Source organism: Streptomyces sp. NBC_00461, assembly GCF_036013935.1.
Taxonomy (GTDB): domain Bacteria; phylum Actinomycetota; class Actinomycetes; order Streptomycetales; family Streptomycetaceae; genus Streptomyces.
In genome coordinates, this window is the sequence record NZ_CP107902.1 from 5239465 (window position 1) to 5296164 (window position 56700).

Below are 56700 nucleotides of genomic sequence, written 5' to 3' on the forward strand. Positions count from 1 at the left end.
CCACGCATGCCGCTTTCACTTTTCTGCGCAAAGTTCCCCCAGGGCTGGAATGCCGGGTGGCAATGATCGGGGCCACCGTAGGAATCCGGGCGCACGGCTGTTCGTCGGCTGTGCGGCGACGACGTATCGATGTCGATGACGGACCGCCGGGCGGTTGTTACATGCGCAGGTCAAGGCCGAGACCGACCGGCCGTAGCATGGCTTGCGGCTCTTGCGGGAGCGATCTCCACATGACCCGGCGGCCCAGCGGAAGGAGCAGGGGATGCGGCTTCGCCGAGGCCTGCCGTGCGCCGTGCTGGCCGCCTGTCTGACCGGGTGCGGCGGCGTGGACGGCGGCGTCCGCGTCGAGGGCCCGGCGGCGACGAAGATCCCCTGGACGGGGCCGGTGTACATGACGGACTCCTACGGCCGGGCCTGGCAGCGCCCCGACGAGATCGACGCGACCCGGATCGTGACCCTGGACAAGCTGACGTGGCGGGTCTGGGGCCCGTCCCGGGCGCTCGGCACCGGGGTCGCGACGGACTTCACCTGCGTGTCCGGCTGCCCCGACGGCGACGACAACCCGCCGAGCTACCGCGTCGAGGTCGTCCTGAGCAACCCGGTCAGGCGCGGGGACGTGGCGTTCTACAGCCACATGGCCCTCACCCCCGCACACCCCCCGGCGCCGTTCTGGGCGAAAGGCAGCGACGACACGGACCTGGACGTACCGGATGCCTGAGAACGGCACGGGAGAGGACCGTCGGAGAGGGAACGCGATGCACGCTGGTCAGGATGTGCTGCTGGTCGAGGACGACGAGCTGATCCGGGAGGCCACGCGGCTCACCCTTGAGGAGCGCGGCTACCGCGTCCGTACCGCGGCCGACGGCCTGACCGGGCTTGAGCTCTTCCGGGAACGCCATCCGGACGTGGCCGTCCTCGACATCATGCTGCCGGGCCTCAACGGGGTCAGCCTGGCCGGCCGTATCCGCGAGGAGTCGGGCGTGCCGGTGCTGCTGATCTCGGCGCGCAACGACCCGGTGGACGTGGTGATGGGCCTGGAGGCGGGTGCCGACGACTACGTCACCAAGCCTTTCGACGGCCCGGTCCTCGTGGCCCGCATCCGCTCCCTGCTGCGTCGGGCGGCCCCCGCCGAGCAGCCGGACCACAGCCCGCGCCTGCGCTTCGGGGACCTGGAGTTCTGCCCGGGGTCCCTGACCGCGAGCCGGGACGGAAAGCCGCTCGCCCTGACCACGACCGAGCTGAAGCTGCTGAGTGAGTTCGCCGCCGCGCCGGGGACCGTGCTCTCCCGGGACCTGCTCCTGGAGCGGGTCTGGGACTACGCCTGGTCCGGTGACACCCGGGTGGTGGACGTCCATGTGCAGCGGCTGCGCGCCAAGATCGGCCGGGAGCGGATCGAGACGGTACGCGGCTTCGGCTACAAGCTGCGCACATGAGACGGCCCGCTGTGAAGAACGTGAGGCCGCCCGCCTTGAACGTGGGGGCGAAGGTCGCCCTGGCCGTCGCCGCCGCGGCCATGTGCGTGGCGGGGGCGATCGGGGTGCTGGTGCACCGGACCACCGCTGCCGACCAGCTGGCCACCGCCCGCTCCGGCCTGGACCAGGAGTTGCTGAGCGCCGCCGGTGACCACGCCGACGGACGCAGGTCGGACGCCCGGCTCGACCCGTCCGACCTGCCCGGACCGGTGGCACGGGCGGTGCGCGACGACGTCCGGGTGACCTACCTGCAGGAGGGCGGTGAGGGTCCGGTGCTGTGGGCGGCGACCCGGGTCTCGGACCGCAAGGTGCTCGCGATCCGCCGTTCGTACGCCCCCGAGGAGCGGTCCCTGGCCGCACTCGACCGGACGCTGCTCGCCACGGGCGCGGCCGTCACCGTCCTGGTGTCCCTGGCCGGACTGCTGCTCGGGGTGCGGATGGGACGGCGGGCCACGGCCGCCGCACGGACGGCGGAACGCATCGCCGACGGCGACCTCGACGCCCGGGTCCGCCCCCACGGCCATGACGAGATCGCCCGGCTCGCCGCCTCCGTCGACACCATGGCGGACGCGCTCGGCGCCCGTCTGGAGGCCGAGCGCCGCGTGACCGCCGACATCGCGCACGAACTGCGCACACCGGTCGCGGGCATGTCGACAGCGGTCGGCCTGCTGCCGCCAGGCCGGGCGTCCGACCTGGTGGCGGGCAGCGTGCAGAAGCTGCGCGGGCTGGTGGAGGACGTGCTGGAAGTGGCCCGGCTGGATTCCCAGGTGGCGGCGGTGGAGACCGAGGAACGTGAGGTGAGCGCGATGACCCGGCGCGCGGTCGCGGGGCTCGACAACGTGTCCGTGACGGTCCTGGCGGACGCGGTCGTGGCCACCGACCCGCGCCGAGTCGAGAGGATCCTCGCCAACCTGGCCGCCAACGCCCTGCGGCACGGCGCCCCGCCCGTGGAGATCGAGGTCGACGGCCCCGTGGTCCGGGTCCGCGACCACGGCCCCGGTTTCCCGTCCGACCTGCTCGCGGTGCTGCACACCTCCGGCCCCCAGCGCTTCCGCACCGGCTCCCGGACCGGCGGCACCGGCCTCGGCCTGACCATCGCCACCGGCCAGGCCCGCCTCCTGGGCGCCCGCCTGACCTTCCGCAACCGCCCGGAGGGGGGCGCGGAGACGGAGCTGTGGCTGCCGGCGGACTGATCCGACGGGCGCGGGCGGGGCTTCTCCTGAAGGGCCGGGTGTCGTCAGGAGAGCTTGATCAGGGTGTAGCCGTCATCAGTGGCTTCTTGCGTCAGTTCACGGGGACGCTGTCGTAGATGCCGTGCGCGACGGTCGTCCTGGCCGTCCGGGCCAGCCTGTTTGTCATCGCCTGGTAGCGGTCGTGGACGTATGCCTGTCGGACCTGTGCGGCCACTTCGCCGAACGGCGGCGTGGTGATGTTCCCGCTCTTGTTTTCCTGCCGGCGGAAGGTGTCGGGGTGGTCGCGGTAGTAGGCGCGCAGTGCGCTCTCGGGGGTGGGGATGGTGCCGGCCTTGACGAGGACCTGTTCGAGGCGTGCGTCGAGGTCGTGCAGGACGTACGTGAAGTAGTTGGCCTCGGTGTACTGCACGGGGCCGTAGATGACCTGGTGGGCGGCGACGGCCTGGCGGCGACGGGCGTTCTCGGCCGTCCAGGCGGCGAGGAAGGCGTCGTATCCGGGGTCGGCGATCAGGTGGTGCTGGTGCGCCAGTGCGAGGACGACCGTGCTCTGGGCGGCGTCGGCGAGGGCGTGCTGCTTCAGATAGGCGGCAGGGGTGGTGCCGGCGTGCGGGGTGGTCCAGAAGCCGGGGCCGTCGCCGACGCCGTAGGCCTTGTCGAAGTAGGCGAAGGTGGCAGCCCGCTCCTGTGTCAGGTAGAGGGCGAACTGGCGTACGGGGATTTTCTGGCCGTTGATCTCGGCGACCACGGCGGTGGGCGGGGGCGGGAGAGCGGTCGGTGTCGTGTCGGTTCGCTGTTGTCCGCCTGTGAGCAGGGCGGTGGCCGTGATCACCAGCGTGGCGAGGAGGCCCACGACGGCGATGGCCCATCCGGGGACCGCCCGGCGGGGGGCCGTGCGGCGCTGTGGAACTGCTGCGGGGCGGCGTGCCTGGCGCACCGACGTGGTCATCGTTGACTCCTTCGCGCGGTGGAGGTGGAGAGGGGTGCCCGGCCCGGGCCGAGTTGCGCGCTCCGGACCGGGCACCCGCTGACTCGTCGTCGGCTCAGCCGGCGGCGAGGGTCTGGATCTCGGAGGTGCTGAGCACCCGGTTGTAGAAGTGGACGTTGTCGATCTGGCCGTTGGTGAAGTCGACGGGTCCCTGGTTGTAGGTGCCGGCCCCGATCACGGTGGCGCCCCGGGCAGTCCAGGGGCTGCTGAAGGAGGCGCTGCCCTGGAGGGTGCCGTTGACGTACAGCGAGATCGTCTGGGCGCCGCTGTCATAGACGCCGAGCACGTGGTACCAGGTGCCGGTGGACGCCGACGAGGTCGCCGTGACGATGGTGGCCGTCGAGTTGTTGGTGTCCGCGGCACGAGTGACGAAGGTGAACTTGCCGCCCGACAGCTGAAGGTAGAACGGGCTGACCTTGAAGCCCACGAGGCCGGCGAAGGTCTGGTTGCCGCCGCTGACGGAGTTCAGCTTCACCCAGGCACCCGCCGAGTAGCTCTGGCCCGTGTCGATCACGGAGGCCGGGATCACGCCCAGCGTGCCCGCGGAACCGTCGAAGGCGAGCGAGTCGCCGCCGACCTTGCCGCTACCCGCCCAGGTGGTGTTGCCCTCCCGGTAGCCGTCGACGGTGTTGCCGAGGAGGTTGGAGAAGGTCTGGCCGCTGCCTTCGTCGAGTTGGTAGTAGCCGGCCGCGCCGGTGCCGAGGGCGTACGCCTCCCGCGCGTTGAGCGCTCGGGGGGTCATACGGACGTCGTCGATCGCCGCGGAGGCGAAGTCGGTGTTGCTGCCGTTCCACTTGGCGCGGCCGATCGTGGTGTGGCCGGTCGCCTTCCAGGGTGAGGAGAAGGCGGTGGTGCCCTGGAGTGTGCCGTTGACGTACAGGGCGATGGTGTGGGCGCTGTTGTCGTACACACCGGTCAGGTGGTACCAGGTGCCGGTGGCCGGTGTGCCGCCGGTGACCTGCTTCCAGGTCGCGCTGGTCGAGTCGGAGCTACGTACGGTGAACGCGAAGGTGCCGCTCGTCAGTTGCAGGTAGAAGGGGCTGATGGCGTTGCCGTCGATGGAGGCGTAGGTCTGGTTGCCGGTGAGGCTGCTCGGCTTTACCCACGCCGAGACCGAGTAGCTGCCGCTGGTGTCGACGGCCGTGGTGGGGACGTCGACCCAGGAGTTGCTCGCGCCGCTCAGACTGATGGCGCCGGCGCCCGTCTTGCCGGTGGTCCAGGAGGCCCCGGCCTGCAGCGTGCCGTTGTTGGAGCCGCCGCTGATGTCGGCGGTCGCGGTGCCGCTGCCTTCGTCGAGCGGCCAGTAGCCGCCGGGGGTCGCGGTGGGCCCGGACACGGCGGCCCCGTTGTAGGCGCCGATGTTGGGAGCTGTGCTGGAGGAGACGGTGTTGCCGAAGTAGTCCTGGCTGCCGTTGTTCGCGATGACGGCGCCCGCGCCGAACGCCGGGGAGCCGCTTCGCAGTTTGTAGGCGGCTGCGCTGGCGCGCCCGGCACTGCCGCCGCCGGGCTTGACGAACAGCGGGTCGGAGGTGATCTTGGCGGAGTCGGACGGCTCGGTGGACGGGTGGTCGCCGTAGAAGAGGTTGTGGGTCCAGGTGGTTCTCGTGTTGGAGTAGCCGCCCGTTCCGAGCTTGTAGATGATGTTGTTGGAGAAGGTGACGGTGCTGTTGGGTGTGCCGTCGGTGATCTTCCCGTTATTGCCCCGGGGCATGTAGATCGTGTTGTTGTACACCTGGGCGGTGGTGCCGCTGTCGACGCCGGACATCGTCGGGAAGATCGCGTTGGACGCCCCGTCGTTCTGGCTGATGTTGTAGCGGATCACAGAGGTCTTGGCCGCGAAGCCGCTGCTGCAGCACCATTCGGTGAAACCGAACGGGTTGTCGTGGCTCCAGTTGTACTGGATGACCGTTCCGCTGGTGTTGTTGTCGATGTCGAAGGCCTGACCGTCCACGAAGCTGCGGTACTGGCGGGCGACCTCGTTGTTCTGGAACACGGCGTTGGTCGTCCAGCCGCTCCACATGCCGGCCCCGGAGTAGCGGTAGCCGTTGTCGGTGGCGACGTTGTTCTGGATGACCGGTGAGGCGCAGAACACACAGACGATGTCGTTGCCGCCCGCGTCGGTGATGGTGTTGCCGTCGATCACCACGTTGTTGGTGTTGATGTTGTGGTTCAGGCCCTGGAGCGAGCCGATGTAGATGCCGCCGGCGTCAGTGCGCGTCAGCGTGTTGCCCTGGAGCAGGACGTCGTTCCAGGCGCTGGTGGTGTTGCTGTCGGTGACGTCGAAGGCGATGCCCGAGGACCGGCTGGGCTGGACTCCGGCGCTGTTGGTCCACAGGCCTTTCACGTCGTGGATGTTGTTGTTGACGATGTGGATGCCGTTGAAGGTGCCGCTGGTGTCGTTCTCCAGCTGGATGCCGCTGCGCACCGCGGCGCTGGAGGCCGGGTTGGTGATCTCCAGGTTCTGGATGGTCCAGTACTGCTGGTCGGTCAGGAGGATGGTGGCCGCCGCGCCGCCGCCGTTGAGGATCGGGGCCGCTCCGCTGCCGTAGCTGGAGATGACGATCGGGCTGCCGCTGGAGCCGGAGCCGTGCGGCTGGAGTTCGCCGGTCCAGGAGCCGCCGGCCTGGAACTGGATCTGGTTGCCGGCGGTGAACGTGGTGGAGTTGACGTTGGTGAGCGTCCTCCAGGGGGTGCTGGAAGTGCATCCGTCGTTGCTGTCGCTGCCTGACGACGACGAGACGAAGTACGTGGTGCACGTCGTCGCGTGCGCCTCCGTAGCGGGAAGCATGACGAGTCCCAGCGCGGCCGCCGCGCTTCCTGTGGCCGCTATGAGGCGGCGTTGCCATCTTCGCATTGCGTTCCTCTTCGAACGGGAGCGGATAGGTGAGGTGGGGCAGACCGGTGCGTGCGGCGCGCAAACGAGGGGAGGAGGGGGCGTGCGGCACGTACCGGTCGTCTAGGGGGCCTCAGGCGAGGCGGATCATGTTCCAGGAGAGAGCGGGGAGGGTGGCGCGCAGCACGGCATCGTCGAGGACGGTGCCCGCGGCGGTGGGTGTGACGCGTTCCGGCCGGTCGAGGGGGTTGCGGGCGTCCGGGTCGGGGTCGGTGAGCACGAAGTGCTCGACGAACGAGCCGAACAGCCGGGGGTCGACGTCTCCGACCACAAATGCGCCGGATCAAGAACAAACCGGTCGGCAGGAGACATGGCGGGATCCCTTCGTGGCGGGGCCGGGAAGTGGCGGCACGGGTGCTGGCTGTCGGTGCGGTGAGGGAGGCACGGTGTGGACGGCGTGCGGCAGCCGTCAGGATTCGGGTGCCAGGCCGAGTTCGACGGGCTCGTCCCGGTCGCAGGTCAGCCGGCCGGCGGTCACCCGCAGGGCGGCCACCTGGAGCGAGGACCGGCGGTACGCGTAGTCCGCTTCGTCGCTCTCCGGCGTCCGGTCGGGGTGCGTGAAGTAGAAGACGTACGCCGTCTCCCCCTGGACGACCACGTCGGCGTGGTAACCGAATCCGCCGTCGTCGGGGCGGCTGCCGGGAGCGTCGAGGATCAGCCCCTGGTACTCCCAGCGCCCCAGGTCGTCGGAGCGCAGGACGCCCTGCCCGCGCCATTCGTCGACGATCATCCAGTGGGTGCCGCCGAGTTCGAAGACGTTGGGGCCCTCGTGCGGCCGGTGGGTGACGGCCGGGCCGGTCGGCCGCCACTGGTAGAGGTCGGGGCTGTCGGCCGCGTAGGTGACCGAGCCGTGCGTCTCGTCCTTGAACCACATCCGGAAGCCGCCGCCGGGCAGTGGGAGGACACAGGCGTCGATCGCGCGGTCGGAGTCGAGGTCCAGGGGGCCGTGGTACGTCCAGTCGAGCAGGTCGGAGCTGGTGTAGTGGCGGATCTCGGCGCGTCCCGTCCAGGCGTCGGGCACGCCGCGGATCCAGCTGACGTACATGTGGTGGAGCCCGTCGTGCCAGATGATCTCCGGCGCCCAGAAGGTGTTGCGCCCCCATTCCGGGTCGGGGAGGTCCAGGGTGCCGCGGTAGGTCCAGGTGCGGCCGCCGTCGGCGGACGACGCGACTCCCAGGTCGGTGCCGTGCACCCAGGCGACACCGGGGCCGGGGGCGGTGACCCGGCGGCTTGTGTAGACGAGCCACCATTCGCGTGCCTGACGGTTCCAGACGGCCACCGGGTCGGCGGCACCGTCGTGGACCGGGTCACGGAACAGCGGTCCGCTCGCTGCACCTGTCACGTGAACATCTCCCTTACTTGAGGCCGGAGTTGACGAAGCCGCGGACGTAGGAGCGCTGGGCGGCGAGGAAGAGCAGGATGACGGGGACGAGATACAGCACCGCACCGCCGGCGAGGCGGTTGGGCAACGGGAAGCCCCTGTCGTTGACGTAGCCCTGCCCGACGCCGACCGCGAGGGTGGTGTTCGACTGGTCGAGCAGGAGGTTCGGGGCGATGAAGTCGCCCCACACCGCGTTGAACGCCAGGACGAAGGCCGTGACCATCAGCGGGCGGGACAGGGGCAGGAAGATCTGGAAGAAGACGCGGATGCGGCCGGCGCCGTCGATGACCGCGGCCTCCTCCAGCTCCTTGGGGAAACTGGAGAAGAACTGCCGGTACAGGAAGATGGCGTACGGCGCTCCGGCGGAGCCCCACAGGACCCACGGCCAGTACGTGCCGACCATGCCGACCTGGGCGAACATCAGGTAGGTGGGGATGAGCGTGACGATCTGCGGCACCATCATGGTCGAGATGAGCAGGCCGAACAGCAGGCCCTTGCCCGGGGCGCGCAGCCGGGCGAAGCCGTAGCCGACGAGCGCCGAGCTGATGGTGGTCAGGAAGGCGTTGACGACGGCCAGGATCAGGGAGTTGCGGCCGAACCGCCAGAACGGGATGGTCTTCACCGCGTCGGCGTAGTTGTGCCAGTCGAGCACCGACGGGAGCCAGGTGTCGGAGGACATCTCGTTGGCCGGCCGTAGCGAGCTGATCATCAGCTCGACGAAGGGCAGGGAGATCAGCACCGAGACGACGAGCAGGACCGTGAACACCAGCGTCTGCTTGCGGTTGCGGGGGCGCCGGGCCGGTGCCGTGGGGGCGGGCTCCGGGGCGGCCGGGTTGGCCGGGGTGGCGGGCACGGTCGCGGTCATGGAGCTTTCCTTGAGCGGCATGGCGGATCAGCCCTCCTTCGCGGCGGCGTTCGGGTCGACGGCGTAGAACACGCTCCGTCCGGCCACCTTGAAGATCAGGACGGTCAGCGCGACGATGACCAGGAAGAAGATCGTGAGCATCGCCGAGCCGTAGCCGTACCGGGAGTAGGAGAAGAACTGCGAGTAGACGTCGACCATGTAGACCCGGTTGGCGTTGGGGATGTTGGTGTAGACGTTGGCGACGCCGTCGCTGATCGGCGAGAGCAGCAGGACCGGGACGAACGTCTGCAGCGTGGTGATGGTGACCAGGACCGTCTGGAAGAGCAGGACCGGCGAGATCACCGGGAGGGTCACGTGCCGGAAGGCGGTGAAGGCGCCTCCGCCGTCCAGCCTGACGGCCTCCAGTTGTTCGGCCGGCACCGTCTGCAGGGCGGCGAGGTTGATGATGAGGCCCGCGCCGATGCCCCACAGCAGCACGATGACCAGGACGATGAAGGCCCGGTTGCCGGTCAGCCACATCAGCGCGTTGACGCCGAAGATGTGCAGGAACCGGTTGACGCCCCCGGAGTTCTGGTCGAACGCCACTTTCCAGATGAGGGACGCAGCGACCGGCGGCACGATCGCCGGGATGTAGATGAGGGTCCGGAAGACAGTGCGTCCGCGGACGCGCTCGTTGAGCAGCAGGGCCAGCAGCAGGCTGCCGGCGATCGTCGTGGGGACGATGATGGCCACCAGCGTCAGCGTCCTGGCCAGCGACGACAGGGTGTCCGCCGATGTGAGGACCTCACGGTAGTTGTCCAGGCCGACCCATGGCTTGAACGGCGCGATGCCGTCCCAGGCGGTGAAGCTCAGGTAGAAGGCGTAACCCACCGGGAAGACGGTCAGCACCGCGGTGCCGATCAGCCAGGGCGAGACGAAGCCGTAGAAGGCCAGCGCCTCGCCCCGCCGCCCGCTGCGCCGACGCCGTCGGGCCGGCCCAGTGGGCCGGGCACTTTTCAGTCGCATGAACACGGCCTACTTTCCGGCGAGCTTCTTGCCGCTGGCCAGCACCGCGTTGACGTCCTTGGTGAGCTGGTCGGCCAGCTTGGCCACCGAGGCGCCCGAGCCCACCGTGGCGGTGAACGCCTTGGCGAGGGTGGTGTCCAGCGCGGTGGTCTGCGCGTAGGGCGTGGCGTTGTGCAGGACGTCCACGTAGTGGAGTTCGTCGGACTGCACCTTGAACGAGGCCTTCTCGAACGCGGTGGACTGCGGCACGAGGGACAGCATCGACTTCAGCGAGGGCAGGCCGTTGCCGGCCGCGATGCGCTTCTGGGCTCCCGCGCCGCCGCAGTACCACTCGAGGAACTGGAAGGCGGCGCCGGCGTTCTTGGACTTGGCCGGTATCCAGTAGCCGACGGCGCCGAAGGACGGACTGACCCGCTTCTTGCCCAGCGTCGGGGCGGCGGCGAACACGCTCTTGGACTGGTACTCCTTGGCGGTGCTGCCGAGGAAGCCGCCGAACCAGAAGCCCTGCCCGGACGTGGCCTGCTTGCCCGCGACGTACTCGGGGCCGTCCCAGTCGGGGCTGGGGTTGATCAGGGAGTAGCCGATCTTGGACTTCGCCACGTCGACCAGCCAGGTCAGCGCGGCGATCGCCTCCGGTGAGGTGAAGTCGGCGCTGCCCAGGTCCGCGGAGAGGATCCGGCCGCCGGCGGACGCCACCATGGACCCGATGCGGTTCATGCTCGCGGTGGTCGTGAAGAGCCCGTGGACGCTGGTCTTGCCGCCCTGGGTCCTGGTGAGCTTCTTGGCGGCGTCGGCCAGCTCGTCGTAGCTGATGGGCTTGGACGGGTCCGGGGCCTTCAGGCCGGCGGCGGACCACATGTCCGCGTTGTACCACCACATGGCGTCCTGCGACCAGTCCTTGGCGATGCCGTACCGGGAGCCCTTGCCCTGGGTGGTGCCGTCCCACTTCCAGACGTCGTTGATGGGCAGGATGTCGGCTTCCTTGAGCACGGTGCTCTGGGCGAAGTACTCGTCCAGGTTCAGGGCCACGCCCCGGCTCGCGATGTAGGGGGTGACGTCGGTACCGGCGTCACGGACCACGTCCGGCGGGTTGCCGGCGGCCAGCATGGCGTTGAGCCGGGTCACGTCGGTGTTGATCTGCTTGATCTTGACGCCCGGGTGGGCCTTCTCGAACGCGGCGACCTCGGCGTCGGTGATCTCACCCTGGACGCTCATGATGGTCAGCGTCCCGCCCTTGGCCTTGACGGGGGTCTTGGACGCCGTCGTGGCGCTGTTCCCGCATGCGCTGAGGGCGGCGGCGCCGGCCAGGAACCCGGCGCTCGCGAGGACGGAGCGTCTGCTGATAGCCGATGAGGACATGGGGCCAACTCCTATGGCAGATGGGTGACGACGCCGACCGGGCGATGCGAAGTGAGGGGCGATCTGGCAGCGGGAAGTCGGACGCGGCGGCGGCCTTCTTCCCTCCCCCGACCTGGGCGGCTACATCGGGCGATGGGGGCCGGAGCCGGTTAAACCGGAAGTCACGGCTGGAAGCGGCATCAGAATGTAGCGCCAGTTCATCGTAGTCAACCCTTTACGGCGACGTTTCTGTTTGATGTCAGTCGACGCACGGACGGAATCTCGCGCCTCTCGCTCGCATTTGTGCAGCTGAGCAGCCACTTCACGTGGATGCCCCCTCGGGTGAATCTCGGCCATGGATGATCTCCAGCCATGGCAGCGGCAGTCCGATCCGTTGACATCGATGAACTAGAAGTGCGACGCTCACGCCACTCCAGGGCACAGCCACCATGAGGAGACCCCCTTGCCTCCACCCACTCTGAACGGCGCTCAGGCTGCGGCCGCCTCGCCCACTTCCGCAGACGCCCGGCCGGGGCAGCCCGCCGGCTACCTGTTCGCCCACTTCACCGGTGAACATCTGGCCGACGGCGAATGCGTCCGCTTCGCGCTCTGCGATGGTCCTCGCATGGACCGCTGGAAGCAGCTCGACGGCATCGCGCCGCTCGCGCCCGCCGACGGCGGTGCCAGGGACCCGTTCCTGATCCGCGCCGCGGACGGCAGCGGCTTCCACCTGATCGCCACCGACCTGCGCATCCACGGTGACGGCAGCTGGGAGCGGGCCATCGCGCACGGCAGCCGCGACCTGCTGGTGTGGCACTCCACCGACCTGAGCCACTGGGACGGCCCCCACCGGGTGGAGGTCATGCCGGAGCAGGCGGGCTGCGTCTGGGCACCCGAGGCCGTCTGGGATCCCGGCCGTGCCGAGTACCTGGTGTTCTGGGCCTCGACCGTCTACCCGGAGGACGACCCGGAGCGCGCCGACCCCTCGTACCACCGCATGTTCCGCGCCACCACCAAGGACTTCCGCACCTTCTCCGCCCCCCAGGTGTGGCTGGACACGGGCTACCCCGTGATCGACTCCACCGTCGTCGAGCACGAGGGCTGGTTCTACCGCTTCACCAAGGACGAGCGGATGCCCGGCACCCCAGGCGCCCCGGACGCCAAGTTCGTCTTCGTGGAGCGCTCGCGGACTCTGGACTCCCCGCACTACGAACCCGTCACTCAGGGCGTGGGACGCGGCGTCGACGGGCGGCCCGGCCTGGCGCACGCCGAAGGCCCCATCGTGCTGCCCGCCCCTGAAGGGGACGGCTGGCTGCTGCTCCTGGACGAGTTCGAGGGCCGCGGATACGTGCCCTTCCACGCCGACCGCCTGGACAGCCCGGTATGGCTGCCCGCCGCCGGCCCGGCGGGCTGCGCGGTGCCCAAGGGGCTGCGCCACGGGTCGGTGCTCGCGCTGACAGCGGCCGAGTGCGCCGGGCTTCGCGACCTCGCCCCGGCCGAAGTCTAAGGTTCTGCCATGTCCACGATGCATGACGTAGCCCAGCGGGCCGGGGTGTCACCCAAGACGGTCTCCCGGGTGGTCAACGGTGAATCCGGCGTCAGCGAGCGGACCCGGCACAAGGTCGACGCCGCCATAGCGGAACTGGGCTTCCGCCCCAACCCGATCGCCCGCAACCTGCGCACCGGCCGGACCGGACTCGTCGGCCTGGCCCTGCCCCACCTGTCGCAGCCCTTCTACGCGGAACTCGCCGAAGCGGTCATGCGCGAGGCCGAACGCCACGATCTGACCGTGCTCACCGAACTCACCGGCGGCGTGGCGGAAGCGGAACTCGCCCTGGTGAGCGAGCACGGCCCGTACCTGGCAGGATTGTTGATGTACCCGGTCGGCCTGTCGGACGAGCAGGCGCGCTCCGTCGCCCGGACCGTGCCGACCGTGTTCATGTCGGAACGGGCCTACGAGGCACCCGTCGACCGCGTCGCCATGGCCAACCGGGACGGCGTAAGGGCCATGGTCAGCCACATGGCCTCGCTCGGCTACACCCGGATCGCCGCCCTCGGCGCCGACCACACCGGACGGCCCGAGCGGGCAGCGGCCCACCTGCGCCTGGACGGCTACCGGGACGGGCTGCGCGACGCCGGCCTGCCCTACCTGCCCGAACTCGTCTGCGAGGTGGGCACCCCCGACTGGGACCGGCAGCACGGAGCGGAGGCGACACGCGGACTGATCGAGCGCGGTGTCCCCTTCGACGCCCTGGTGGCCTTCGCCGACGCCTTGGCACTGGGCGCCCTGCACGCGGTCCAGGAGGCAGACCTCACCATCCCGGACCAGGTGGCCGTCGCAGGATTCGACGACCTCGACGACGCACGCTACGCCTGTCCGTCGCTCACCTCCATCGCCCCCGGCACGGCGCAGATCGCCCGCGAGGCACTGTCCCTGCTGAACGACCGTATGGCCCTTACGGCCCCCCAGGACACAGGCCGGCTGGTCGTCGCCGACTTCGACCTGATGGCTCGTGAATCGACTTTGGGAGGGGTGGCCGCATGGCGCACAGCGTGACGATGCGCACGGTGGCCGAACGCGCCGGGGTGTCCACGAAGACCGTCTCCAACGTCATCAACGGCACCGGCTCGTACAGCCCCGAGACCGAACAGCGCGTGCGCGAGGCCGTCGAGGAACTCGGCTACCGCATGAACCCCTTCGCCCGCGGTCTGCGCTCGCGCCGCACCGACACCATCGCACTGGTCCTGCCCAACCTCGGCCAGCCCTTCTACGCGGAACTCGCCGAGCAGATCATGAGGGCACCCCAGACGCAGGGACTGAAGGTGGTGCTCCAATCGACCCACGGGGACGCCCGGCGGGAGCGGGCCGTCCTGTCCGCGCACCAGGAACTGGTGGACGGCGTCATCTACGTACCCCACGCCCTCGGCCCGGAGGACTACCTGCACCTGCCGGTCACCCGGCCCACGGTCGTACTCGGCGAACGCCCCGCCGACGCCACCACGCTGAGCCTGGACTACGTCGAGACCGCCGACGAACAGGGCGCCCGCGCAGTGGTGAGCCATCTCCTCTCCCAAGGCCGGCACCGCATCGCCGTCATCGGCGAACGAACCGGCCCCATGGCCGGAGCCCGCCGACTGCGCGGCTATCGAGCAGCTCTCGCCGAAGCCGGCGTGGACTACGACGACTCCCTGGTCATCGGCGTGGACGACGCGGACCTGTGGTCGTCCGGCGTCGGGGCGGCCACCCGGCTGCTGCGCACCCGGGTCCGGTTCGACGCCCTCTTCTGCTTCAACGACGTCGTGGCCGTCGCCGCGCTGTCCGTCCTGACCCGCAGCGGCATCAAGGTGCCCAACGACGTGGCCCTGGCCGGCTTCGACGACATCGAGGCGGCCCGCTTCGCCTCGCCGCCCCTGACCACCGTCGACCTACGACGCGAGTCGATCGCCCGCACCGCCATGACGCTGCTGCGCTCACGCCTGAACCTGGAGGACTTCCGGAACCTGCCCGGCCGCAGCGAAAGCATCGGGTACGACCTTCGCGTACGGGCATCGTCGGGAGTGCCTTCGTCCCGCTGAGCCCGATCACCTGCACGTTTACGCCGTGTCGGCGGTGCCTGTGCACCACCCGCGACGAAGCACGTCGCAGAACCCGGCAACGGCTCCCGGTGAAACAAGCCCCAGGCCGATGACCTGGGGCTTGAGGAGGAGCGGGCGGCGGGGGGCGAACTCGCACGCTCAGCCGTCGAGCCATGCGTGCGCTTGTGCTGTGCCGATGGCGCGTCAGGGTGCCGGTGGCTTGTCGGTCGGGGTGCATTCCTGGTCGTGCTGGCTGGGGATTCTGCCGCAGATGGTGATGGTGGAGGCGGGGGCGGAGGCCGTGGAGAGCATGCGGGTGTAGGTGTCGGTGCCGACGCGGATGGTGGCGTCCTCGGTGCGGCCCCAACGGTCGGTGATGGAGACGGAGTCGCCGATGGTGCCGTTCTCTATGCGGCCCCACGCGGCCTTGCAGCTGGGGCTGTAGCGGAGCTGGATCTGAAGGCCTCTCAGCCAGGTCTCGTGGGCGGTGCGCGCGTCCCACTGGCAGTTCTTGGCCTGAGGTTCCGCTTCGAGACAGCTGTCGCCCTGGCAGCCGGGCCTGGAGGCGGTGGCCGCGACGGGGGCGGCGAGTTCGCGGGTCGGGCTGGTCCGGGGCGCGGCAGCGGCCGGGTGCCCGTCGTCCGTGAACAGGGCGGTGCCGAGGGCGCCGAGGAGGGCGCCGGAAGCGACGTAGCACAGGGGCAGGGCCCGGCGCAGCCAGCGGTTGCCGCCGCCCCGGCTCCCGGCGGGGGCGACCGGCGCCCAGGTGTCGTCCTTGGGCGGGAGCGCGTCCTGCCGTGTCTCGCCGAGTTCGCGGGACGTCGTGTCGAGGGTGTCCCAGAGGGCGAGGAGGGCGGTGGACTCCTCGCCCACGGCGGCCGCCAGTTGCTCCATCGCGACACGGGTGGGCAGTTGCTCGCCGTTCAGAAACCGTTCCCAGGACGAGCGGCTGTAGTGCGTGCGACTGGCGAGGCGCCCGAAGCTGAGTCCGGACGCGTCCTTCATCCGGCGCATCTCCGCGAGCAGCAACTGTCTTGCATCGGTGGGCGTACCGCTCTCGCCCCTGACCACTTCGGTCACAGAATCCCCCTGGTTTTCACTGGTCATGAGCATTTTGCGGTCGTCTCCCGCCACACCAACGGCGCGTTGGCGGTGATGTGTGTCACGGGATGTCCCAGACGTCTCTGGGATCCCGTGAGCCCTGGTGGGACGCCGCCCCGCGGACCACGCTGATGGAGGTTTCCCACCTCTCGTTCAGGAGCGTCACGTGACCTATTCCTCCCTCGACCGCCGCGGCTTCTTCCGCCTAGGCGCCGGCGCCGTGGCCACCGCGGCCGGCCTCGCCGTCGTCGCGGACCTCGGCCTGGCCGGCCCGGCCGCCGCCTACGGCTGGGGCCGCAACCTCTCGCAGGGTTCCTCCGGCAACGACGTCGCCGAACTCCAGATCCGCGTCGCGGGCTGGGCCGCGGACTCCGCGTCGCAGACGTACGTCGCCGTCGACGGTTCGTTCGGGGCGGGCACGGCTGCGGCGCTGCGGCGCTTCCAGTCGGCGTACGGCCTGTCGGCGGACGGCGTCGCCGGGCCCCAGACCTTCTCCGTCCTCAACAGCCTTGAGAAGTCCGACGGTTCGACCGCGCACTTCGACTTCTCGGAGTTCACCAGCCACGACGGCTCCGGCTTCGGTGGCGGCAACGTCGGCGCGAGCGAGGTGAAGGAGAACGTACGGCGGACCATGTACAAACTGGAGGCGCTGCGCAAGAAGGCCGGCAACAGCTCGGTCACCATCAACTCCGGCTTCCGCAGCACCGCGTACAACTCCTCGATCGGCGGTGCGGGCAACTCGATGCACACCTACGGGGTGGCGGCCGACCTCGCCGTCTCCGGTCACTCCACGCTGCAGGTGTACCGGATCGCCGAGACGTGCGGCTTCTCGGGCCTGGAGACGCACACCGTTTCCTGGCAGCACGTGGACAGCCGGGTCGAGCACTCCAGCTACGGATCCGGCTTCTGGTGGTGGCAGGACGGCGTGGCGTAGGCACGCCCCACACATGAGGGTGCCCCCGCAGAACCGACTCTGCGGGGGCACCCTCATGTGCGCGGGACGGACGATGCGTGTCACGCCACCAGGCGGCTCCAGGTCCGTACGTCCACGACGCCGTTGGCGGGCAGGCCCGCCCCGGACTGGAAGGACGTCACACCGGCCGCGGTGCCCGGCCCGAAGGCGCCGTCCACCGTGGTGGCGATGCCGTGCGCGGTGAGCTGGCTCTGCACCGCCTTCACGGCGCTGCCCGAGGCGCCGTTCGCGAGCGGCGCCACCGCCTGGTTCCACGTCTGGTTGCCCGCGATGCCGTCGGCGGCGGCGTGCGTGGTGTTCTGGAATGAGGTGACCGCGGTCCGCGTGGCCGGCCCGTAGGAGCCGTCGACGGTGAGCGACAGCCCGCGCTGCACGAGCAGGTACTGCAGCGTCCGTACCCGCTCGCCGGTGGCACCGTTGGACAGCATCGGCCAGACCGGGCCCGTCGGGTCGCCGCCGATACGGGCGGCGACGTCCTTGCGGATCTGCGGGATGAGCGCGTAGAGGCGGTCGCCGGGGCATTCGGTGTTGTTGAAGTCCCGGTGCCCGTACACCTGGTAGGCCCGCAGGCCGTACTGCCGGCAGATGTGGGTGATCAGGTCCACCAGCGCCGTGTACTGCGTGCCGAGTGGGTCGACCGTGCTGTACGTGCCCTCGTTCTCGATGCCGATCGCCACCGTGTTCTGCGCCGTGCAGTGCGCCGACTCCACGTGCTGCGTGCCTGACTGCAGCGTGGACAGGCTGCTGTGGCGGCCCTCCGTGATGTAGCCGCCCCGGCTGATCGTGAAGTGCTGCCCGGTGTCGATCCAGCCCTCGCTGTCCATCTGGTACGTCTGCATCGCGCGGGCCAGCGCGTAGGCGTGTGCCTGCGAGTAGTCGGTGACGTTGTCGGTCGCGGTGTGGTGGACGATGACCTTGTCCGGGGCGCCGCCGATGACGTTGAGCGGCTTCGAGGGCGGCCGGGCGCCCCATGTGTCGGTCCCGGCGATCGTCGGACCGCTCGCGGCTCGCGCGGTCCCGGCGCCGAGCGCGGAAGCCGCCAGGGCGCCGGCGCCGATCGTGAGCGCCCCGGTGAGGACCGTACGGCGGCGGGGCGTGGGCATCGGCATCAGCAGGCCTCCAGTCCGGCGGGCGGGTCGGAGGGGGTGTTGACGTTGCCGCCCCACGACCAGACGTCGTAGTGCTGGGTCTTGATGCCCGGGTCGTAGACGTTGCCCTTGTACCAGATGTTCGTCTGGTAGTGCCCGTCGTCCACGTAAGTGCCGCGGGAGTAGCAGTAGATCCAGAAGTCCAGCGACTGGGTGGTGATCCCTCTGGACGAGCTGCTGGTGGAAGGCCCGTTACGCAGGCGGGAGTTGGCGTCGATGCTGTAGTTCTGGAAGGTGTACGCCTGCGCGGGCGACGCGGAGACGATGAGGCCGGCCGTCGAGGCGAGGGCGACGGCGAGGGAGGCGGCCGTGGTGGCGGCCTTGTGCCGGAAACGCATGTTCAGCTCCATGGGTGGCTTCAGAACCGGTCTGCTCAGAACCAGTCAGTGCAGATGGGGTGGTTGCCGTGGTCGTCGTACTGGCAGGCGTGGGACTGGAGGTCGGCGTCCTGGATCATGGCCGTCCACTGGGAGTAGGTGCCGGTGGGGATGAAGGAGTAGCCGAAGTACCGGTTGTTCATGACCTCGTACTTGAAGAACGGCACGGGGTGTTGCACCCGGGCCCAGGCGGTGCGGCAGTACGGGCTGTAGCGCAGTTCGACGCCGGTGTACGTGGTGTGCACGGTCTTCGCGTCGTCCTGGCAGACGGTGTCGGCGGGGTCCAGGCCGTCGCACAGGTCCGTACGGCACCAGGTGGCCGCGGACGAGGGCGAGGCCGCTCCGAGGACCACTCCCGACGCGGCGAGGAGCAGTGAGGCAGCGAGCGGGGCGAGGCGCCGGGTGAGGGTGCGCCCGGCGGCCGGTTTCCTGCCGGCGGCCATCAGTACTTGGCCGTGCAGTTGTAGCCGCCGTCGTCGCCGAGGTTGTCGCAGGCCCGGGACCAGAGGTCCTTGTCGTCAACCATCGCGGTGTAGTAGGTCCCCGACGCGTTGCTCGGGATGTCCACGGAGTACGTGCGGCCCTTCGAGTTCTCGGCCCAGATCGTGTCCGTGGCGCCGTTGATCCCGCCCACGCGTCGCGCCCAGGCCGCACGGCAGGTGGGGCTGTAACGCAGCTCGACGCCGCTCCAGGTGGTGTCGATCGTTCTCGCGTCGTTCGCGCAGACCGTGTTGGCGGGATTGAGGCCGTTGCAGCCGGGCCCGAGGCAACTGGTCGCGGCGGAGGCGGGCGAGGCGGTGCCGAACAGCAGGCCGGAAACGGCGAGCGCCAGGACGGCGCCGCTCGTGCCGAGACGGCGGGGCAGGGAGGGCATGCGGAACTCCGTTGTCTTCAGAGGGAGTTGGAGAGAGAAAGCCGTAGCCGGCTGGAGAGGCGGGCTCGGATGCCGAGCCCGTTCAATCTCCAACGCCGCCCCGCGTCCCGACAACCGTCCCGCGTCCAGGGGACGTCCCAGAGACGGCCGTGCCGTCGGCCGGGAATCCGTTGGCATCCGGCCCCGGGCTGCTGATGCCTGATCAACCGTCGCGGTGGGCGGTCAGGTGGCCGACCATGAGGTGTGCGATTCGACTCCGTTCCCATGCCGGCGACCGTCGAGGCCAGACCTCGTGACAGCCGTGGCTATCCCGTCCCCGCCATCACGCCGTGGGAGGGCGACGAGCCCCAGTTCGCGCTCACCGACTACGGCCGAAGCACGGAGTGCGCGAGACAGCGTCTGTGTTCCGTCTGCAACACCCTGATGCCCAGGGGGCCTGTGTGGCGGGTGGTCGGCGGCGCGGAGAGTTCCGCGATCCGCGAGGCGCTTGCCGCCGGGCGGCCGTACCGCAACCTGGCGGCGACACTGGAGGCTCCGGGGCACCGCGCGTGCATGCTCTACGCCTCGATGGTCTGCCCGTACCTGGCTCGCCCCAACGCGCGGCGGGGGCTGACAGCACAAAGCCCGGACGACATGACCGCGCATGTCGTCCGGGGCGCTGTTCGCGGTGATATGGGTGCCGTGGTGGGGTACGGCGACTACGAGTTCGCCGTCACCAAGACCAAGGTCCTGTTCCGTTTCCTCGATGTGGTCGAGTATCTGCCGCACGACACGGCCGACCAGCACCTGCCGGAGCTCCAGGCCGAACTCGCCCGCTCCGGCGGCCGGTTGGACGGCCGGTCGGACGGCGGTCAGCCGCGGTAGGCGGGCAGGCCGGTGTGCTTGGAGACCTTGACGGGACTGCCGAATCCGTGGGCGCCCTTCGTGATGGTGTACGTACCGCTCGGGGCGCGGAAGGCGATGGTCTTGCCGTTGGGCGACCAGGTGGGCTCGGTGCAGTCGGTGGTGGCGTGGGGAGTGACGTCCTTGATGACGTTGGTGGAGCCGCCGAAGTCCTCGACGAAGAGGTGGTCGTGTCCGTGGACGGAGCGGACGAAGACGACCTCTTCGTTGTCGGGGGAGAGCGCGGGCTCGGAACCCTTGGTCAGCGCGCCGCCTTGCTGCCGCAGGTAGTCGTCGCGGATGTAGACCTCGCCGGTGTGGGTGTTCTCGTAGACGGATGAGCCGTAGCTGCCGCCGACGTTCGGCCAGGTGTTGTTGGTCTGGGGGACGTTGTGCTCCCCGTCGCCGTTCAGGCTGATCCTGGCCGGCCTGCCGTGGTTGCTGGTGGCCTTGACGCCCTCCAGGACGGTGCTGCCGTGGATCTTGGCCGAGAAGATGAGGTTGTTCTTCGCGGGGACCTGGTTCGCCCGGTCGGCGGCGGTCACCTGCCAGGTGGGGTGGGACCAGGTCTGCCCGCCCGGGTTGGCGGCGACGGTGAGGCGGTGGCTGCCGTCCGGGTTGGAGACGACGAGGTTGCCGTGCCCGTCGATGAAGGCGGCCTTGCTGCCGCTGGGGTTCCAGGCCAGGTCACGGACGGCGGTGCCGAAGTCGATCGACTTGCCGTTGACCACGACGTGGCGGGTGCCGTTGCTGATGGTGAGTCCCCTGGGCACGGTGAGCGTGTGGGCGGACGCGGCCGCGGCGACCATCGCGGCGCTGCCCCTGGCGTGGGCGCCGAAGGAGGGGGCGGCCGGAGCGGCCATCGCGGTGGCGGCGGCCGTACCGGACAGGGTGAGCAGTGCGGCGGCACCCGCGGTGAAGACGGCTGCGGCGCTCCGACGGTTACGAGCGGACACTTAGGTTCCCCCAGGGATGTGAATGACGCTGCGACCAGAGTTTCGCGGGAACCGCCCGCCGTCCCCGGAACCGGAACCGGTCCGCTCGGCTTGCTGCCCTTCGCTGTACAACGGAGTCTTCCCACAGAGGGTGACGGAGCCATGCGCTCACCGTCACAATTGTGCAATAACGGGTCGGATGACATGAAGAAACGTGGCCCGCCCCAGATCAGCCGTCGGGGCACGCCGTAGGGGCACGGCGTCGGGGCGCGGTCGGGGCGCGGTCAGGGTTCGCTCAGGGGCGTTCCCTGATGATCCGGGCTGTCGGGCTGGAAGAGACTCTTGGCCGGGCCGTTCGACCGCCGGTCCCACCGCCACCACCCTGGAGAGCCTCACTGTGAACTTCTCTGCCCTCAGCCCCCGTTGGTCCGCCGTGGCGGCGTCCGGCGCCGTGCTGGTCGCCCTGGCCGCGGGTATGGCCGCTCCCGCCTCCGCCGCCACCCCGGCTCCCGTGCCCGCCACGGCGTCCGGCGCGCCGTTGCCCGCGCTCGACCCGGCCAAGCTCCGGGCGGCCATCGGTGGCCTGCCGGACGCGGACGTCACCGGCGCGCTGCTGCGGATCACGGGTCGCGCGGGCCACTGGTCGGGCACCTCCGGCGTGGGCGACCTGGAGACGGGTCAGGGCGTTCCGCCCGACGCGCACATCCGGATCGGCAGTATTTCCAAGGTCTTCACCGCCACCATCGTTCTCCAGCTCGCCGCCGAGCACCGCATCGACCTGGACAAGCCGGTCCAGCAGTACCTGCCGGGGGTCCTGCCCGCCGGCCTCCCGCCCGTCGAGGTCGGCCAGTTGCTCAACCACACCAGCGGCCTGCCGCGCGGCGCCGACAACCCCGACTTCGGCGACGGCAGTCCCGAATGGTTCGCCGCCAACCGCCTCAAAAGCTTCACACCGCAGCAGGTGATCGACCTGATGGCAGGCCGGCCGATGCAGTTCGCACCGGGCACCGCGCAGCAGTACAACGGGATGAACTACTACGTCGCCGGTCTCCTGGTCGAGAAGATCACCGGGCACACCTTCGCCCACGAGGTGCGCTCCCGCATCACCCGGCCCCTCGGACTGCACGACACCCAGGTCCCCGACGCCGACGACCCGCGCCTGCCCGGCCCGCACTCCCACGGCTACCTGACGGTCACCTCCCCGGACGGCACCTCGCATCCGGTGGACGTCACGGAGCAGAGCCCCTGGCCCTGGGCCGAGGGCGGCATGATCTCCACTCCCGCCGACCTCGACCGTTTCCTGACCGCTCTCTTCCGCGGCCGTTTCCTCCCGCCGGCCCAGCAGGCCGAGCTGTTCACCGTCCCGGACGTCCCCAGCTTCCACAGCAGCCAGTGCCGCACCCAGGCCGACGCCGGCCGTGCCTGCATGACCATGGGCATCATGAGGGTGACGGCATCCAACGGTGTCGTGGTCTGGGGCAAGACCGGCTCCCGCCCCGGCTACACCAGCGGCGTCTTCGCCACTCGCGACCTCTCCCGCAAGCTCGTCTACTCGGTCAACCCGACCAATCTCAACGGCACCGAGATGCGCTCCATCCAGCAGATCGCCGCCGCCTCCTTCGGCCCCTTGGTCCCGGCCACGAACTGACCCCTCCGAAGAGCATTTCGCCTGCGATCGGCCCGCTCCGGACGGCGTGAGCCGGGTGCATGAGTTGCTGTCCGGGACCCGTCACCTGGAACCACGAAGGCGCCGGGCACACTCTGCGGTGTTGTAGTCCCTTTGAGACGAGGACGAGCCATACATGATCACGCTCACCAAGGAAGACGGCCCGGCAGACCTGGACGGAGTGACCCACCTGTCCATCGGGGTCTCCTGGGATCCCACCGCCGGCAGCAGCGGCGGGGTGATGGGCAAGCTTCGCCGCAAGAAGGGCACCGACCTCGACCTGATCGCCATCGCCATGCAGGGCGGGGACCCGGTCCGCCTCGCGGGTCTCGACTCGCTCGACCCCATGGGCAACGGCTCGCTGGTCCACAGCGGCGACAACCAGACCGGCCACGGCGACGGCGACGACGAGACGGTGACCGTCGAGTTCGCCCGCATCCCGCCCAACATCACGGCGATCGTGTTCGTCGCCGCCGCATACAAGAAGGGCAGTTCCTTCCAGCTGGCGCGCAACATCAGCTTCAAGGTCTACGACGCGACCGGGGGCAGCGCTCAGCAGGTCGCCGACATCTGGCCGAGCCTGCTCACGAAGGACAACGGCTGCGCCGTGGCCAAGGCGGTGCGGATCGGCGGCACTTGGAAGCTTGAGGTCATCAACACGACGGGCAGGATCAAGCAGGGTGACGAGCACGCCCTGATGCGCTTCGCTGTCAGCAAGTAGGAGTACGCCGGCGTTCGAGGTCAGAGCGGTGTCGCTGCGTGCGGCAGGAGTAGCAGTGTGACGGCCGAGTTGGCGGAGAGCGTCGCCGACAGGAGGGCTCCGGTGGTGGCAGTCCATTTTGCGGCCCCGGCGTCGCCCTCTCGTGACCGTCCGTCGGTGCCGCGGCAGCTTGCCCGGATCGTCCACCGCCCGCGACTCGCGCCACGCCACCAGCGCTGCGGGCGGCCCCGACCGGTCATTCAGGGCGCCGCAGTTCCGGGTGCGAGGTGTCGCCGACACGACGGCTTGCAGATGCGCACCCGGTGTACTCGTGGGGCCGTACGAGTCACAGCGGATGCCAGGCCGCTCTCCGACCGTGCGACCGCACCCGGCCGAAGACCACGTCCGCGAAGTGGATGCCGAAGCCGAGGGTGTCCGGGCGCAGGAGTTCGGAGATCAGGCGGCGGCGATGGAGCTCCGACCGGGCGGGGTCGGCGTCGGAGGTGGCGGACCACTCGGGGTGCCGTATCTGCAGGGGGGAGAGCATGGCGTCGCCGAAGGCGAGCAGGCGGACGCCGTGGGAGGCGATGACGAAGCCTGTGTGACCGGCGGTGTGGCCGGGCAGGGCCACGGCGTGGACGCCGGGGAAGATCTCGTCGCCGGCGAGCACCAGACGCGTCCGGGCTTCGAGGGCCGCCACCATGGGGTCGCAGTGATCCCATTCGGCCTTGGGGATGACGAAGGTGGCCCGGGTGAACAGGGGCGGGTCGACGCAGGCCCAGCCGGTGTGGTCGGGGTGGAGGTGGGTGAAGGCCACCGTCTCGATGTCGTTGGGCGACCGCCCGAGCAGGGCCAGATTGCCGGGCAGCGAGCCGCCGTGCACCGCGCCCCGGTCGGGGTGGTCGGGGTCCTCCGGTACCGCGCGCGGGCCGAACCCGGCGTCGATCAGCAGCGCCCGGGTGCCGTGCTCGACGAGCAGGCCGCCGGTGTTGGCGACGAGTCGGCGGGTGTCGTTGAGATAGGCGCCGTACCTGCTCCAGTGGCGGTCGACGGTCGCGGGCAGACTGCCGGCCGGCTTCAGCAGCATCGCCCCGTCGGGCACGTAGCTGACCCTGATCTCCCCCACGCGCAGGGTACGCACGGCCGAGGGCCTGCGCAGTCGGCTGTCGTTCACGGATGGTCTCCTCGCGGGCGGCGAAGGCGCCCGGCGCGGCGCGGATACGGGGACGGCGCGGATACGCGGACGGCGCGGACGGTTCCGGCGGGCGGTGCCGTATGTGCCGGACACGGGACGGCTTAGGCCGTGGTCCGCTTGCGCAGTACGGCGCCGACGAGCAGGGCACCGGCGAGGGCGACGACACCGGCCGTGACCATGCCCGCGTGCAACCCGCCCAGGATGTCGGCGCGGGACGGCGTGGCACCCGACGAGAGGGCGCTCGTGCGGGCCGCGGCGATCGCGCTCAGACCCGAGACACCGATCGCGGCCACATACTGCGGCAGCTGCGACAGACCGCCGACGACGCCCTGGTCCTCCTCGGTCACGCCCGTCGTCATCACGGTGATGAAGGAGACGACGCTGAAGACGTGGCCGAGTCCCATGACGGAGGAGGTGACGAGCAGGGCGGCCAGGTTCACGTCCTGCGGCAGGGCGAACATCGAGACCGTGCCGACGCCCTGGATGAGCAGACCCGCGGTGAGTACCTTCACCCCGCCGAATCGGCTGAGCAGCTTCGCGACGTACATGCCGCCGAGGGTCGCGGCCGCGCCCTCGCCGAGGTAGCTCAGACCCGCCTGAAGAGCGGTGAAGCCCAGCACGTCCTGCATGTACAGGCTCAGCAGCACGGTCGTACCGGCGCACATCCCGAAGGTGATGACACCGAACAGCCCCGACCACTTCACGGAGGGCCGGTTCAACACGGACAGCGGCACCAGCGGCTCCGGGTGGCTCCGCTCGACCAGCAGGAACGCGGCCAGCATCACCAGGCCGCCGACGATCGGGCCGAGCGCCGCGGGACGGGTCCAGCCCTCGTCACCGCCGGTGGAGATGCCGTAGACCAGGCCGAACAGGCCGAGCGTGGCCAGGATCGCGCCCGGGATGTCCATCCGGCGGGCGGCACCGGACTCGTGGATCGCCGGCAGGGCCAGCGCGCCGGCCAGCGCCAGGGCGCCCATCACGCACAGCGCGACCATGGTCCAGCGCCAGCTGAAGCCGTTGGTGATGACACCGCCGCCGAGGGCGCCGAACACGAAGCCCAGCGACATGACGGCGCCGTTCAGGCCCAGGGCGCGGGCGCGCTTGGGGCCCTCCTGGAAGTAGCCGGTCATCAGGGCGATGGCGGACGGGGCGATCATCGCGGCGGCGGTGCCCTGGCCGATGCGGGTGGCGATCAGCATGCCGGGGCTGTTGGCGAGGGCGGCGCCGAGCGAGAACAGGGTGAAGACGGCGACGCCGAGGGTGAACAGCCGCTTGCGGCCGATCAGGTCGGCGACCCGGGCGAACAGGGGCAGCAGGCTCGCCGACGGCAGCAGGCTGGCGGTGGCCACCCACTGCAGGGTGCCGGCCGAGGAGAAGCCGAGAGCGGTGCCGATGTCGGGCAGGGCGACGGTGACGATGGAGAAGTCCAGGCCGCACATGAAGGTGGCGCAGCACAGAGTGATCAGCACCAGCCACTCGCGTGCTCCGAGGACGCCGTCGGCGGCGGGCCCGGGTGGTGCGGCGACCTTGTGCGTGGCGTTGGCGGGAGGTGAGGATTCGGTGACGGCCATGAGCGGTCCTTCCTGGTGATCTCGCTGGCATGTCCAGCTTCGAATCGGGGGACCTGCGCAACAAGGACGATCTGTGCAACGATCGATTCGCTGGGCTCATCGTTCGAGGTCGCGGAAGTGAGGGGCGCGGGAGAACCGGTCATGGAACGCCAGGAGATCGAGATTTTCCTGACCCTCGCGGAAGAGCTGCACTTCGGGCGGACCGCGGAGCGCGTGGGTGTCTCACAGAGCAGGGTCAGCCAGACCGTGGCCCGGCTGGAGCGCCGTATCGGTGCCAAGTTGTTCGACCGCACCAGCCGCCAGGTCACCCTCACGCCCATCGGGGAACAGCTCGGGGACGATCTCGCGCCCGCGTGGCGAGGGGTCGAGGAGGCCGTCGCCAGGGCCATGGCGGCCGGGCGGGGGATCACCGGCTCGCTGCGGATCGGTTTCTCCGGCGCGTTCACGGGCCATCTGCTGCACAGCATCGCCGAGGTCTTCGGGCGTCGCTATCCGGGTGTGGACGTGCAGATACGACAGGTGCAGATCTCGGACCCCTACGGTCCCCTGCGTGCGGGGGACGTCGAGCTCCAGGTCACCGAACCTCCGCTGGCCGAGCCGGATCTGACGCTGGGTCCGGTGCTGGTGTCGCAGCAGAGGGTGCTGCTGATGTCGTCCGCGCACCCGTTCGCGCGGCGGGAGTCGGTGAGCGTGGAGGAGCTGGCGGAGGCGACGCTGCTGACGGTGGCCGGGAACGTGCCGACGCACTGGCTGGACCACCACTTCCCGCGGCAGACGCCGTCGGGGCGGCCCATCCCGCACGGGCAGGCCATGACGCACTGGGAGGACGCGCTCTCCCTGGTTCTCGCGGGCAAGGGCGTCACACCGGTGGCGGCCGCCGGCGCGCACTACTACAGCCGTCCCGGCCTGGTCTTCAAGCCGCTCACGGACGCCCCGGGAATCGACTACGCCTTCGTCTGGCCCACCGGCCACGAGACGGCCCGGCTACGGGCCTTCGTCCAGGTGGCCATGGAGCGGGTACGCGCGGCGGGCGGCCCTTCGCGGGCCGTGGAGAGCCTGTGGACGGACGAGGGCACCGGCAACTAGGGCCCGTCCGGCGGATCGGGCCGGCTGGAAGGGGCTGGTGCAGCGAGAGTGCGTGCCGGGCGTCGCGCGGCTGGGGCCGGGGGGACCCCCAGAGCACGCGCCGGACGCCGCGCGGCCGCCCTTCGGGCGACGACGCCACTTTCCGCAACCGACCCTAGGGGCGGCGCGGCGTCGGCGTCACCGCAGGGCCCCCGCGCCCGCAGCCGAGAGATAGCGCTGGTCGGGGTTGTCCTGGAGCATCACGTGGTGGAGCGTCGTGGTGGAGGGGGACGGGGGGATGCCGAGGTCGTCGGTCATACGGCGGTGCAGGGACTGGTAGACCTCCAGCGCGGTGGCCCGGCGGCCCGAGGCGTAGAGCGCCCGCATCAACTGGGTGTGCAGGTTCTCGTGGTACGGGTGTTCGGCGACCAGAGCGATGGCCTCCCCGACCGCCTCCTGGAAGCGTCTGCACAGCAGCAGCGCATCGATCCGCACCTCGCAGGCCGCGAGGTGCGCCTCGTTCAGCACCCGCGCCTGCACGGTGAGCCGACTGCCGTGCCGGACGTTCCCGAAGGGTGCCCCGCGCCACACGGCCAGTGCTTCTCCGAGCACCTCGGCGGCGGCGTGCGCCTCGCGCCTCTGCAGCAGGCCACGGGCATCGAGGACCAGCTGCTCGAAGCGGGGACGGTCCCATTCGTCGGGCCGCAGGCGCAGCACGTAGCCGTTGCCGTCGGTGACCAGCCGGTGTTCGGCGATCTCACGGGCGCTGGTGCCGGTGCCGGCGGCCAGCGCCTTGCGTATCGCCCCGATGTACGTCTGCAGGGCGGTGGTGGCGGTGCGGGGCGGCTCGCCGTCCCACACCTCGCTCAGCAGCGCCGGCACGGACACACGGTGGTTGGCCTTCGCCATGAGCAGGGCGAGCACCTGCCGCTGCTTGGGCGCGCGGGGGGTGACGTCACGCCCCTGCTCGCGGATGTCGATCGGTCCAAGGACACGGAACTCCACAGCCCCTCCTCAAGGTTGGGTGTCACCGGATGGCGAGCGGTGTACGGGCGAACGGATCGGCGGGAGCCCCGCGTCGCTGCGGGGTTCCCGTGGTGCTGTGGGGGGAAGGGCCGTCGATCGGCGGTCGCCGACCGGCATACGGCGGTCAGCTGTCGCCCGGGGCCAGGCACACCTCGTGCCCGAGCCTGCGATGCGCCGAGGCGATGGAGACCAGCGTGGCGTGGCGGTGCCAGCCGGGGTAGGACCGCCCCGCGAAGTCGTGCAGGCCCAGTTCGGCCTCCGCGATCCCGACCCGAGCGGCGGTGGCGGAGCCGATGACCGCCAGGGCCTGTTGCGAAAGTCCCGTCGTCCGCCCGTAGGGCGGGCCCTGCGGCGGCATGGGGGTCCCGTCGTTCGGGCTGCGCCGAGAGTGGGGGAGCGTGTTCTCGGCATGCCGGGTGCAAGCCCTCGTACCGGACGTACTCGGGCCTGTGTCCGGTGCGGCGAGAGCATGTGCCGGGCGTCGCGGGGCTGGGGGCACCCCCTCTGGGGGAGGGACTTTCGCAACACGCCCCGGGGTCAGGGCGCGCCACGCCGGGGGCAGGTTGGTCAGCCAGATCCGGTCGGGCTGTGGGCGTGCGCCGGTCCAGACGCCGACCAGCAGGGCCGGGCGGTTCAGTGCCGGCAGCAGCACCCGTACGGTGCCGATCCGGGGCCGCCCGGGGGCGAGGGGGGCGGTGACGGCGGGCTGGGCGTGTCGCCGCAGCAGGGCGCCCGCCGGCTCCGGGGCTGCGTGGAGTGCTGCCGTATCGGCCGGGTGGGGCGCGGCGGCCGGGGCGAGCGACAGGGGCAGGCTGTCGGGCACGCCCACGACCCAGTCCAGACCGCGGGCCCCAAGGCCCTCGATCACGACCACGGCGTCGATGTGACCGTCGGTGTGGACGACCACCGGCGGCATCTCGGGTGTGATCCGCGGCAGTTGGTCGGCGAGGGCGAGGCACAGATCGGCCGCGGTGGCATGACCGGTCGGCTCGGGGATGCGGGCCTGGTGCCGCAGCGCGGCGTCCTCGGTCCAGCGGCGAGGCAGGTACAGCCGCCAGTCCACGGAGAGGTCGCCGAGATCGCCGGAGAGGAACGCGCCCACGGCGAGCTGGCAGTTGACGGTACGTCCGAAGGCGGGCACGAAGCGTCGGTGGACGCCGGCGGACAGCTCGCCCCGCTTGGGGATGACCACGGGGGACAGCGTCCAGGCGTGCGCGGCGGTGTGCTCGGCGACCCAGCGGGCGAGCTCGGCGCGGACCGGGCGCCACCGCCAGGCGCTGTCGTTGACGAACTGCTGCAGCGACTGGGCCGCCGTCGGGGACGGCGTCACCGAGGCCGCTATGCGCCGCAGCGACTTCTTGCCCTGGGTGGCCAGAAGTCCCTTCAAGTAGACGCCGGCCCAACGCCGTTGGTCGGCCCGCGGCAGATGGGCGAAGAGCCGCTGGGCCGGCGGGACGTGCTCTGTGGCCGGATGCATGGACGGACTCCTCTCTCCCGGTCAGCCGCAAATATACAGAACATTCTCTATGTTTCTAGGCCGAGCGCCGGGAAGGCGGCGATGAGGAGGGTCGTGCGGCGATGCACTCAGCGGCTCTGAGCTGCGGCGCGAGTGGCGCGCCCGGCGGTGGACCGGGCACGGAAAATTCCGTACTACGCGTGGAGCGTGTCGATCGAGCGATACGGCACGTGTGCGGAACTGCGCATTCAGTGAGGGTCGTTGGGGGCGAGAAGGGTGCCCAGCGCCTTCAGGGCCTGGGTCAGGCCCTCCTCGGGACCGTCGCCGGTGATCGTGCGCACCGCGTCCGGGGCGGTGGCGGCGGCTTCGACGCCGAGCAGGACGTGGGAGAGCAGGGAGGCGGCCGCCAGCGGGGTCAGCCCGCCGTCCAGGCGCTCCTCGCGCCAGGCCCGCTCCAGCGCCTCGCGCAGGCCGGGGGCCCAGGAGTCGTACCAGCCGTGGTCGGCGGCGTGCCCCTCGCGGGTGAGCCGGGCGGCCGCACGGATGCTCTGCGTGGTGCGCAGGGCGTCGGCCAGTGTCAGCACCTCGTCGAGTACGCCCCGCAGTCCCGGTGCGGGGGCGGTGTCGAGCATCACCTCGCGGGTGGCGGTCGTGCCCGCTTCCTGGACGGCGTCGGCCAGGGCCGACTTGCTGGGGAAGTGGAAGGTCAGTGCGCCCATGGTGACACCGGCCGATCTGACGATCCGGTGCAGGGAGGTGCCGTCGTAGCCGTGCTCGGCGAATTCGGCGGCCGCGGCCCTGACGATCCGCTGACGGGTCTGCTCGGCCCTCTCCTGTCGCGCCACGTGTGCTCGCACCTCCTCCCGCCCCCGTGCGCCGCGGTCGGCCCGCGACGGCACCACCATAGGTCAAGAAATTCCCAAGAGATCCGGAAAACGAGCAGCTCGGAACGTTCTTGGCAGGTTGGCCGGTAACGACTGCCCAATCCGGCTGACGGTCTGCCAGGTGCCTGTTTGACTGGCCGTCATGATCGAACAAGCGTGCGTAATGAGCGACCGTGTAGTCATGATCACCGGAGCTTCGTCGGGCATCGGCGCGGCGGCGGCACGTCTCTTCGCCGAGCACGGCGCGGCCGTCGTGCTCACGGCACGCCGCCAGGAGCAACTCGCCTCGGTGGCCGAGGAGATCGAGGCCAAGGGCGGCCGGGCGGCGTATGTCACCGGCGACATACGCCGTGGCGAGGACGTCGAACGGGTCGTGGACACCGCGGTGGAGCGCTTCGGCCGCCTCGACGCCGCCTTCAACAACGCCGGCCACGCGACGCTCGGCGTCGATCTGCACGAGATGTCGGACGACGACTACGACACCGTCATGGACGTCAACGTCCGGGGCGTGTGGAACTGCATGCGCCACCAGATCCGCGCCATGCTCGGCACCGGTGGCGGCACGATCGTCAACACCGCGAGCGTGGCCGGCCTCATCGCCACCGGCGTGGGCGCGCCCTACGTGGCCGCGAAGCACGCGGTGATCGGCCTCACCAAGGCCGCGGCGGCCTCGTACGGGGACCGGGGCATCCGGGTCAACGCCCTGGCCGTGGGCAGCACGTTCACCGAGATGATGGAGTCGGTCGTCGAGCAGATGCCGGGCGTGGAGCAGGCGTTCTTCGCGCGTGCCGTCCAGAAGCGGTTCGCCGCCCCGGTCGAGGTGGCGCAGGCGGCGCTGTGGCTGTGCAGTGGTGCGTCGTCCTTCGTGACCGGCGCGACGGTCCCGGTCGACGGCGGCACGCTGGCCGTCTGAGATGTCGTACGACTGTCCGGGCGGCCGATGGGCCGCCCGTGGCCGCTTCCACCAGCGGCGTCCGGACGGCCCAGGGAACGAGAGGGCCCTAACGGGCCGTCGGCACCGGTTCGTCGGCCCCCGTCGGCCACAACGTGCCGTCCGTCGCCTCCTCGTCCACCGTGCGCAGCAGCGTGTCGTCGATCTCGTCCAGTCCGTCCACCAGATGGCGTGCCCCGGCCTGACGCATCAGCTCGGCCTGGTGGCTGTGCTCGAACCGGCTGGGTCGGCCGATGAACGGTGCCCCGAGGGCCCTCGCCGCCTCGGCGACCCGGGCCACGTCGTCGATGAAGAGCACCTGCCCGTGCTCCAGCCCGAAGTGCGCGGTGATCTCCCGCAGTCCGGGGCGCACGTCGTTGGTGCAGATGTAGGAGGGAGGGGTGAACAGCCCGGCATACGCCCCGAGATGCTCGTCGAAGTGGGACTTGGCCAGACCGCCGTAGCAGACCACGTCGAGCCCGGCGGCGCGCAGTCGCCGCAGCAGTGCCCCGGTTCCCTCGGTGACCTCCACGGGGTGGTCGGCGAGGTAGGCGGCACGCTCCTCGAAGTAGGCGGCCAGGGCCTCCTCGCCGGTCAGCGCCTGCGGCACCGCGGCCGCCATGGCGCGGCCGGCGTCGGCCTGCCGCTGCGAGAAGACGCGGCGCTCGACATCGGCCGAGTAGACGCCGCCGCGGCGGGTGACGAACCGGTGGATGAGCGGGCTGAAGGTGTCGTTGAGCAGGACGCCGTCGATGTTGACGGCCGCCAGTCTCAACGTGTGGAGTCGGTTGGTCATGATCGGGTTCCCTCCCCTTGGCCGGGCGCGCTCACGGACGTCCAAAGGGACCGAGCGCGCTCCTCGCTGTTCTCCATCCGGTCGAGAGCCGGGTCGGCGGCGACGCTGGGCAGCAGCAGGCGCCACATGTTCACCGTGCGGCGGGGGAGGTCGGCCCGCCTGGAGACGACTTGCGCGTACTCCTGCATGCCGGTGCACGCGCCGACGACGAACTCGGCCAGCTCCTCGATCCGCACGTGCTCCCGCAACTCGCCCTGGGCGCGCGCCACTTCGAGGCAGTCCTCGAAGCTGCGGGCCCAGACCGTGTACGGCGTGGCGTCCTGCAGGCCGAAGGCGGCCTGCTCGCCGGTGAGCCGGACGCCGGCCCGCAGCAGCGGGTCGGCCTGGAGCGAGTGCGACCAGATGAGGGTGATGTCCACCAGGCGCTGCAGGCCGGTCGTGGGCACATGCGGCTCGATGGTGCTGCGCTGGGCGTTCATCACCTCCATCGCGAGGCTCTGCTTGTCCTTGAAGTGGAAGTACAGGGCCCCCGCCGTCACGCCCGCACGCTGCAGGATCTTGTTGATCCCGGCGCCGGCGTAGCCGTACTCGTCGAAGACCTCCGCGGCCGCCTTCAAGAGCTGCTCTCGGGTCTGAATCGCGCGCTCCTGCTTGAGTGCGCGATTCGTGTTCGCTCGTGCCATGGCTGCACCCCGGTCTCGACAAGAAAAAGAACGTCCTCTATGTTACTGGCTGTGGTGCGGCTCCGCCAGTTCGTGGGAGCAGCGCATGTCGATGCGGGAAAACAGGGGGATTCCACATGAACGAGATGGTGACGGCTGCTGGTTCGAGATCGGCCCGGGTCGCGAAGGCCCTCGTCCACAAGCACGACGCAGGCCAGGTACTGCTCTCGGGCCTGAAGCGCCTGGCGGAGGACGAGTTCCTGGTCGCGGCCGACTGGACGGACACCGGCGATCTCCTGGCCACCGGGGACCGCCGCGAGGACGGCGCCGTACTGCTCACGGAAACGATTCGGCAGGCCTTTCCGCTGCTGTCGCACGCCGGTTACGACGTCCCGTTCGGCCACCGTCTGCTCTGGAGCGAGTACCGCTACGCGCTCAACCTCAGGACGCTGCGCGAGGCGGGCATCGGCGGCCGGCCCGATCTGCACATCCGCTGCTACGACGTGGTCCGCCGCCGCGGCCGGGTCTCGGCCCTGTCCCTGAACATCACCGTGCTGCGCGACGGCGAGCAACTGGCCACCGCCCACACCCGGTTCACCATTCAGCCGCCCGCCATCTACGAGCGGCTGCGCGGCTCCTGCGGCGACGCCCACCGCATGCTGGAGCTGGCCCGCAGCCGCCCGCTGCCGCCCCCGGTCTCCGGCGCCGGCGAGGAGTTCCGGGACGTGGTGCTCTCACCCACCGACGCGACGGACCGCTGGCAGCTGCGGGTCGACACCCACCACCCGATGTACTTCGACCACCCCAGCGACCACGCCCCGGGCATCCTCCTGCTGGAGGCGGCCAAGCAGGCCGTGCGCACCCTGCGGCACCCCCGGGTCGGAGTCGCCGAGGCGATGGAGACCGTCTTCCACCGCTACGTCGAACTCGACTCCCCCTGCTGGGTGGACGCACAGCAGCTGCCCGACGATCAACTCGGCCGTGCGCGTTTCCTGGTGACGATGCATCAGGAGGGCATGCTGTGCTTCACCGCACTGGTGTCGGTCGCGAAGGAGCAGACCGGCTGACGTCCATCACCCGGCCGACCCCCGGCAGCGTGCCTCCGCCCACCCGGGCGACATGGGCGCCGAGCACCATGTCGTCGCCGACGGCGACGGGATGGCCCACGGAGCGCAGGAGGTCGAGGTCGGAGGCGTGATCGGCGTAGGCGGCGGCGCGCGACGGGGACACCGCGCGCCGCCGCATCAGCGTGCGCGCCAGCCGGCCCTTCTCGACGCCGATGACCGGGCGCTCCACCAGACCCGTGCAGTACCCGCCGACGTACTCCGGCTCGCTGCACAGGATCTCGTCGGCGCCGAGCAGCTCCGCGACCGGCTCCAGACACGGCCGGAACGAGCCCGACACCAGCACGGTCAGCGCGCCCTTTTCCCGGTGCCGGCGCAGGGCGGACACCACCGGCTGATGCAGCAGCGTGCCGGTGGCCAGCTCCGCGTCGAACCAGGCGCGGCCGTGTGCGAACAGCTCCTCGCGCGGGCGGTCCGCGTACAGGCGGTAGTACTCACGGTTGGTGACCAGCCGTGAGACACCCGCCGCCGACCTGCGTCGCAGCGTGCCTGCCGCCTCCTCGTAGGCGGACGGCGGCAGACCGCGTTCGCGGTAGTGGAACTCCAGGAAGCGGAACATGCTCTTGACGTTGATCAGTGTCTCGTCGACGTCGAAGAAGGCGATCTCGACGGGGGCGTTCGGTGAGCCGGGGACAGCGGTCATGGGGTACGGCCTTCCGTGCGGGTGGGAGGGGGAAGCCGGGCGGCGGCCCCACCTGGGGGGAGGGGGAGGAGCCGCCGCCCGGCGGGATCAGACGGACGCGGGGACCGGCGCGGTGGGGCGGGAGGCCAGGTAGGTGCGGGTGCCCTTGCCGGGCGTCTTACGGCCCAGATGCCCCGCGGCCACCAGCTGCCTCAGCAGGGGGGCGGTCTCCGGTGCCCGGCAGCGCGGGTCGGCCTGGAGCCGGCGCTGCACCTCCAGAGCCACATCGGCGCCGACCGTGTCGAGCAGCCGTACCGGACCGATCGGCTGGCCGCCCACGGTCCGCGCGGTCGCGTCCAGCGCCGCGGTCGTCGTCTCGCCCGCGTCCAGCAGTTCGAGAGCCTGGTTCAGATACGGGAAGAGCAGCGCGTTGACGATGAAACCGGCCCGGTCGCCGCACTGCACGGTCTGCTTGCCGAGCCGTTCGGCCACCGCGCGGGCACGGGCCAGGCTGTGCTTGCTGGTGCCCTTCGCCGGGACCAGCTCCACCAGGCGCATCACCGCAGCCGGGTTGAAGAAGTGCAGGCCCAGCACGTCCGCGGGACGGCCCGCCGGCTCGGTGCAGGCGGCCACCGGCAGGCTGGAGGTGGACGTGGCCAGCAGGGTGCGCGGCGCGCAGACCGCGCCCAGCTCGGCGAAGAGCCGCCGCTTGACCTCCAGGTCCTCCACCACGGCCTCGACGACGATGTCCACCGTGCCCAGCACCGAGCGGTCCGCGGTCGCCCTGAAGCCGCCCCGCCCTCCCTCCTCGTCGGTGCGCCCCAGCGCGAACTCCACGCGTTCCGCGGCGCCTTGTGCCTTCTCCTCGGTCCGGGCCAGCAGTGTGGTGTCGAAGCCGCCGCGCACGAAGGACTCCGCGATGCCGGTGGCCATGGTCCCGGAGCCCACGACCACCACCCGGCGGCCGGGCGCGGCGGTCGGCTCGGCCGGCCGGCGCGGCCCCTCGCCCAGGTCGTGGCGGTGGAAGCCGTGGCCCGTCTTGCGGCCGAGCGCGCCCCGGGCGATCAGTTCGTCGAGGACCGGGGCCGGCGCCGGGTGCCCGTCGGCCGTCTCGGTGAGGCGGGAGAGCAGGTCGCGTGCCGTGTCCAGGCCGATCGCGTCCAGCACGGCCAGCGGACCCTCGCGCCAGCCGCAGCCCAGCCGCAGCGCGGTGTCGATGTCCTCGGCGGTGGCGTATCCGTCGTGGACCATCCACGCGGCCCGGTTCAGCAGGCCGAGCAGCAGGCCGGGGGCGAGCGAGCCCGGCCGGTCGACGACCTGGTGCGCCGTGATTCCGGCCGCCGTCAGTATCTGTTCCACCCGCTCGGCCGCCGCATCCCCGGCGCCGGGAGCGCGGGCGATCTCCACGGCGTCCAGGTCGTCCGCGCGCAGGAAGCGCAGCGCGAACAGGTCCGGGCCCGCGGCCTCTTCGAGGTCGGCGAGCGGCGTGGTCAGCGCGGTGGTGAGCACCGGGGTACCGGGCCTGATGCGCTGTCGCACCTTGGCCAGCACCAGCCGCTTCAGTGCCGCCGGTTCCGGTACCGCCTCGATGACCAGGTCGGCCGCGGTGACCCCCGCCGGGAAGCGGGTCACCGTGCGGGGGCGCTCGGACGGGCTCAGTTCCTGGGCGCGGACCAGGGCCGCCGGGTCGTCGTCGACGCCGACGACGGTGAGCCCCGCGCCGGCCAGTCGGCGCACCAGGGTCAGTCCGGTGCCGCCCAGACCGACGACGGCCACGGTGTACGGGGACGGCGCGGGGGCGCCGTCCGGCTGATCGGGCATGGTGTGCTCCTGCTTGTCGAGGGAGGACGTGCGGTCAGTAGCGGCTGCCGGTGGCGGCGGGGGCGGTGTCCAGGTCCCGCACATCCCGCTCGGTCAGGCGCAGTTCGGCCGCCGCCAGGTTGTCCGCCAGATAGCGGGGCTGTTTGGTGCCGGGGACGGGGACGACGTGGTCGCCCTGGGCGAGGGTCCAGGCCAGGGCGACCTGGGCGGCGGTGGCGCCGTGCCGGGCGGCGACCTTCTCCACCGCGTGCGTGATGCGCAGGTTGGCGGTGAACGCCGTCCCCGCGAAACGGGGGTTGGTGGCCCGGAAGTCGCCGGCCTCGAAGTCCTCGGGCCGGGTGTAGCGGCCGGTGAGGAAACCCCGGCCCAGCGGTGCGAACGGCACGAAGGCGGCGCCGTGTTCGGCGCACCAGCCGGAGATCCCGGAGTCGGGGTCGAGCGGTTCCCTTGTCCACAGGGACAGTTCGGACTGCACCGCCGCCACCGGATGGACGCGGTGGGCGGCGTCGGCCTGCTCCCGGGTCACCTCCGACAGCCCGAGGTGGCGCACCTTGCCCGCGCGCACCAGCTCGGACAGCGCGCCCCAGGACTCCTCCAGCGGTACGGCGGGGTCGACGCGGTGCAGGTAGTACAGGTCGATGACGTCGACGCCGAGCCGCCTCAGGGAGGCGTCGGCCGAGCGCCGGATGTGCTCGCGGGAACCGTCGCGGCTCAGGGTGCGGGTGGTGAGGTCGTCCACGACGATGCCGGTCTTGGTCGCGACCACGGCGTCGCCACGGCGTCCGGCGAGGGCGCGGCCGACGAGGATCTCGTTGTGACCCGCGCCGTAGGCGTCGGCCGTGTCCAGCAGAACCGGCCCGGCGTCCAGGGCTTGCCGGATCACCGCGACCGAGACCGTGTCGTCGCGCTGGGACTCGGCATAGCCCCAGCTCATTCCCATGCACCCGAGGCCGACGGGGTGGACGTCGAATCCGGTCGGGCCGAGGCCACGCGTGTTCACGTGAACTTCCTTCCTGTCAGGGGGGATTGGAGGGGCCGGGGTGCGGGACACCCCGGCCCCGTCAGGCCGCGGCGGTGAGGACCAGGGCGGCGTTGTGCCCCCCGAACCCGAGGGACGTGCTCGCGGCGACGCTCATCCGCCGGTGCCGCGCCGCGCCGGTGACGACGTCGATGTCGACGTCGATCGCCGGGTCCAGCGACTCGACGTTGGCGGTGGGCGGCATGGCGCCGTGGTACAGCGCCAGCGCGGTGTACGCGGCCTCCACGGCACCCGCCGCGGCGAGGGTGTGGCCGGTGACGCCCTTGGTGGAGGTGACCGCCGCGCGGTCGCCGAGCACCGAGTGCAGGGCACGGGCCTCCGTGAGGTCGTTCATCGGGGTGGACGTGCCGTGTGCGTTGACGTGCTCCACTTCGTCGGGGAGCACTCCGGCGTCGTCCAGGGCGGCCCGCAGCGCCCGCGCCAGGCCCTCGCCCTGCGGGTGCGGGGCGGTGGCGTGGTGCGCGTCGGACGTGGCGCTGAAGCCGGCGATGTCCGCATAGCGCCGGGCGCCCCGGGCGGTGGCGTCGGCGCACCGTTCCAGTACCAGGATCGCCGAGCCCTCGCCGGCCACGAAGCCGTCCCGGTCCGCCGCGAACGGGCGGGACGCCGCGGCCGGTTGGTCGGTACGGCCCGACAGCGCGCCCATCCGGGACAGCCCGTTGAGCGTGCCGGGGCTGATCGCCGACTCGGTGCCACCGGCCAGGACCACGTCGCACAGCCCCGACAGCAGCCATTCGCGGGCCGTGCCGATCGCGGACGCCCCCGACGCGCACGCGGTCGCCGTGACCAGGCTGGGACCGTGGATGCGCAGGTCCATCGCGACGTATCCGGCGACCATGTTGACCATGCTCATGGGGATCATCAGCGCCGACACGTCCTCGGGGGTGCCCTCCGAGTACGTGCGCAGCTGCTTCTCCAGGGTGGCCGCGCCGCCCAGCGAGTTGCCGATGACCACACCCACCCGGGTGCAGTCCCAGGACCCGGTGTCCAGGCCGGAGTCGGCGACCGCCTGCCGGGCGCTGACCACGGCGAGCTGGGTGAAGCGGTCCAGCTTCCAGGCGGTGCGCCGGCCCAGCTCGGCCGTGGGGTCGAAGCCGGGAACCCGACAGGAGATGTCGACCTTCTCGCCCTTCAGCTCGGGGTCGGTGGCCCCTGCGGAGACGCCGGACAGCACCCGCCGCCAGTTCTCCTCGACTCCGATGCCGGCCGGTGTGACCAGGCCCATGCCGGTGACCGCGACTCCGCGGCCCCGGGCCACGCCGCTCACGCCTGATCCGCCTTCGCACGGATCACGGCGACGGCCTCGTCCAGGGTGAACGCGGACTTCAGCTCGCCCTCCTGCAGGACGATGTCCATCTCCTTGCGCAGGATCAGGCTCAGCTCCACGAGGATCAGGGAGTCGATCTCCAGCTCGTCGAAGGTGGCGCCGGAGAGCAGCTCCGCCTCGTCGAGGCCGAACTTCTCGCTGATCAGGGCGGAGACGCGGTGCTTGAGGGTTTCCTGGATCTTGATGACGGGAGTGCTCATGGTGGTTTCCTCTCGTTGTTCGTTCTCGGGGTTCTCGTTGAGGTCGGTCGGTTCCAGGGCCGGCCAGACCAGCGCGGCCGAGCCCCAGGTGAGGCCGCCGCCGAAGCCGGTGAGGAGCACGCGGTGGCCGGGCTGCAGGTCGCCGTCGGCGGCGGCGTCACGCAGGGCGAGCGGGATCGAGGCGGCGACGGTGTTGCCGACCCGGTCCAGGTTGGCCACGATCTGCTTCTCCTCCAGGCCGAGTTGCTCGCCCACGGCGTTGAGGATGCGGATGTTGGCCTGGTGCGCCACGACCTTGTCCACCTCGGCGGGAGTCCAGCCGATCCGGTCGAGGAGGGTCTGCGAGGAACGGCTCATGTTCAGCACGGCCTGGGTGAACACGGGCCGGCCGTCCATGGTGAAGAAGTGGTCCCCGGCGCCCGGGGGTTCGGGCGCGGAGCGCTGCCGGGAACCTCCGGCGCGTACGGTGATCAGGTCGCCGCCCGAGCCGTCGCTGCCCAGGTCGAAGCCGAGCAGCGCGCCCGGCTCGTCCGCCTCGCCCGCCCGCAGGACCACGGCTCCGGCTCCGTCGCCGAAGATGGCCCGGGTGGTGCGGTCGGCCGGGTCGAGGATGGTGGAGAAGGTGTCCGCTCCGATCACCAGGGCCCGTTCGGCGAGCCCCGCGGTGATCATGGAGGACGCGGCGGCCAGCGCGTACACGAACCCGGTGCACACGGCGGACAGGTCGAAGGCGGGCACCGTCCCGAGCCCGAGCCGGTGGGCGACGTCCGGCGCGGTGGCCGGGCACGGCCGGTCCGGTGTGCTGGTGGCCAGCACGACCAGGTCCACGTCGCTGCGACGGGCCGAGGCCAGCGCATCCCGTCCGGCCGCCACCGCGAGGTCGGAGGTGGCCTCGCCCGGGGCGACGACATGACGCCGACCGATCCCGGTCCGGGTACGGATCCACCGGTCGGAGGTGTCCAGCCGCTCCGCCAACTCCTCATTGGACACGGCCCTCTCCGGCAGAGCACCACCCAGACCGCACAGCACCGCGGCGCGGCTCATGAGGCCAGCTCCTCGGCATCGTCGGCCGTACGGGTGGAGGACACCGCCAGGGTCGTCAGCCGGGTGCCCGGGGCGTCCGGGACCTGAGGGGTCCGCACCGTGCCGCCCGCCCGGAAGCTGCTCCCCGCCCTGCGCAGTGCCGTACGCACGGCGGCCGGTTCAGGGGCGACGATCGCCGCCACATGTCCGTCGGGGCGGACCACGAGGGCCCTCGGGGTGGTGCCGAGCAGTGGGGTGAAGCCCGGCCAGGCGGAGATGTCCCGTACCGGTACACCGTCGGGGGCGGCCCTCGACACGGACTGGCGGGTGGCCAGCCAGGTGGCGTCCTGGCGTTCGCCCGCCCAGAGCAGCAGCGTCAGCCGCGCCGGGTCGATCGAGGGCCAGCGTTCGGCGCCCGGCTGGGGCTCGTCGTGCGCGGCGAACACCGGCAGCCGGTCGCCGACGCGGATCCTGCTGGTCAGCCCCGGCAGCGTGTCGCGCAGGGACTCGGCCGGCCGGTAGCTGACGTCGTGCTGCGCCATCAGCGGGGCGCCGAACCGCTGCAGCACTCCGGTCCGGTGGGCCAGCCGTACGGTGGCGTCGCGCAGGGCGAGTTCGTGGCGCCGCTTGAACAGCCCCCAGCTGGTCTGCTTGGCGGTGGTCAGCACGATGCGCTCCGCGGCCAGGTGGCGGTCGCTGTCGTAGGTGTCGAGGATGCCTGGTTCGAAGGCGCCCTTGACCACGCCTGCCAGCTTCCAGGCGAGGTTGACCGCGTCCTGGATGCCGGTGTTCATGCCCTGCGCGCCGGCCGCGCTGAACACATGGGCGGCGTCGCCCGCGAGGAAGACCCGGCCCGCGCGCATGGTCTCGGCCACCCGGCGCCGTGCCCGGAAGATGGTGGACCAGTCGAGCTCGCCGACGATGCCGGGCCGCGGGGAACGCTCGTCGACGAACCGCTGGAACAGCTCCGGCGGCGGCCCCTGCTCCTCGCGCCAGTCCGGCACGCTGATGGCGAGCCGGTACCGGCCGCCGCCGAAGGGGGCGATTCCCAGAGCGCCGGAGCGGGAGTAGCCGTACACCAGCGCGTGCTGGTCCAGGTCGCCGGCCACGGGACCGTCACCGATCGCGAACAGCACGTCGTTGCCGGTGCCCAGCAGCTCGATCCCGGCGAGGCGGCGGACCGCGCTGCGCGCACCGTCCGCGCCGATCACCCAGTCCGCCTCGACATGATCGGTGCGCCCGTCGGCCCGCTGCACCTGAGCGACCGGCCGGGACCCCGAGGTGTCGAGCCCGGTGAGGGAGCCGAACTCGATCTCGCCGCCGTACGCGGCCAGCCGGGTGCGGATCACCTCCTCGGTGGTGTCCTGCGGGACGACCACGCCGAAGGGGTACGGGGTGTCGGAGAGCCGGCTCATCTCGATGGAGCCGAGGTGCCGCTTGTCGGAGTAGTACTGCACCGAGTCCAGCCGGTTGCCCAGCTCGATCAGCGGCTCGGAGGCGCCGATACGGCCGAGGAGTTCCAGGCTGCGCGGCCAGACGACGCTGGCCCGGGAGTGCTGGACGGGGCCGGCGGCCGAGTCGTCGATCAGCCGGACCGGAACACCCTGCGCGAGCAGTTCGGTGGCCAGCACCAGTCCCACGGGGCCGGCGCCCACGACGAGGACGGGACGCCGCTCACCGGGGCCCTCGCGCTGAGGGAACGTCATGACAGTACCTTTCGGGGAAGTCGGAACAGGGTGGGAAATTCCGGGCGGTTCAGGTCCGTCGCACCACGACCGCGCTCCACGTGAACCCGGCGCCCGCGCTCAGCACCGCGGCGTACTCTCCGCGTTCGAGGCGGTGCGGGCCGGTGTCCGCGGACAGGGCGGCCAGGTTGGACAGCAGGTCACCGGCGCCGAGATGACCGGTGTTCTCGCCCAGGTCGGCCAGGGGCGCGTCGGTGACCTCGGCGACGGCGGGGCCGTACACCTTCAGTGCGGTGGCCCGGCCGAGCCGCGGCAGCAGTACGGCGCTCAGCCGATGCCCGCCGGTGCCGATGCCCGCCTCGGTCAGCGCGGCGGCCAGGACGGCCGTGGTCTCCTGGCGCAGCCGGTCGAGGAAGCGCTGTTTGCCGTGCTCGGCGAGGAACGCCTTCTTGGTGCGGCGGACGTCCACGGCCACGCTGCGGATGTGGGGTGCCGGGTGGAAGGCACCGGTGTCACGGTGGGCGCTCTCCAGCTCCGGCGCCGCTCGTGTGTGCAGGGCGCACAGGGTGAGCGCGCCCTCCGGGACGCCCGTGGGGCCGGCGCCGACGACGGCCGCGGTGGCACCGTCGCCGTACCAGACGCCGTAGTCACCGCCCCACCGGTCGAAACCCGGCGGTGCGAAACGGTCGGCTGTGGTCACCAGGACCGGGCCGTCACCGGGCCGCGCGGCGAGCTGGTGCGCTGCCGTGCGCAGGGCTGCCGCCGCGCCGTTGCACATCTGCTGGACGCCGGTCGGGATCGCGTTCAGGGCGCCGATCCGGGCGGCCACGTAGTGCGCGGGCGACCAGAAGTCGTGGCCCTGGTGGTAGGTCCAGGCGTGCAGGACGGCGGCGAGGTCACCGGCGGGGACACCGGCCCGGGACAGGGCGTGCCGGGCGGCACGCACCGCCATCTGAGGCGCGGACAGGTCGGGGGAGGCGGGCAGTTGCCCGTAGCCCATCGCGTCCGCCTCGTCGGTGGTCACCCGGCCGGTGTCCAGCGCGTCCGCCGTCTTCTCGGTGGTGGGCGGCAGCCACTCGGCGGGCGCGAGCCATATGTCGTCGGGGGTCATACGCACTCCTCGCCGTCGAGCAGCGGGACGCCCGTCGACGCCGTGGTCGTGTGCATCCGGCCGGAGGCGATGACGTCGCCGTCCTGCTCGAAGTCGATGTGGAAGGTCCTGAGGTCGGGCAGCATCAGGCTGAGGTTGTCCTCGTGCGCGTACGGCTCGGTCTTGCGGATGTGCACCGTCGTGGGGGCGTCCAGCTCGGCGTAGCGGAGGAAGGAGAACTCGAAGCCGGCCACCGTGCTGCGGCTGACCGAGGCGCCCCACAGGTCGGACACGCCGAGCATGCACAGCTGGCGGGCGGCCTCCATGAGCACCATGCCGGGCACGTGGTCCTGGCCGTGGTCGAACATGCTGCGGTTCTCCAGCGGGACCCGTACGGTCGCGGTGGCGTTGTCGCTGCCCACGGTGGCGGAGCTGAGCACGACGTTCGCCGGGTCGCTGCGGCCGACCAGGTGCGGGTCGACGTAGGCGCTCTGGCGGGGCAGGTCCTTGAACGGCACCAGCGGCCGGCCGCGGCCCTGCAGGCGGACCGTGTCGTACACCTCGGCGGGGATGTAGCCGACGTCCATGTGGACGAAGCCGAGGCAGCGCTGGGCGAGCTTCATGTCGATGCCGAAGGACAGCCGGCGCACATCGCCGGGGGTGCCGCGGCGGTTGCTGGTGCGCACCGAGATCCGCAGCTCGCCGGGCTGCTCCTGCTGCGGGAGGGTGAGCAGCCCCGGCAGCTCCATCGACCAGGACCGCAGCAGGAACTTGCTCTTGCGCGAGACCCCGGCGTACTCGTGGCCGCCGTAGGTCTCGGCCTGCCGGCAGCACTCCAGCAGCAGCATCGGGTCCGGGCTGCCGAGCCGTGAGGTGTTCTCGGTGTAGTAGGCGTGCAGCGGGGGCAGTTGCGCGGCGGCGAGATATTCCTCCTCGCCGGTCTTGCGGGCGTCCGTGAGGAATACCTCGGAAAGCGCCCAACGGTGCAGCAGAGAGCGGTCCACGGTGCGCATGAATTCGAGGTTCGCCGCACCCGGCAGGCAGGCCTTCTTCTCATTGGAGGTCATGGGGATCCAATTCCCTTTTCTCTCGCGTGATTTCATTGTCGGGGGAGGTGGCAAAGCGCTCACTAAAAGCGAACTCAAGGGGGCTGTTCGCTAGACCACCCAGGCCAGCGGACTGCGATAGCCGTTGCCGGCCCGGTCCCAGCTCGCGCGGGGTGCGCACGGCTCGGCGACAGCGTCGTCGGCTGCCTCGGCGCGAGCCCGCAGTACGGTCAACACGGCCATCAGCGCGCCCAGTTCGTCGGGTGTGGGGTCGCCGCGCACCACACGGAAGGCGGCCTCGCGCAACACGTCGGCGCTCACAGCGGGGTGATCCCGTGCTTGCGCTGCGGCAGCGCCCGGTGCTTGGTCCGCAGCACGGCCAGCGAGCGGGCCAGCAGCGCGCGGGTCTCACCCGGTTCGACGACGTCGTCCACCAGGCCGCGTTCGGCCGCGTAGTACGGGTGCATCAGCTCGGCCTTGTACTCCTGGACCATCTGCGCGCGCATCGCCGCGGGGTCGTCGGCGTCCGCGATCTGCCGGCGGAAGACGACGTTGGCGGCCCCCTCGGCACCCATCACCGCCACCTCGTTGGTGGGCCAGGCGAAGGACAGGTCCGCGCCGACCGAGCGGGAGTCCATGACGATGTAGGCGCCGCCGTACGCCTTGCGCAGGATCAGCTGGATGCGGGGGACGGTGGCGTTGCAGTACGCGTACAGCAGCTTCGCGCCGTGCCGGATGATCCCGTTGTGCTCCTGGTCCACGCCGGGCAGGAAGCCGGGCACGTCCAGCATGGTGACCAGCGGGATGTTGAAGGCGTCGCACAGGGAGACGAACCGCGCGGCCTTCTCGCTGGCCTTGATGTCCAGCACCCCGGCGCTGACCATGGGCTGGTTGGCGATGATGCCCACCACGTGCCCGTCGATCCGGGACAGGGCGCACACGACGTTGGGCGCCCAGGTCGGGTGCGTCTCGAAGTACTCGCCGTGGTCGACGATCTCCTCGATGACCTCCCGCACGTCGTAGCCCCGCGAGGGGTCGGCCGGGACGAGGTCGGCGAGCCGGTCGGTGCGCCGGTCCGCCGGATCGTCGCCGGGCAGCACGGGCGGGGCCTGCCGGTTGTTGGACGGCAGAAAGGACAGCAGGTGGCGCACGTCCTCCAGACAGGTCGCCTCGTCGTCGTACGCGAACGCGGCCACCCCGGACACCGACGCGTGCACGTCGGCGCCGCCCAGCTCGTCCATGCTCACCTGTTCGCCGGTGACCGCACGCACGACGTCCGGGCCGGTGATGAACATCTGGGACACGCCCCGGACCATGAAGGTGAAGTCGGTCAGCGCCGGCGAGTAGGCCGCGCCTCCCGCGCACGGGCCGAGGATCACGCTGATCTGCGGGATGACGCCCGAGGAACGCGCGTTGCGACTGAAGATGCCGCCGTATCCGGCGAGCGCGGTCACCCCTTCCTGGATGCGGGCGCCCGCGCCGTCGCACAGGCTCACCAGCGGGGCGCCGGACGCCTCCGCGAGGTCCATCAACTTGTGGATCTTCATGGCGTGGGACTCGCCGAGTGCGCCGCCGAAGATGCGGAAGTCGTGCGCGTAGACGAAGACCTGGCGGCCCTCGACCGTGCCCCAGCCGGTGACGACGCCGTCGGTGTGCGGCCTGCGGCGCTCCAGGCCGAAGCCGGTCGCGCGGTGCCGGCGCAGCGGCTCCAGCTCGGTGAACGACCCCTCGTCCAGCAGGAGTTCGACGCGCTCGCGAGCGGTGAGCTTGCCGCGTGCGTGCTGTGCCTCGGTGGCCCGCTGTCCGGGACCCGCGTGCACCTCGGCGCGCAGCCGCCGCAGCTCCTCCACGCGCACATGCATGCTGTCGGGACGCTCGGGTTCCGACTCGGTAGGTGGCACCGGGCTTTGCGCCACGGGGTTCTCGACCACGGTGGTCATGCCTTGTCCTCCCATCCGGACGCCCTCTGGACCGAGGCCGCCCGCAAGAAGGGTTCGGGGCCCTGGGCAATGCCTGACTCAAGCCGTGAAAAAATCGCCGACTTCTATTCCGGGCCTTGAGTGAAAGGCAGGCCGGTTGTGAGGGAAAAGCGGTCCGGAACTTGAGTGGCCCCCTCGGACGATGTTCCCGACCGTCGTCGGAATATCGAGAGGGCAGATCATGGTCGCGCACGTTCACGGGTCCACAGCCGAGCCGCGGTACGCCGTCCTGTTTCCCGGACAGGGGGTGCAGCGCCCCGGTATGGGCGAGCCGTGGCGGGACACGGCGTCCTGGGAGTTCGTCGACTCCGTCTCCCGGGCCTCCGGCTTCGACGTCGCCGAGCTGCTGCTGACGGCGGACCAGGAGACCCTGTCCCGCACCGACCACGCCCAGATCTCGGTGTTCACCGCGTCCCTGCTGGCCTGGTCGGAGTTCCACCGGCACGATCCGTTCGCGCAGGTGGTGGCCGTCGCCGGGCACAGCCTCGGCGAGTACACGGCGCTGGTGGCCGCCGGGGTGCTGTCGGTGACGGACGGCGCCTGGCTGGTGGGCGAGCGGGGCCGGGCCATGGCCGAGGCGGCCCGCGCGCGGCCCGGAGCGATGGCCGCCTTGATGGGCGGCGACCCGGAGCAGGTCACGGCCCTGGTGGCGGAGGCTCGCCGGGACGGCGGCGACCTGTGGGTGGCCAACCACAACAGCCCCCAGCAGACGGTGATCGCCGGCAGTCGTACGGCCGTGGAGGCCACCGCCGCCCGTGCGGCCGGGGCCGGCCTGCGCTACAGCGTCCTGCCGGTCAACGCCGCCTGCCACAGCCCCTACATGGAGCCCGCCGGCACGGCCCTGCGCCGGGCCCTGGAACTGACGGGCTTCGCGACCGGGGCGGTCCCCGTGGTGGCCAACGTGGACGCCCGCGCCCACCAAGGTGGCGGCCACTGGCGTGACCTGTGCGCCCGTCAGCTGGTCAGCCCGGTCCGCTGGGCGGACACCCTGCACGTCCTCCACGAACAGCTGGACTCCACCGCGTTCCTGGACATCGGTCCCGGCGCCACCCTCGCCGGCCTGGCGCGGCGCGCCCTGCCGGAGGTCCCCTCCCACCGCTTCAAGGCACCGGTCCCGCACGCGGCCTGACCTGCCGTCGACGCCGAAGGAAGAGGTCATGACAACGATTCAGGAGATACCCGTCGGTCGAGCGGCCGAGGCCGAAGTGGAGGTCGCGCGTGAGGCCGGCAACGGGGTCGAGGCCGGAGAAGCAGCCGACCTGGGCGGGCTGTTGGTGCGGGCGGCGGCACGGTTCCCCGAGCACGGGGTGCGCTACCTCTCCGGGGAGCGAACCCTCGGTCACACCTATCCGCAGCTCCTGGCGGAGTCGCTTCGCCTGCTGAACGCCCTGCGCAGGAAGGGAGTCCGTCCGGGCAGCGTCGTGGCGCTGCTGCTGGAGCGGCCCGAGGACTTCGTTCCGGCCCTCTGGGCCTGCCTGCTCGGCGGCATCCCCGTCTGCCCAATGGTCCCCGTCCGCGATGATCCGCAGCGCTGGACAGCCCAGTTGAGCCACATCGACACGCTGCTCGACGGCCCGCTCGTGATCACCGACCGCCGCACGCGCGAGGAGCTCCCCGCGGTCCAGGGGCTGTCGGTCACCACGATCGAGGACCTGGCCCCGACCGCGACCGAGACGGACGCGCGCACGGTCACGCCGACCGCCGCCGCCCCGGACGACACCGCCCTCCTGGTCCTCACGTCCGGTTCCACCGGCGCCGCCAAGGCGGTCCGGCTCACCCACGGAAACCTGCTGGCCGCCATGGCGGCGAAGGCCGGTACGCAGTCGCTCACCCCGGCGGACGTGACGCTCAACTGGATCTCCTACGACCATGTCGCCGCACTGCTGGAGGCACACCTGCTGCCCCTGTCCGTGGGGGCCGTGCAACTGCACACGTCACCGGAGTCGGTACTGGCCGACCCCACGCACTTCCTCGAATTGATCGACGCCCACCGGGTGACGATGACGTTCACCCCCAACTTCCTGCTGGGGCTGATCAACAAGGCCCTCGACCAGCTGCAGCACCCTCTGCCGCTGGACCTGTCCTGCGTACGGCACATCATCTCCGGCGGTGAGGCGAATCCGGTCGCCACGGGTGTCGGCTTCCTCGACCGGACGGCCCCGTACGGACTGCACCGCGGGGCCCTGTGGCCCGCGTTCGGGATGACCGAGACCTGCGCCGGCAGCATCTACAACCGGGAGTTCCCCGACGCCGACCACGGCGGCGAGTTCGCCTCGGTCGGCCGGCCGGTCAGTGGGCTGCGGATCAGGGTCGCGGCTCAGGACGGCGAGGTCGGCGAGGTCGGCGAGGTGCAGCTCACGGGACCGATGATCACGCGCGGGTACTGGAACAACGAGGAGGCGACCGCGGCCGCGTTCACGGCGGACGGCTGGTTCCGCACCGGTGACCTCGGCCGGCTCGACGGGGAGCGGCTGACCCTCGTGGGGCGGAGCAAGGACAGCGTCATCGTCAACGGCGTCAACTACTACAGTCACGAACTGGAGTCGGTGCTCGGCGACCTCGACGGCATCGAGAAGTCCTTCGTCGCCGCGTTCCCGACCCGCCCGGTGGGCGGCGACACCGAGCAGCTCGCGGTCGCGTTCGCCGTCACCTCCGACATGGCCGGCGACGAGGCGGCGCTCCACCGTCTGATCGTCGCGGTCAGGAACAGTGTCGTACTGCTCTGGGGGTTCCGCCCGGCGCTGCTGCTGCCGCTTCCCAAGGACGCCTTCCCGAAGACGAGCCTGGGCAAGATCCCGCGATCGCTCATGCGGCGTCGTCTGGAGGCCGGTGACTACGCAGGGCACCTGGAGTCCGTCCAGGAGCTGATCACGCGTCAACTCGGCGGCCACGTCACCCCCGTGGGCGCGGTCGAGGAGACGCTCACGGAGCTGTACGGCGAGCTCTTCGACGCCGAACCGTCCCTGATCAGTGCCACCGCGAGCTTCTTCGACCTCGGCGGGACCTCGCTGGACATCCTGCGCCTCAAGAGCCTGGTGGCCCAGCGCTTCCCCGGCGCCGACCTGCCGGTCCTCGCGATCCTCACCTCACCCAGCGTCCGCGAACTGGCCGCACGCATCGAGGCGGGCCGAAGCGGCGAGAACGCCCCCTACGATCCGGTCGTCGCGCTGCAGACCAGCGGGGACGGGACGCCGCTCTTCTGTGTCCACCCCGGCGTCGGCGAGGTGCTGGTCTTCGTGAACCTGGCCAAGTACTTCGTGCACGAGCGGCCCTTCTACGCCCTTCGGGCGCGCGGGTTCGACCCGGGGGAGAAGCCGTTCGAGAGCTTCGCGGAGATGGTGCGCGTCTACGCGGACGCCATCCGCTCCAGGCAGCCGCACGGCCCCTACGCGATCGCCGGGTACTCCTTCGGCGCGGCGGTGGCCTTCGAGGTGGCCAGGCTGCTGGAGGCGGAGGGCGAGCGGGTGGACTTCCTCGGCAGCTTCAACCTGCCCCCGCACATCAAGTACCGCATGGACGAGCTCGACTTCGTCGAGACCGCGGTCAACCTGGCGATGTTCCTCGACCTGGTCCCCGAGCGGCAGGCGAAGACGCTGCCGGCCGAGTTGCGCCCGCTGACCAGGCAGGAGCAGCTCGCCCGTCTGATCGCCCTCGCCGCCCCGCACCGGCTCGCCGAACTCGATCTGGATCTTGACAGGTTCGCCGCCTGGGCGGACCTCGCCGACGGCCTGACCAGCCTCGGCCGGACCTACCGGCCCTCCGGCACGGTCGCGCGGATGAGCGTCTTCTACGCCGTCCCGCTGCGCGGCAGCAAGCAGGACTGGCTCGACAACGAACTCAGTCGCTGGGAGGACTTCACCCGCGAGGCACCCCGATACCTCGATGTGCCCGGTGAGCACTACACCCTCATGGGGCCGAAGCATGTGGCCGCCTTCCAGTCGGTCCTGCGGGCGGAACTCGACCGGTCGCTGGGAGCAGGCGGTGCACCCCAGTGCTAGTGCCCCGGCAGGCAACGTTCGCCCCGTCGCGACGCCCGGCACGCACTCTCGCCGCACCGGGCACAGACCCAAGTACGTCCAGTACGAGGGCCCGCACCCGGCACGCCGAGAGCACGCACCGGACGCCGCTCCTTTGCGGGCAAACGTTGCCTGCCGGGGCACTAGCCGGGAAGAAGATCCTGATCACCGGGGCGACCGGCCTGGTGGCGCGCACCGCGGCCGAGACGCTCGCGGAGCACAACGAGGTGTGGTGTCTTGGCCGCTTCTGCGACCCGGAGGCGGAGCGGCGGTTGAAGGACCGGGGGATACGGACGTGGCGCTGGGACATGGCCGTGGACGAACTCGACGGTCTTCCCGACGACTTCACGCATGTCCTGCACGCGGCGGTCGAGCGCGGCGGCAGTGACTTCGAGGAGGTCGTGGCGGTGAACTCCGTCGCCACCGGCCGTCTGATGGCCCATTGCCGCAGCGCCGAAGCCTTGCTGTTCGTCTCCACCAGCGCGGTCTACGCGCCCCAGGCACCGGCCCACCTGTACACCGAGGACGACCCGCTCGGCACCGTGTCGGCATGGCTGCCGACGTACCCGGTCGGCAAGCTGGCCACCGAGGGCGCCGTGCGTGCGCTCGCCGTGACGCTCGGCCTGCCCACTACCATCGCCCGGCTCAACGTCGCCTACGGCCCCCATGGGCACGGCGGGCTCCCGGTGATCCTGCACCGGCAGATGCTCGCCGGGAAGCCCATCGCCGTACCCCACGGAGAACAGCACTACTGCTCCCCGATCCACACCGACGACATCGCGCGGCACGTGCCCCGGCTGTGGGCCGCGGCTCGGACCCCCGCGACCGTCGTGAACTGGGGAGGGGACGAGGTCGTGGGCGTGCGCGACCTCATGACGTACGTCTCCGAACTGACCGGCGTGCCGGCCGACTTCGTGCCGAGCGACGTCACCCGTGCCGTCGTCGCGTACGACGGCACCCGCCGCAGGAGCATCGCCGGTGCCTGCGGAACGTCCTGGCGCGACGGCGTCCGGCAGGTCCTGGAGGCGCACTTTCCCGGCACCGTCGAAGCCCGCCCCGACAGAGAGATCTCCCACCGTGACCAGTGAAACGTCCACCGAACCGCAGGTGCTGGGGCTACTGGAACGCTCACTGAGCGCCGGCTGCGCGGCCTCGTTGCGCGCGGCCGTGAAACTCGGCCTGGCCGACGTCCTCGGCGACACCCCGGCGAAGGCGGACAGCCTCGCCGTGGCGGTCGACGCCGACCCGGACGCGCTGCGGCGACTGCTGCGCTCGCTCACCGGCCACGGTGTCTTCGCCGAGACCTCCGAGGGCCGGTTCGTCCACACGGAGCTTTCGCGACTGCTGCGCGAGGACGCCCCGGATCGGCTCGACCAGCTGGTGCTGTGGATGACCGAACCATGGACCTGGGAGCTGTGGGGCCGTCTGGACGAGTCGGTGCGCACCGGCAAGGACGTGTTCGCCGACACGTACGGCGGTGAGTTCTTCGAGCACGTGCACACGGTCTGGCCTCAGTCCGCGGCGGTGTTCGACCGCGCCATGACCCAGGCCAGCAGGCAGTCCGCCGCGGCCGTCGCGAGCGTCCTGCCGCTGTCCGGCGCGCGGACCGTCGCCGACATCGGCGGCGGACAGGGCTTCCTGCTGGCCTCGCTCCTGGAGCGCCACCCCGGCGTACGGGGGATCCTGTTCGACCGGCCCGACGTGGTCGCGGGCGCTGACGCCCGGTTGCGCGAAGGCGGTGAACTGGCCGACCGGGTAAGGCTGTTGGCCGGAGACTGCCGCGAGCAGCTGCCGGCCGACGCCGACGTGTACGTCTTCAAGAACATCCTGGGGATGAACGACGAGGACGCCGCCGTCGTGCTCGGCAACCTCGTGCGGACGGCGCCCGCCGGAGCCCGGGTGGTCATCGTGGAGAACCTCGTCGACAACGGCCCGGGACAGCGGTTCAGCACCGCGATGGATCTGCGGATGCTGCTCACCGTCGGCGGGCGCAAGCACACCCGGGAGAGTCTGCTCGGGCTCGTGGAGCGGGCGGGCCTCGTCGTCCGGGACGTACGGCCGGTCAACTCGTACCAGCACGTGATCGAGGCGACGACGCCATGACCGGTACCGCCGATGTCCTGGTGGTGGGCGCGGGGCCCACCGGCCTCCTCCTGGCCGGGGACCTGGCCGCGGCCGGGGTGCGGGTCACCCTGCTGGAGCGGCGGGAGCACGCCGCTGACCCCGGCATGACCCGTGCCTTCGCGGTGCACGCCCGCACCCTGGAGGTACTGGACGCGCGCGGCCTCGCCGACGAACTGGTCGCCCTCGGCAGGACGGCACCCGTGGTGGGGCTCTTCGGCAGGATCGAGCTGCACCTGCACCGGCTGCGCACCCGCTTCCCCTTTGTGCTGATCACTCCGCAGTACCACGTCGAGGAGCTGCTGGAACGGCGTGCGCTCGCCGCCGGCGTGCGGATCGTGCGGGGCGCCGAGGCCGTGGCGCTGAGACAGCGGGCCGACGGCGTCGACGTGGACACGGCGGCCAAGGGCACCTTCGGTGCCTCGTACGTGATCGGATGCGACGGCGTGCGCAGCGCTGTGCGCCGGCTGACCGGGATCGCCTTCCCCGGCCGCTCTGTGGTGCGTTCGGTGATGCTGGCCGACGTCCGGCTGCAGGAGGTGCCCGTCGACGCGGTGACCACCAACTCCAACAAGTACGGCTTCGCCTCACTCGTGCCCTTCGGCGACGGCTGGTACCGCGCGATCGGCAGGATCGCCGGCGACGACCGCCCCGATGACGCACCCGTGGTGGCCGAGGAACTGTCCGGCCTGTTGCGCCGCGTCCTCGGCTCCGACCATGGCATGCACGACCCGCGCTGGATCTCGCGCTTCCACAGCGACGAGCGGCAGGCGGTCCGCTACCGCGAGGGCCGGGTGCTGCTGGCGGGAGACGCCGCGCACGTCCACTCGCCCGCCGGAGGCATGGGAATGAACACGGGGCTGCAGGACGCCGCCAACCTGGGTTGGAAGCTGGCCGCGGTCGTGCAGGGCCGGGCCGGGGAGCCGCTGCTCGACTCCTACGAGGCGGAGCGCCACCCGGTCGGGAAGCAGGCGCTGCGGGTCTCCGGGGCGATCACCCGAGGAGTGCTGAACGCCCCGGGCAACGGCCTGGTGCGACAACTCCGGGAGGTCGCCCTGCCGTTGCTCTCCCTGGCGAACTCGCTCACCGATGCCGGGGAGCACCTGCTCTCCGGCATCGGCATCGCCTACCCGTCCCCGCCCGGCAGCCACCGCCTCACCGGCCGCCGGGCCCCCGATCTGCGGATCGCGGGCGGGCAGCGGCTGTACGAGGTGCTGCGCGACGGCCGTTTCGTCCTGATCACCAGAGGCCACCCGGTACCCGAGACGGACCGGCTGCGAGTAGCCGCCCCCACCGGCACCCTGCGTACCACCCTCCTGATCCGCCCGGACGGCCACATCGCCTGGGCCGCCGACACCCCGCACCCCGAGCAACTGCACGCGGCGCTGGAACGCTGGCCGCTAGGAGCACACCGACGCGGGCACAGGTCCGGGCTGCACCGCTGTTGACCGTGCTTGTCCGCCCTGGGAGTTGGCCTTCTCGTAGGTTTCGCGGCCGGCCACCGACCCCGTTGGTACCCAGACCGATGAGCAGGACCTGGTTCAGGTGGCCGGTCTCGCGCGGCCGGGGCCACGATGCCGGCCCGCCGCCGGGGTCAGCGGCAGCGAGCCGGCACTCAGTTGAACAGACGATGATCCTCACGCCGGTGAGCACGGCGACTGATCACAGCGGACAGCAAAACAGCTCCCCGAACCGCCCGGGACCATGCGCTGGACCGTCGTCACCACGGCACCGAACCACCGGCCATGTCACACACCGTTCCTCGCGGTGGCACGCCCGGTGGGACGGCGCAGGAAGTACGCCGTGGCGCGGCGGGATCAGTCGCCCAGTCGGTTGACGGCACCGGCGGTGATGCCTTCCATGTAGCCGGGGTCGTCGCTGGGCTGACCGGAGAGTTCGACGATGCCGAACCTGTGGCCACTGCGGATCACCGCGACGCCGCCGGCGACCTTGCCGTCGCCGTTGAAGGCCGGGTACCAACTGCCGTTGCCGGCCTTGACGGTGATCGCGTGTCCCTTGCCGTAGTACCAGTGACCTCGCGGCTCGTCCTGGCAGGTGCGCACCATCTTGTTGAGCTGCTTCTCGTACGAGGCCGCCGACGTGTCGGTGGAACCGTCCGCGACGGATTCGGTCAGCGAGGTGCCGTTGGTGTCGAAGGCCCAGGTCACGTCGGCATAGGCGGCGGCCTTCCCCTTGGTCAGCGATCGCATCGTCTCCTCGCCGGAGCACGCCGAAAGAGCTTGCTTCCCGGCCAAGTTCACGGTCGCGCCGACCGGGGTCAGACCCTGCTGGAAGAAGTCGTCACTCTGCATCAGGGCGGCGGAGCCGAGACCGGGCGCGGCAGCGGCGGCGGTGAGCGCGGTTGCCGACCGGCTCGCAGCGCTCGTGTCCGCGCCTGCGGCGGGAATCGCGCCGATCCCGACCGCGATCAGGGCGGCCCCGACTGAGGCGGCTACTCCTGCGCTACGAGCGCGACGTGAGAACTTCCTGCCGGCTGCCTGGTTGTCGGACATCTCATCTCCTGTCTGGTCGCGACGCGGTTGGCGTCGTCGTACACCTGGGAGATGCCGGAGGTGCGGGAGATGTTGGACAGAGGTCTGCCGCGATCGGTGTGATCCACCTCACGTCGGTCGGGTGGCAGCGGTCTCAGAGCCGTGTCACGGCCGCACGGACGATCCGTGTCATCGCAGCCGTGTCCAGGCAGGCATCAACCTCCAGGACCCCGTAGTGAGAGCCGTTGCGGAGTATGGCGATGCCTCCACAGGGCTCCTTGCCTCGTGGTGCGGTCCCAGTGGTGTTCAGGTCGCCGTCGTAGATACCCATCCAGCTCGCGGTGATGTCCGCGGCGACGTCGATCGTGTGCGTCGGCCCGTAGATCCAGTGGGTGGCTGGTTCGCTCTGGCACGGCACTTCCTCCAACAGCAGGCGTTCGGCGAAGTTCTGGGCCAGTGTCCGGCTTCCGGCGTCGTCGGCGACTTCGCGTGCGACCTGATCGTCGCTGTTCGCCGCCGTGGTGGGGTCGCCGTTGCCCGCGCCCCTGCTCGTCATCAACCCGCGGAAGTGCACGTCGGACGAGCCCAGGGTCTGGCCGATGGTCTTCTCGCCGGTGCAGACCGCGTTGGCGTACTTGCCGTCTCCGACACGATCCCGCACGTAGATGCGCTTGGCGAGCCCCACCTTCCTGAACTCGGCCGCTGTCAACAAGTGCCGGTTCGTCACGGGTCCGCTCGCGGGCTTCGGCGCCGGAGAGCCGTGACCCGACGAGGAGACCGCAGCGCCCGGCGTTACCGTCGGGGTGGCCGTGGCAGAGGGCGGGGGCAGGACGAACCGGCCGGTCAGCAGACCGAGTCCGGCGGCTACCGCCAGGATGACGACGATCGTCCGAGTCCGCACGGCAGCACCTCCCGGCCCCCGGTCGAGCTGATGCCGGTTGGAAGTGGGGAGTCGGGGCGTCTCAGAGGCCACCGCCGAGACGGTCCCGCATGAAGCGACGAGCCTGATGGATGCGGTCCTTGACCGTGCCCAAGGGAGCATTGGTGATCTCGGCGACCTGAAGATAGGTCAGGTCTCCGAGATCGCGGAGTACGAAGGACTCCACCAGGGCCGGGTGCCGCGCCTCCAGCGCGGCCAGCGATTCCATCAGGTCCAGGCGGGTGCCCGCGATGACGCTCGTCGTCCGAGGGTCGACCCCGTCGGGAACGACCGCATGACTGTCCTCCGCGCGTCGGCGCATCGAGCGATACGTGGACCTGGCGGCGTTCGAGGCGATCACGGTCACCCACCCGAGGAACGATCCTCGCCCGCTGTATTCGTGCAGATGTGTGCTGATGGACAACAGGGCATCCTGTGCGGCCTCTTCGGCGTCGGCGTGGTGCGGAAGGAACCTGGAGCAGCGGCGCATGACCGTGGGCCGAAGCCTGACGAGGAGCCGGTCCAGGGACGCCCGGTCACCTGCCTGGGCGGACGCCACGAGGTGTGTCAGCTCATCCTCTTCGAGCACCCTGCTTGTCCCCCCGCTATCGTCCGACCTGGATCCCACAGGGTCGCACAGTAGTTCCCAGCCACATCCGCCACATCTCCTCAGGGACAATGTTGCCGCATGCAGAAGCTAGGTCGTTATCTCCTTGAGGACAGGCTGGGAGCCGGTTCGTTCGCCACTGTCTGGAAGGCATACGACCCCGAACTCGACACCGATGTCGCGGTCAAGGTGCTGGCCGACAACTGGGCCTCGAACGCCGATGTGCGACAACGCTTTCTGGCGGAGGCGAGGCTGCTCCGCAGGATCTCCAGCCCACGCGTCGTGCGTGTCCACGACGTCGGCGTCCAGGACGACCGACCGTATTTCGTCATGGACTATGTCCGAGGTGGCACGCTGGCCGAGAAGATAGGGCACTGCCGGCCCGCGGAGGCGCTCCAGCTGGCGGCCGAGGCCGGGTACGCCGTTCAGGTGCTCCACGACTCGGGCGTCATCCACCGCGACATCAAGCCGTCGAACCTCCTCCTGGACGCCGACCGTACGCCCACTGCCGTACTTGTCGCGGACCTCGGGAGCGCGAAGCAACTGGCTGACGCGTCGGGGCTGACCGTGACCACCGGCACTCCCGCGTACATGGCACCCGAACAGGCCTTCCAGACCAGCGGGTTCGACGGCCGAGCC

The 56700-nt window shown here is 71.0% G+C and carries 52 protein-coding genes and 2 pseudogenes (2 of these 54 cut by a window edge); 19 read left to right on the forward strand and 35 right to left on the reverse strand.

All coding sequences use genetic code 11. From position 1 onward, the window contains the following. Positions 1 to 4, reverse strand: the 5' end (the start) of a protein-coding gene (locus OG870_RS24520) for a S8 family peptidase (RefSeq protein WP_266582902.1). 3296 nt of this gene lie to the left of the window's left edge; the window shows 4 of its 3300 coding nt (coding positions 1-4); its start codon is at positions 2 to 4; its stop codon lies off the left edge, out of view. Positions 5 to 262: 258 nt separating this feature from the next. Between OG870_RS24520 and OG870_RS24525 the strand changes: the two genes are divergently transcribed. From OG870_RS24525 to OG870_RS24535, 3 genes are read left to right on the forward strand one after another with little or no spacing between them, the layout of a single operon-like run. Beyond that, the gene (locus tag OG870_RS24525) at positions 263 to 718 is read left to right on the forward strand and encodes a hypothetical protein (protein WP_266839234.1); all 456 of its coding nucleotides are present in this window, start codon (positions 263 to 265) and stop codon (positions 716 to 718) included. A 37-nt stretch (positions 719 to 755) separates the two neighbouring features. Beyond that, positions 756 to 1433, forward strand: coding sequence for a two-component system response regulator CseB (cseB, locus tag OG870_RS24530; RefSeq protein ID WP_266582900.1), 678 nt, complete (start codon positions 756 to 758; stop codon positions 1431 to 1433). After that, positions 1430 to 2665, forward strand: a complete 1236-nt coding sequence (locus OG870_RS24535; RefSeq protein ID WP_266839231.1) for a sensor histidine kinase — start codon at positions 1430 to 1432, stop codon at positions 2663 to 2665. The genes cseB and OG870_RS24535 overlap by 4 nt, the downstream gene beginning before the upstream one ends. A gap of 91 nt (positions 2666 to 2756) precedes the next feature. On the opposite strand, the gene OG870_RS24540 is transcribed toward OG870_RS24535, so the two are convergent. From OG870_RS24540 to OG870_RS24570, 7 genes and pseudogenes are all read right to left on the reverse strand, one after another. After that, a complete protein-coding gene (locus OG870_RS24540; RefSeq protein WP_266582896.1) occupies positions 2757 to 3611 on the reverse strand; it encodes a hypothetical protein in 855 nt (284 codons plus the stop codon). A 94-nt stretch (positions 3612 to 3705) separates the two neighbouring features. Then, complete coding sequence (locus tag OG870_RS24545) at positions 3706 to 6504, reverse strand: LamG-like jellyroll fold domain-containing protein (protein ID WP_266839228.1); 2799 nt, start codon at positions 6502 to 6504, stop codon at positions 3706 to 3708. Between the two features lie 112 nt (positions 6505 to 6616). Then, positions 6617 to 6855 (reverse strand): annotated as a pseudogene (locus tag OG870_RS24550) (hypothetical protein). 97 nt (positions 6856 to 6952) lie between these two features. After that, positions 6953 to 7885, reverse strand: coding sequence for a glycosyl hydrolase (locus OG870_RS24555; protein WP_266839226.1), 933 nt, complete (start codon positions 7883 to 7885; stop codon positions 6953 to 6955). A 13-nt stretch (positions 7886 to 7898) separates the two neighbouring features. Continuing rightward, on the reverse strand, positions 7899 to 8789 hold the full coding sequence (locus tag OG870_RS24560; protein WP_266839224.1) for a carbohydrate ABC transporter permease: 891 nt from the start codon (positions 8787 to 8789) through the stop codon (positions 7899 to 7901). Between the two features lie 27 nt (positions 8790 to 8816). Further along, positions 8817 to 9794 (reverse strand): carbohydrate ABC transporter permease, encoded by a 978-nt coding sequence (locus OG870_RS24565; RefSeq protein WP_266839222.1) that lies wholly within the window; start codon positions 9792 to 9794, stop codon positions 8817 to 8819. A gap of 9 nt (positions 9795 to 9803) precedes the next feature. Next, on the reverse strand, positions 9804 to 11153 hold the full coding sequence (locus tag OG870_RS24570) for an extracellular solute-binding protein (protein WP_266582887.1): 1350 nt from the start codon (positions 11151 to 11153) through the stop codon (positions 9804 to 9806). Between the two features lie 442 nt (positions 11154 to 11595). Here OG870_RS24570 and OG870_RS24575 point away from each other — a divergent pair, with 442 nt between their 5' ends. Genes OG870_RS24575 through OG870_RS24585 form a run of 3 tightly spaced genes read left to right on the forward strand, consistent with a single transcriptional unit; the run spans position 11596 to position 14708 of the window. Further along, positions 11596 to 12639, forward strand: coding sequence for a glycoside hydrolase family 43 protein (locus OG870_RS24575; RefSeq protein ID WP_266582885.1), 1044 nt, complete (start codon positions 11596 to 11598; stop codon positions 12637 to 12639). Between the two features lie 9 nt (positions 12640 to 12648). Then, a complete protein-coding gene (locus tag OG870_RS24580; RefSeq protein ID WP_266582883.1) occupies positions 12649 to 13689 on the forward strand; it encodes a LacI family DNA-binding transcriptional regulator in 1041 nt (346 codons plus the stop codon). Continuing rightward, a complete protein-coding gene (locus tag OG870_RS24585; protein ID WP_266582881.1) occupies positions 13674 to 14708 on the forward strand; it encodes a LacI family DNA-binding transcriptional regulator in 1035 nt (344 codons plus the stop codon). The genes OG870_RS24580 and OG870_RS24585 overlap by 16 nt, the downstream gene beginning before the upstream one ends. A 204-nt stretch (positions 14709 to 14912) precedes the next feature. Here OG870_RS24585 and OG870_RS24590 read toward each other — a convergent pair whose 3' ends face one another. Further along, positions 14913 to 15788 (reverse strand): helix-turn-helix domain-containing protein, encoded by an 876-nt coding sequence (locus tag OG870_RS24590; RefSeq protein ID WP_266582879.1) that lies wholly within the window; start codon positions 15786 to 15788, stop codon positions 14913 to 14915. Positions 15789 to 15975: 187 nt separating this feature from the next. Here OG870_RS24590 and OG870_RS24595 point away from each other — a divergent pair, with 187 nt between their 5' ends. After that, positions 15976 to 16743, forward strand: a complete 768-nt coding sequence (locus OG870_RS24595; RefSeq protein WP_266582877.1) for a D-Ala-D-Ala carboxypeptidase family metallohydrolase — start codon at positions 15976 to 15978, stop codon at positions 16741 to 16743. Between the two features lie 80 nt (positions 16744 to 16823). Here the strand turns inward: OG870_RS24595 and OG870_RS24600 are convergent, their stop codons facing one another. From OG870_RS24600 to OG870_RS24615, 4 genes are read right to left on the reverse strand one after another with little or no spacing between them, the layout of a single operon-like run. Next, the gene (locus OG870_RS24600; protein ID WP_266582875.1) at positions 16824 to 17891 is read right to left on the reverse strand and encodes a peptidoglycan recognition protein family protein; all 1068 of its coding nucleotides are present in this window, start codon (positions 17889 to 17891) and stop codon (positions 16824 to 16826) included. Then, complete coding sequence (locus tag OG870_RS24605; protein ID WP_266582873.1) at positions 17891 to 18268, reverse strand: hypothetical protein; 378 nt, start codon at positions 18266 to 18268, stop codon at positions 17891 to 17893. The genes OG870_RS24600 and OG870_RS24605 overlap by 1 nt, the downstream gene beginning before the upstream one ends. A gap of 35 nt (positions 18269 to 18303) precedes the next feature. Then, on the reverse strand, positions 18304 to 18750 hold the full coding sequence (locus OG870_RS24610) for a DUF2690 domain-containing protein (protein ID WP_266582871.1): 447 nt from the start codon (positions 18748 to 18750) through the stop codon (positions 18304 to 18306). Beyond that, positions 18750 to 19181 carry a DUF2690 domain-containing protein gene (locus OG870_RS24615; RefSeq protein WP_266582869.1) on the reverse strand — a complete coding sequence of 144 codons (432 nt, stop codon included), beginning with the start codon at positions 19179 to 19181 and terminating at the stop codon, positions 18750 to 18752. Before OG870_RS24615 ends, OG870_RS24610 begins: the two co-directional genes overlap by 1 nt. Before the next feature lie 264 nt (positions 19182 to 19445). On the opposite strand from OG870_RS24615, the gene OG870_RS24620 reads away from it, so the two are divergent. Continuing rightward, entirely contained in the window at positions 19446 to 20045 is a 600-nt protein-coding gene (locus OG870_RS24620; protein ID WP_266582867.1) for a hypothetical protein, read from the forward strand. Here OG870_RS24620 and OG870_RS24625 read toward each other — a convergent pair. Beyond that, complete coding sequence (locus OG870_RS24625) at positions 20033 to 21019, reverse strand: TolB family protein (RefSeq protein WP_327691440.1); 987 nt, start codon at positions 21017 to 21019, stop codon at positions 20033 to 20035. The two genes, OG870_RS24620 and OG870_RS24625, sit on opposite strands and share 13 nt — an antisense overlap. A gap of 376 nt (positions 21020 to 21395) precedes the next feature. On the opposite strand from OG870_RS24625, the gene OG870_RS24630 reads away from it, so the two are divergent. Then, entirely contained in the window at positions 21396 to 22646 is a 1251-nt protein-coding gene (locus OG870_RS24630; RefSeq protein WP_266582865.1) for a serine hydrolase domain-containing protein, read from the forward strand. 154 nt (positions 22647 to 22800) lie between these two features. Next, complete coding sequence (locus OG870_RS24635; RefSeq protein ID WP_266518367.1) at positions 22801 to 23385, forward strand: TerD family protein; 585 nt, start codon at positions 22801 to 22803, stop codon at positions 23383 to 23385. 325 nt (positions 23386 to 23710) lie between these two features. Here the strand turns inward: OG870_RS24635 and OG870_RS24640 are convergent, their stop codons facing one another. Then, on the reverse strand, positions 23711 to 24538 hold the full coding sequence (locus OG870_RS24640; protein WP_266518368.1) for an MBL fold metallo-hydrolase: 828 nt from the start codon (positions 24536 to 24538) through the stop codon (positions 23711 to 23713). Between the two features lie 122 nt (positions 24539 to 24660). Continuing rightward, a complete protein-coding gene (locus OG870_RS24645) occupies positions 24661 to 26130 on the reverse strand; it encodes an MFS transporter (RefSeq protein WP_266518370.1) in 1470 nt (489 codons plus the stop codon). A 141-nt stretch (positions 26131 to 26271) separates the two neighbouring features. Between OG870_RS24645 and OG870_RS24650 the strand changes: the two genes are divergently transcribed. Continuing rightward, positions 26272 to 27216 (forward strand): LysR family transcriptional regulator, encoded by a 945-nt coding sequence (locus tag OG870_RS24650; RefSeq protein ID WP_266518372.1) that lies wholly within the window; start codon positions 26272 to 26274, stop codon positions 27214 to 27216. Between the two features lie 177 nt (positions 27217 to 27393). Here OG870_RS24650 and OG870_RS24655 read toward each other — a convergent pair whose 3' ends face one another. The 3 genes from OG870_RS24655 to OG870_RS24665 form a co-directional block, all read right to left on the reverse strand. Beyond that, positions 27394 to 28200, reverse strand: coding sequence for an AfsR/SARP family transcriptional regulator (locus OG870_RS24655; protein WP_327691442.1), 807 nt, complete (start codon positions 28198 to 28200; stop codon positions 27394 to 27396). Between the two features lie 145 nt (positions 28201 to 28345). Continuing rightward, positions 28346 to 29698, reverse strand: coding sequence for an IS701 family transposase (locus OG870_RS24660; RefSeq protein ID WP_266582861.1), 1353 nt, complete (start codon positions 29696 to 29698; stop codon positions 28346 to 28348). Between the two features lie 227 nt (positions 29699 to 29925). After that, positions 29926 to 30522, reverse strand: a complete 597-nt coding sequence (locus OG870_RS24665) for a TetR family transcriptional regulator (RefSeq protein WP_266518377.1) — start codon at positions 30520 to 30522, stop codon at positions 29926 to 29928. Between the two features lie 181 nt (positions 30523 to 30703). Here OG870_RS24665 and OG870_RS24670 point away from each other — a divergent pair, with 181 nt between their 5' ends. Next, complete coding sequence (locus tag OG870_RS24670) at positions 30704 to 31474, forward strand: SDR family NAD(P)-dependent oxidoreductase (protein ID WP_266518379.1); 771 nt, start codon at positions 30704 to 30706, stop codon at positions 31472 to 31474. A gap of 88 nt (positions 31475 to 31562) precedes the next feature. On the opposite strand, the gene OG870_RS24675 is transcribed toward OG870_RS24670, so the two are convergent. Beyond that, entirely contained in the window at positions 31563 to 32288 is a 726-nt protein-coding gene (locus tag OG870_RS24675) for an HAD family hydrolase (protein ID WP_266925522.1), read from the reverse strand. Next, positions 32285 to 32971, reverse strand: a complete 687-nt coding sequence (locus OG870_RS24680; protein ID WP_266839211.1) for a ScbR family autoregulator-binding transcription factor — start codon at positions 32969 to 32971, stop codon at positions 32285 to 32287. Before OG870_RS24680 ends, OG870_RS24675 begins: the two co-directional genes overlap by 4 nt. Before the next feature lie 116 nt (positions 32972 to 33087). On the opposite strand from OG870_RS24680, the gene OG870_RS24685 reads away from it, so the two are divergent. Then, positions 33088 to 34017, forward strand: a complete 930-nt coding sequence (locus OG870_RS24685; protein ID WP_266582857.1) for a ScbA/BarX family gamma-butyrolactone biosynthesis protein — start codon at positions 33088 to 33090, stop codon at positions 34015 to 34017. Here OG870_RS24685 and OG870_RS24690 read toward each other — a convergent pair. The 11 genes and pseudogenes from OG870_RS24690 to OG870_RS24740 form a co-directional block, all read right to left on the reverse strand. After that, on the reverse strand, positions 33977 to 34717 hold the full coding sequence (locus OG870_RS24690; protein WP_266518387.1) for an HAD family hydrolase: 741 nt from the start codon (positions 34715 to 34717) through the stop codon (positions 33977 to 33979). The genes OG870_RS24685 and OG870_RS24690 overlap by 41 nt on opposite strands. 87 nt (positions 34718 to 34804) lie before the next feature. Further along, on the reverse strand, positions 34805 to 36517 hold the full coding sequence (locus tag OG870_RS24695; protein WP_266925525.1) for a 3-hydroxyacyl-CoA dehydrogenase family protein: 1713 nt from the start codon (positions 36515 to 36517) through the stop codon (positions 34805 to 34807). 34 nt (positions 36518 to 36551) lie between these two features. After that, positions 36552 to 37517 carry an aldo/keto reductase gene (locus tag OG870_RS24700; RefSeq protein ID WP_327691444.1) on the reverse strand — a complete coding sequence of 322 codons (966 nt, stop codon included), beginning with the start codon at positions 37515 to 37517 and terminating at the stop codon, positions 36552 to 36554. Positions 37518 to 37578: 61 nt separating this feature from the next. Further along, the gene (locus OG870_RS24705) at positions 37579 to 38814 is read right to left on the reverse strand and encodes a beta-ketoacyl-[acyl-carrier-protein] synthase family protein (RefSeq protein ID WP_405663909.1); all 1236 of its coding nucleotides are present in this window, start codon (positions 38812 to 38814) and stop codon (positions 37579 to 37581) included. 5 nt (positions 38815 to 38819) lie between these two features. Continuing rightward, positions 38820 to 39083: an acyl carrier protein gene (locus tag OG870_RS24710; protein WP_266520481.1), complete on the reverse strand. Its 264-nt coding sequence runs from the start codon at positions 39081 to 39083 to the stop codon at positions 38820 to 38822. Positions 39084 to 39131: 48 nt separating this feature from the next. Continuing rightward, positions 39132 to 40127, reverse strand: a pseudogene (locus OG870_RS24715) (beta-ketoacyl-ACP synthase III); the annotation flags it as partial. Further along, positions 40124 to 41812, reverse strand: a complete 1689-nt coding sequence (locus OG870_RS24720; RefSeq protein WP_266518397.1) for an FAD-dependent monooxygenase — start codon at positions 41810 to 41812, stop codon at positions 40124 to 40126. The gene OG870_RS24720 and the pseudogene OG870_RS24715, both read right to left, overlap by 4 nt. Before the next feature lie 49 nt (positions 41813 to 41861). After that, the gene (locus tag OG870_RS24725; RefSeq protein WP_266518399.1) at positions 41862 to 42902 is read right to left on the reverse strand and encodes a 3-oxoacyl-ACP synthase; all 1041 of its coding nucleotides are present in this window, start codon (positions 42900 to 42902) and stop codon (positions 41862 to 41864) included. Next, the gene (locus OG870_RS24730; RefSeq protein WP_266518401.1) at positions 42899 to 43948 is read right to left on the reverse strand and encodes an AfsA-related hotdog domain-containing protein; all 1050 of its coding nucleotides are present in this window, start codon (positions 43946 to 43948) and stop codon (positions 42899 to 42901) included. The genes OG870_RS24725 and OG870_RS24730 overlap by 4 nt, the downstream gene beginning before the upstream one ends. A gap of 90 nt (positions 43949 to 44038) precedes the next feature. Beyond that, on the reverse strand, positions 44039 to 44248 hold the full coding sequence (locus OG870_RS24735; RefSeq protein ID WP_266839201.1) for an acyl-CoA carboxylase subunit epsilon: 210 nt from the start codon (positions 44246 to 44248) through the stop codon (positions 44039 to 44041). Next, positions 44245 to 45867 carry an acyl-CoA carboxylase subunit beta gene (locus tag OG870_RS24740; protein ID WP_405624636.1) on the reverse strand — a complete coding sequence of 541 codons (1623 nt, stop codon included), beginning with the start codon at positions 45865 to 45867 and terminating at the stop codon, positions 44245 to 44247. The genes OG870_RS24735 and OG870_RS24740 overlap by 4 nt, the downstream gene beginning before the upstream one ends. A gap of 220 nt (positions 45868 to 46087) precedes the next feature. Here OG870_RS24740 and OG870_RS24745 point away from each other — a divergent pair, with 220 nt between their 5' ends. The 5 genes from OG870_RS24745 to OG870_RS24765 all read left to right on the forward strand — a co-directional run bounded on the left by OG870_RS24745 (position 46088) and on the right by OG870_RS24765 (position 53491). Next, positions 46088 to 47035, forward strand: a complete 948-nt coding sequence (locus OG870_RS24745) for an ACP S-malonyltransferase (protein ID WP_327691447.1) — start codon at positions 46088 to 46090, stop codon at positions 47033 to 47035. A 28-nt stretch (positions 47036 to 47063) separates the two neighbouring features. Continuing rightward, positions 47064 to 49904, forward strand: a complete 2841-nt coding sequence (locus OG870_RS24750) for a non-ribosomal peptide synthetase (RefSeq protein ID WP_327691449.1) — start codon at positions 47064 to 47066, stop codon at positions 49902 to 49904. 146 nt (positions 49905 to 50050) lie between these two features. Further along, positions 50051 to 51010 (forward strand): NAD-dependent epimerase/dehydratase family protein, encoded by a 960-nt coding sequence (locus tag OG870_RS24755; RefSeq protein WP_405624637.1) that lies wholly within the window; start codon positions 50051 to 50053, stop codon positions 51008 to 51010. Further along, positions 51000 to 52025, forward strand: a complete 1026-nt coding sequence (locus OG870_RS24760; RefSeq protein WP_327691450.1) for a methyltransferase — start codon at positions 51000 to 51002, stop codon at positions 52023 to 52025. Before OG870_RS24755 ends, OG870_RS24760 begins: the two co-directional genes overlap by 11 nt. Further along, on the forward strand, positions 52022 to 53491 hold the full coding sequence (locus OG870_RS24765; RefSeq protein WP_266582837.1) for an FAD-dependent monooxygenase: 1470 nt from the start codon (positions 52022 to 52024) through the stop codon (positions 53489 to 53491). Before OG870_RS24760 ends, OG870_RS24765 begins: the two co-directional genes overlap by 4 nt. 369 nt (positions 53492 to 53860) lie before the next feature. On the opposite strand, the gene OG870_RS24770 is transcribed toward OG870_RS24765, so the two are convergent. From OG870_RS24770 to OG870_RS24780, 3 genes are all read right to left on the reverse strand, one after another. After that, positions 53861 to 54556, reverse strand: a complete 696-nt coding sequence (locus tag OG870_RS24770; protein WP_266518417.1) for a hypothetical protein — start codon at positions 54554 to 54556, stop codon at positions 53861 to 53863. Between the two features lie 133 nt (positions 54557 to 54689). Continuing rightward, positions 54690 to 55436 (reverse strand): hypothetical protein, encoded by a 747-nt coding sequence (locus tag OG870_RS24775; protein WP_266518419.1) that lies wholly within the window; start codon positions 55434 to 55436, stop codon positions 54690 to 54692. Positions 55437 to 55497: 61 nt separating this feature from the next. Continuing rightward, the gene (locus tag OG870_RS24780; protein ID WP_266518426.1) at positions 55498 to 56043 is read right to left on the reverse strand and encodes an RNA polymerase sigma factor; all 546 of its coding nucleotides are present in this window, start codon (positions 56041 to 56043) and stop codon (positions 55498 to 55500) included. A gap of 99 nt (positions 56044 to 56142) precedes the next feature. Here OG870_RS24780 and OG870_RS24785 point away from each other — a divergent pair, with 99 nt between their 5' ends. Beyond that, positions 56143 to 56700, forward strand: the 5' portion of a protein-coding gene (locus OG870_RS24785; protein ID WP_266518428.1) for a serine/threonine-protein kinase. The gene runs 351 nt beyond the window's last position; 558 of the gene's 909 nt are visible here — the first part of the coding sequence; the start codon lies at positions 56143 to 56145; its stop codon lies off the right edge, out of view.

Coding starts and splice junctions, on each gene's coding strand:
- OG870_RS24525 (WP_266839234.1), top strand. CDS start 263: ATGCGGCTTCGCCGAGGCCTGCCGTGCGCCGTGCTGGCCGCCTGTCTG.
- cseB (WP_266582900.1), top strand. CDS start 756: ATGCACGCTGGTCAGGATGTGCTGCTGGTCGAGGACGACGAGCTGATC.
- OG870_RS24535 (WP_266839231.1), top strand. CDS start 1,430: ATGAGACGGCCCGCTGTGAAGAACGTGAGGCCGCCCGCCTTGAACGTG.
- OG870_RS24540 (WP_266582896.1), bottom strand. CDS start 3,611: ATGACCACGTCGGTGCGCCAGGCACGCCGCCCCGCAGCAGTTCCACAG.
- OG870_RS24545 (WP_266839228.1), bottom strand. CDS start 6,504: ATGCGAAGATGGCAACGCCGCCTCATAGCGGCCACAGGAAGCGCGGCG.
- OG870_RS24560 (WP_266839224.1), bottom strand. CDS start 8,789: ATGACCGCGACCGTGCCCGCCACCCCGGCCAACCCGGCCGCCCCGGAG.
- OG870_RS24565 (WP_266839222.1), bottom strand. CDS start 9,794: ATGCGACTGAAAAGTGCCCGGCCCACTGGGCCGGCCCGACGGCGTCGG.
- OG870_RS24570 (WP_266582887.1), bottom strand. CDS start 11,153: ATGTCCTCATCGGCTATCAGCAGACGCTCCGTCCTCGCGAGCGCCGGG.
- OG870_RS24580 (WP_266582883.1), top strand. CDS start 12,649: ATGTCCACGATGCATGACGTAGCCCAGCGGGCCGGGGTGTCACCCAAG.
- OG870_RS24585 (WP_266582881.1), top strand. CDS start 13,674: ATGGCGCACAGCGTGACGATGCGCACGGTGGCCGAACGCGCCGGGGTG.
- OG870_RS24600 (WP_266582875.1), bottom strand. CDS start 17,891: ATGCCGATGCCCACGCCCCGCCGCCGTACGGTCCTCACCGGGGCGCTC.
- OG870_RS24605 (WP_266582873.1), bottom strand. CDS start 18,268: ATGCGTTTCCGGCACAAGGCCGCCACCACGGCCGCCTCCCTCGCCGTC.
- OG870_RS24610 (WP_266582871.1), bottom strand. CDS start 18,750: ATGGCCGCCGGCAGGAAACCGGCCGCCGGGCGCACCCTCACCCGGCGC.
- OG870_RS24615 (WP_266582869.1), bottom strand. CDS start 19,181: ATGCCCTCCCTGCCCCGCCGTCTCGGCACGAGCGGCGCCGTCCTGGCG.
- OG870_RS24620 (WP_266582867.1), top strand. CDS start 19,446: ATGCCGGCGACCGTCGAGGCCAGACCTCGTGACAGCCGTGGCTATCCC.
- OG870_RS24635 (WP_266518367.1), top strand. CDS start 22,801: ATGATCACGCTCACCAAGGAAGACGGCCCGGCAGACCTGGACGGAGTG.
- OG870_RS24645 (WP_266518370.1), bottom strand. CDS start 26,130: ATGGCCGTCACCGAATCCTCACCTCCCGCCAACGCCACGCACAAGGTC.
- OG870_RS24650 (WP_266518372.1), top strand. CDS start 26,272: ATGGAACGCCAGGAGATCGAGATTTTCCTGACCCTCGCGGAAGAGCTG.
- OG870_RS24660 (WP_266582861.1), bottom strand. CDS start 29,698: ATGCATCCGGCCACAGAGCACGTCCCGCCGGCCCAGCGGCTCTTCGCC.
- OG870_RS24670 (WP_266518379.1), top strand. CDS start 30,704: ATGATCGAACAAGCGTGCGTAATGAGCGACCGTGTAGTCATGATCACC.
- OG870_RS24675 (WP_266925522.1), bottom strand. CDS start 32,288: ATGACCAACCGACTCCACACGTTGAGACTGGCGGCCGTCAACATCGAC.
- OG870_RS24680 (WP_266839211.1), bottom strand. CDS start 32,971: ATGGCACGAGCGAACACGAATCGCGCACTCAAGCAGGAGCGCGCGATT.
- OG870_RS24685 (WP_266582857.1), top strand. CDS start 33,088: ATGAACGAGATGGTGACGGCTGCTGGTTCGAGATCGGCCCGGGTCGCG.
- OG870_RS24690 (WP_266518387.1), bottom strand. CDS start 34,717: ATGACCGCTGTCCCCGGCTCACCGAACGCCCCCGTCGAGATCGCCTTC.
- OG870_RS24695 (WP_266925525.1), bottom strand. CDS start 36,517: ATGCCCGATCAGCCGGACGGCGCCCCCGCGCCGTCCCCGTACACCGTG.
- OG870_RS24710 (WP_266520481.1), bottom strand. CDS start 39,083: ATGAGCACTCCCGTCATCAAGATCCAGGAAACCCTCAAGCACCGCGTC.
- OG870_RS24720 (WP_266518397.1), bottom strand. CDS start 41,812: ATGACGTTCCCTCAGCGCGAGGGCCCCGGTGAGCGGCGTCCCGTCCTC.
- OG870_RS24725 (WP_266518399.1), bottom strand. CDS start 42,902: ATGACCCCCGACGACATATGGCTCGCGCCCGCCGAGTGGCTGCCGCCC.
- OG870_RS24730 (WP_266518401.1), bottom strand. CDS start 43,948: ATGACCTCCAATGAGAAGAAGGCCTGCCTGCCGGGTGCGGCGAACCTC.
- OG870_RS24740 (WP_405624636.1), bottom strand. CDS start 45,867: ATGACCACCGTGGTCGAGAACCCCGTGGCGCAAAGCCCGGTGCCACCT.
- OG870_RS24745 (WP_327691447.1), top strand. CDS start 46,088: ATGGTCGCGCACGTTCACGGGTCCACAGCCGAGCCGCGGTACGCCGTC.
- OG870_RS24750 (WP_327691449.1), top strand. CDS start 47,064: ATGACAACGATTCAGGAGATACCCGTCGGTCGAGCGGCCGAGGCCGAA.
- OG870_RS24765 (WP_266582837.1), top strand. CDS start 52,022: ATGACCGGTACCGCCGATGTCCTGGTGGTGGGCGCGGGGCCCACCGGC.
- OG870_RS24770 (WP_266518417.1), bottom strand. CDS start 54,556: ATGTCCGACAACCAGGCAGCCGGCAGGAAGTTCTCACGTCGCGCTCGT.